General features: G+C 39.2%; 36 protein-coding genes and 3 tRNA genes (1 of these 39 running past the window's edge). 22 read left to right on the top strand and 17 right to left on the bottom strand.

Going from position 1 to position 49,102, the window contains the following annotated elements; all coding sequences use genetic code 11:
* The first annotated feature begins 57 nt into the window (after positions 1-57).
* Positions 58-1,272 carry an IS256 family transposase gene (locus AC2SLP_RS08385; protein WP_486535535.1) on the top strand — a complete coding sequence of 405 codons (1,215 nt, stop codon included), beginning with the start codon at positions 58-60 and terminating at the stop codon, positions 1,270-1,272.
* 43 nt (positions 1,273-1,315) lie between these two features.
* Here AC2SLP_RS08385 and argB read toward each other — a convergent pair whose 3' ends face one another.
* The 6 genes from argB to hemB all read right to left on the bottom strand — a co-directional run bounded on the left by argB (position 1,316) and on the right by hemB (position 10,248).
* Entirely contained in the window at positions 1,316-2,227 is a 912-nt protein-coding gene (argB, locus tag AC2SLP_RS08380; protein WP_486536216.1) for an acetylglutamate kinase, read from the bottom strand.
* Between the two features lie 296 nt (positions 2,228-2,523).
* On the bottom strand, positions 2,524-4,434 hold the full coding sequence (locus AC2SLP_RS08375; protein WP_486536215.1) for a phosphohexomutase domain-containing protein: 1,911 nt from the start codon (positions 4,432-4,434) through the stop codon (positions 2,524-2,526).
* Between the two features lie 315 nt (positions 4,435-4,749).
* Positions 4,750-5,214, bottom strand: coding sequence for a dUTP diphosphatase (gene dut, locus AC2SLP_RS08370; protein WP_486536214.1), 465 nt, complete (start codon positions 5,212-5,214; stop codon positions 4,750-4,752).
* A 31-nt stretch (positions 5,215-5,245) separates the two neighbouring features.
* Positions 5,246-6,637 carry a magnesium transporter gene (mgtE, locus tag AC2SLP_RS08365; protein ID WP_486536213.1) on the bottom strand — a complete coding sequence of 464 codons (1,392 nt, stop codon included), beginning with the start codon at positions 6,635-6,637 and terminating at the stop codon, positions 5,246-5,248.
* Positions 6,638-6,809: 172 nt separating this feature from the next.
* Positions 6,810-8,843 carry a UvrD-helicase domain-containing protein gene (locus tag AC2SLP_RS08360; protein WP_486536212.1) on the bottom strand — a complete coding sequence of 678 codons (2,034 nt, stop codon included), beginning with the start codon at positions 8,841-8,843 and terminating at the stop codon, positions 6,810-6,812.
* A 394-nt stretch (positions 8,844-9,237) separates the two neighbouring features.
* Complete coding sequence (gene hemB, locus AC2SLP_RS08355; RefSeq protein ID WP_486536211.1) at positions 9,238-10,248, bottom strand: porphobilinogen synthase; 1,011 nt, start codon at positions 10,246-10,248, stop codon at positions 9,238-9,240.
* Between the two features lie 214 nt (positions 10,249-10,462).
* On the opposite strand from hemB, the gene AC2SLP_RS08350 reads away from it, so the two are divergent.
* Entirely contained in the window at positions 10,463-11,695 is a 1,233-nt protein-coding gene (locus AC2SLP_RS08350) for an LD-carboxypeptidase (protein WP_486536210.1), read from the top strand.
* Between the two features lie 463 nt (positions 11,696-12,158).
* Here AC2SLP_RS08350 and AC2SLP_RS08345 read toward each other — a convergent pair.
* The 4 genes from AC2SLP_RS08345 to AC2SLP_RS08330 form a co-directional block, all read right to left on the bottom strand.
* Positions 12,159-12,245 (bottom strand) — tRNA-Leu (locus tag AC2SLP_RS08345).
* 118 nt (positions 12,246-12,363) lie between these two features.
* Positions 12,364-12,437 (bottom strand) — tRNA-Cys (locus tag AC2SLP_RS08340).
* A gap of 262 nt (positions 12,438-12,699) precedes the next feature.
* Positions 12,700-12,831 (bottom strand): putative transporter small subunit, encoded by a 132-nt coding sequence (locus AC2SLP_RS08335; protein WP_486536209.1) that lies wholly within the window; start codon positions 12,829-12,831, stop codon positions 12,700-12,702.
* Between the two features lie 73 nt (positions 12,832-12,904).
* Positions 12,905-14,548: a sodium:solute symporter family protein gene (locus AC2SLP_RS08330; RefSeq protein ID WP_486536222.1), complete on the bottom strand. Its 1,644-nt coding sequence runs from the start codon at positions 14,546-14,548 to the stop codon at positions 12,905-12,907.
* A 1,088-nt stretch (positions 14,549-15,636) separates the two neighbouring features.
* On the opposite strand from AC2SLP_RS08330, the gene folD reads away from it, so the two are divergent.
* Positions 15,637-16,500, top strand: a complete 864-nt coding sequence (gene folD / locus AC2SLP_RS08325) for a bifunctional methylenetetrahydrofolate dehydrogenase/methenyltetrahydrofolate cyclohydrolase FolD (protein ID WP_486536208.1) — start codon at positions 15,637-15,639, stop codon at positions 16,498-16,500.
* Positions 16,501-16,660: 160 nt separating this feature from the next.
* Positions 16,661-17,113 (top strand): phosphate-starvation-inducible protein PsiE, encoded by a 453-nt coding sequence (locus AC2SLP_RS08320; RefSeq protein WP_486536207.1) that lies wholly within the window; start codon positions 16,661-16,663, stop codon positions 17,111-17,113.
* A 102-nt stretch (positions 17,114-17,215) separates the two neighbouring features.
* On the opposite strand, the gene corA is transcribed toward AC2SLP_RS08320, so the two are convergent.
* Positions 17,216-18,262: a magnesium/cobalt transporter CorA gene (gene corA / locus AC2SLP_RS08315; protein WP_486536221.1), complete on the bottom strand. Its 1,047-nt coding sequence runs from the start codon at positions 18,260-18,262 to the stop codon at positions 17,216-17,218.
* 170 nt (positions 18,263-18,432) lie between these two features.
* Positions 18,433-18,819, bottom strand: coding sequence for a DUF2237 family protein (locus AC2SLP_RS08310; protein ID WP_486536206.1), 387 nt, complete (start codon positions 18,817-18,819; stop codon positions 18,433-18,435).
* 663 nt (positions 18,820-19,482) lie between these two features.
* Here AC2SLP_RS08310 and AC2SLP_RS08305 point away from each other — a divergent pair.
* The 3 genes from AC2SLP_RS08305 to AC2SLP_RS08295 all read left to right on the top strand — a co-directional run bounded on the left by AC2SLP_RS08305 (position 19,483) and on the right by AC2SLP_RS08295 (position 23,666).
* On the top strand, positions 19,483-20,823 hold the full coding sequence (locus AC2SLP_RS08305; protein WP_486536205.1) for an ATP phosphoribosyltransferase regulatory subunit: 1,341 nt from the start codon (positions 19,483-19,485) through the stop codon (positions 20,821-20,823).
* 297 nt (positions 20,824-21,120) lie between these two features.
* A complete protein-coding gene (locus AC2SLP_RS08300; RefSeq protein WP_486536204.1) occupies positions 21,121-22,413 on the top strand; it encodes an adenylosuccinate synthase in 1,293 nt (430 codons plus the stop codon).
* Between the two features lie 89 nt (positions 22,414-22,502).
* Positions 22,503-23,666 (top strand): ribonuclease Z, encoded by a 1,164-nt coding sequence (locus AC2SLP_RS08295; protein ID WP_486536203.1) that lies wholly within the window; start codon positions 22,503-22,505, stop codon positions 23,664-23,666.
* A 55-nt stretch (positions 23,667-23,721) separates the two neighbouring features.
* Here the strand turns inward: AC2SLP_RS08295 and AC2SLP_RS08290 are convergent, their stop codons facing one another.
* Complete coding sequence (locus tag AC2SLP_RS08290) at positions 23,722-24,603, bottom strand: ATP-binding protein (RefSeq protein WP_486536202.1); 882 nt, start codon at positions 24,601-24,603, stop codon at positions 23,722-23,724.
* Positions 24,604-24,798: 195 nt separating this feature from the next.
* Between AC2SLP_RS08290 and AC2SLP_RS08285 the strand changes: the two genes are divergently transcribed.
* Positions 24,799-25,893, top strand: a complete 1,095-nt coding sequence (locus tag AC2SLP_RS08285) for a protein kinase domain-containing protein (RefSeq protein ID WP_486536201.1) — start codon at positions 24,799-24,801, stop codon at positions 25,891-25,893.
* A 239-nt stretch (positions 25,894-26,132) separates the two neighbouring features.
* On the opposite strand, the gene AC2SLP_RS08280 is transcribed toward AC2SLP_RS08285, so the two are convergent.
* From AC2SLP_RS08280 to AC2SLP_RS08270, 3 genes are all read right to left on the bottom strand, one after another.
* Positions 26,133-26,217 (bottom strand) — tRNA-Leu (locus tag AC2SLP_RS08280).
* Between the two features lie 483 nt (positions 26,218-26,700).
* Positions 26,701-28,650 carry a sigma 54-interacting transcriptional regulator gene (locus AC2SLP_RS08275; RefSeq protein ID WP_486536200.1) on the bottom strand — a complete coding sequence of 650 codons (1,950 nt, stop codon included), beginning with the start codon at positions 28,648-28,650 and terminating at the stop codon, positions 26,701-26,703.
* Between the two features lie 185 nt (positions 28,651-28,835).
* On the bottom strand, positions 28,836-30,239 hold the full coding sequence (locus tag AC2SLP_RS08270; protein ID WP_486536199.1) for a two-component system sensor histidine kinase NtrB: 1,404 nt from the start codon (positions 30,237-30,239) through the stop codon (positions 28,836-28,838).
* Between the two features lie 868 nt (positions 30,240-31,107).
* On the opposite strand from AC2SLP_RS08270, the gene rimO reads away from it, so the two are divergent.
* The 13 genes from rimO (at position 31,108) to AC2SLP_RS08205 (ending at position 46,754) form a co-directional block, all read left to right on the top strand.
* Entirely contained in the window at positions 31,108-32,688 is a 1,581-nt protein-coding gene (gene rimO, locus AC2SLP_RS08265) for a 30S ribosomal protein S12 methylthiotransferase RimO (RefSeq protein WP_486536198.1), read from the top strand.
* Positions 32,689-33,043: 355 nt separating this feature from the next.
* Complete coding sequence (gene pyrH / locus AC2SLP_RS08260; protein WP_486536197.1) at positions 33,044-33,769, top strand: UMP kinase; 726 nt, start codon at positions 33,044-33,046, stop codon at positions 33,767-33,769.
* Positions 33,770-34,008: 239 nt separating this feature from the next.
* Positions 34,009-34,563: a ribosome recycling factor gene (gene frr, locus AC2SLP_RS08255; protein ID WP_486536196.1), complete on the top strand. Its 555-nt coding sequence runs from the start codon at positions 34,009-34,011 to the stop codon at positions 34,561-34,563.
* 21 nt (positions 34,564-34,584) lie between these two features.
* Positions 34,585-35,367: a polyprenyl diphosphate synthase gene (gene uppS / locus AC2SLP_RS08250; RefSeq protein ID WP_486536195.1), complete on the top strand. Its 783-nt coding sequence runs from the start codon at positions 34,585-34,587 to the stop codon at positions 35,365-35,367.
* 288 nt (positions 35,368-35,655) lie between these two features.
* Complete coding sequence (locus tag AC2SLP_RS08245) at positions 35,656-36,465, top strand: phosphatidate cytidylyltransferase (protein ID WP_486536194.1); 810 nt, start codon at positions 35,656-35,658, stop codon at positions 36,463-36,465.
* Positions 36,466-36,650: 185 nt separating this feature from the next.
* On the top strand, positions 36,651-37,853 hold the full coding sequence (gene ispC / locus AC2SLP_RS08240; protein ID WP_486536193.1) for a 1-deoxy-D-xylulose-5-phosphate reductoisomerase: 1,203 nt from the start codon (positions 36,651-36,653) through the stop codon (positions 37,851-37,853).
* Positions 37,841-39,322: an RIP metalloprotease RseP gene (gene rseP / locus AC2SLP_RS08235; protein WP_486536192.1), complete on the top strand. Its 1,482-nt coding sequence runs from the start codon at positions 37,841-37,843 to the stop codon at positions 39,320-39,322. Before ispC ends, rseP begins: the two co-directional genes overlap by 13 nt.
* Before the next feature lie 68 nt (positions 39,323-39,390).
* Positions 39,391-41,883 (top strand): outer membrane protein assembly factor BamA, encoded by a 2,493-nt coding sequence (gene bamA / locus AC2SLP_RS08230; RefSeq protein WP_486536191.1) that lies wholly within the window; start codon positions 39,391-39,393, stop codon positions 41,881-41,883.
* A gap of 237 nt (positions 41,884-42,120) precedes the next feature.
* Positions 42,121-43,185, top strand: a complete 1,065-nt coding sequence (gene lpxD, locus AC2SLP_RS08225; protein WP_486536190.1) for a UDP-3-O-(3-hydroxymyristoyl)glucosamine N-acyltransferase — start codon at positions 42,121-42,123, stop codon at positions 43,183-43,185.
* 97 nt (positions 43,186-43,282) lie between these two features.
* Positions 43,283-43,768: a 3-hydroxyacyl-ACP dehydratase FabZ gene (gene fabZ, locus AC2SLP_RS08220; protein ID WP_486536220.1), complete on the top strand. Its 486-nt coding sequence runs from the start codon at positions 43,283-43,285 to the stop codon at positions 43,766-43,768.
* Positions 43,769-43,895: 127 nt separating this feature from the next.
* On the top strand, positions 43,896-44,675 hold the full coding sequence (gene lpxA, locus AC2SLP_RS08215; RefSeq protein ID WP_486536189.1) for an acyl-ACP--UDP-N-acetylglucosamine O-acyltransferase: 780 nt from the start codon (positions 43,896-43,898) through the stop codon (positions 44,673-44,675).
* 345 nt (positions 44,676-45,020) lie between these two features.
* The gene (locus tag AC2SLP_RS08210; protein ID WP_486536188.1) at positions 45,021-46,538 is read left to right on the top strand and encodes a sodium-dependent transporter; all 1,518 of its coding nucleotides are present in this window, start codon (positions 45,021-45,023) and stop codon (positions 46,536-46,538) included.
* An 87-nt stretch (positions 46,539-46,625) separates the two neighbouring features.
* Positions 46,626-46,754, top strand: a complete 129-nt coding sequence (locus AC2SLP_RS08205) for a methionine/alanine import family NSS transporter small subunit (RefSeq protein WP_486536187.1) — start codon at positions 46,626-46,628, stop codon at positions 46,752-46,754.
* A 404-nt stretch (positions 46,755-47,158) separates the two neighbouring features.
* Here AC2SLP_RS08205 and asd read toward each other — a convergent pair whose 3' ends face one another.
* Positions 47,159-48,304, bottom strand: a complete 1,146-nt coding sequence (gene asd / locus AC2SLP_RS08200) for an aspartate-semialdehyde dehydrogenase (protein ID WP_486536186.1) — start codon at positions 48,302-48,304, stop codon at positions 47,159-47,161.
* 433 nt (positions 48,305-48,737) lie between these two features.
* On the opposite strand from asd, the gene AC2SLP_RS08195 reads away from it, so the two are divergent.
* Positions 48,738-49,102, top strand: partial view of an endonuclease/exonuclease/phosphatase family protein gene (locus tag AC2SLP_RS08195; RefSeq protein WP_486536185.1) — the beginning only. 787 nt of this gene lie beyond the right edge of the window; 365 of the gene's 1,152 nt are visible here — the first part of the coding sequence; the start codon lies at positions 48,738-48,740; its stop codon lies beyond the right edge, outside the window.

The raw sequence follows: 49,102 nt of genomic DNA, 5'->3' as shown, positions 1-49,102 counted from the left end.
GAGACTTTCCCAAACTTTGTGTAACTGCTTATAATCCATAGTAAAGGAGAATAAGCAATGACAAAACAAACAGAACTAAAAAAACTAGCCGAACAAATGGCCAAACACGTTGGCAGCTTTGAAGACATCAAAGCATTTCAAAAAGAGCTCATGCAGTCATTTATTGACACTGCATTAGAAGCCGAGATGGAAGAGCATCTAGGCTATCCTAAGCATGAAAAGGCGGATACCCCAAACAAGCGCAACGGTCACACCAAAAAGACAGTGCGCAGTGACACAGGTGAGATTGAAGTATCTACACCCAGAGACCGTGAAGGAAGCTTTGATCCTGTATTGGTTGCAAAGCATCAAACTCGTATCACTGGGCTCGATGATAAAATCATCATGTTTTACGCCAAAGGCCAGACAACCACTGAGATTGTTGAGAGTATCAAAGATATCTATGACGTTGATATCTCAACCAGTCTCGTATCAAGGGTTACTGACAACATCATAGATGACATCACAGCATGGCAGAATCGTCCACTAAGTAGCTTATATCCTATCGTATATTTAGACTGCATTGTCGTTAAAGTACGTCAAGACAAGCAAATCATTAATAAAGCCATCTATCTGGCCTTAGGCGTCAATCTTGAGGGCAAAAAGGAGCTACTGGGTATGTGGCTATCGGAGAATGAAGGCGCTAAGTTCTGGCTAGGTATTCTCACTGAACTACAAAACCGTGGGGTTCAAGATATTCTTATTGCCTGTGTGGATGGTTTAAAAGGCTTTAGCGAGGCAATTAATACGGTATATCCAAACACACAGGTTCAGCTATGTATTGTGCATATGGTACGTTACTCTATGAAGTTTGTACCATGGAAAGATAGAAAAAAAGTAGCGGCTGGTTTAAAGGCGGTTTATGGTGCTGATACGCTTGAGCTGGCAGAGGCTAGCCTTGAGCAGTTTAATGAGATCTGGGGCGATAAATACCCGCATGTGGTTACCTCTTGGCGCAATAATTGGGAGGGCTTAACCGTGTTCTTTGATTACCCGAAAGACATTAGAAAAGCCATTTATACGACCAATGCTATCGAGTCATTAAATAGCGTGATTCGTACCGCTGTGAATAAGCGTAAGATATTCCCATCTGATCAAGCGGCGTTAAAGGTTGTTTATCTAGCGACTCAGCAGGCGTCTAAAAAGTGGTCGATGCCCATCCGTAACTGGACGTCTGCTCTTAATCGATTTATGATTATGTTCGATGAGCGTGTTAGTAAGCATTTAATCTAAATTGCAGTTACACAGAATTCAGGATGGGCTCGGTTTTTTTTATTTAACTTAACGCTTTTTTTAGATTTCGGCTAATCAAGGTACCCACCCCTTCATTAGTAAAGATTTCAAGTAAGGTGGCATTCGGAACCCGACCATCCACAATAACCGCACTTTTTACGCCTCCACGTACCGCATCCAGCGCACATTGTATTTTCGGAATCATACCGCCAGAAATGGTGCCGTCTTCTATAAGCGTATCGACTTTTTTAGGCGTAAGTCCGGTCATAACCTGACCGCTTTTGTCCATAACACCTTTGATGTTAGTCAGCAGCATTAGTTTTTCAGCCCCTATAAACTCAGCGACTTTTCCCGCAACCAAATCTGCATTGATGTTGTAACTGTCCCCAGCTTCATCAACCCCAATGGGCGCTATAACAGGAATAAAATTGGATCTAATGAGCATCATAATGACATCTTTATTGACACTAACGACATCCCCAACATACCCTAAATCAATGTCTTGATTGACACCCTTTTCATCAGCTTTACTCATAAATAGCTTTTTTGCCAGAATTAGGTTGGCATCTTTACCGGTAAGTCCGATGGCGCGGCCGCCATGCTGATTTATGAGGCTGACAATTGACTTGTTAACACTACCGCCTAAGACCATTTCAACCACATCCATCGTCGCTTTATCAGTGACGCGCATACCATCAATACGATCTGACTGACGACCCAACTCTTTTAGCAAACTATCTACTTGAGGCCCGCCGCCATGCACGACGACTGGATGTAAGCCAACTGTTTTAAGCAGTACAATATCTCGCGCAAATGAGCTTTCAAGAACAGGGTCTGTCATGGCGTTACCCCCATATTTTACAACTATAATTTTGTCTTCAAAACGTTGAATGTAAGGTAACGCAGTGGTTAACACTTCAGCGGTGGTTTTGGCTTCAGCTAAATTTAATGACATAGAGGGCTCTTTTGAAGAAAGTTGATTCATTGCGAAAAAATTCTTAATTAAATTGTCTTATTAAGATGATATTAATACATACACTATATTATAAGGTAAAGCCTTCATAAATTTGATGTTTTTATAGTTAGCTATTTTAAAATTGGTTTTTTAAAATTAGCTACTTTATTTGATTATCAAATGGAGTGGTTTGCAGCGCTAAGATAGATTAAAAAGGGTTAAATCATGAGGCATAACCAATTATGTTTCAAATTTATCCATTCGAAGATAATATTGATACTGAGACCCTGCACACTTTACGCAGAAATATGGGCGACTTCTTTGGCAAGCTCTAAGTCGATACGTTGGCACAATTCAACGAAATACGCTTTAATTTCATTAAGGTCAGTATGCGAATCAGCAGCAAAGCGAACGGTCAAACTATTGCTAGTATTAGACGGCCGAATAATGCCAAACCCATGTTCGAAATCAAGTCTTAATCCGTCAATACAGGTTAACGTAATGCCTTGAGATTTAAAATAGTTTTGAGTTTTAAGGGTATCACAAAGAGTAGAGAGTTTTTTGACTATAGGTGCAGACGCGGTTGTCCGTTTATGGGTTGTCTCATTTGTGGTTATGGGGCTGTTAGCGATGTTAGCATGATTATAGCGATGTAGTGGTAAGTAAACATCTGATGTACTGACCATAGTAGGAAGCGCGTCGACTATTTCAGTTAGACTATCAGGAAGACCGAGCTGTGATTGATATCGTAACCAGTTTATTAAACGTAAAGCGGCATACATCGCATCGTCATGAAGTAGGAAATGACCGTCGTTAAACAGGAAGTGGCCTGATAATTCCCCAGCGAATAACACGCAGGGTGTTGTTTCGATTTTTGAAGGTTTATGCTGGTTATTTTGCTTATGCGGCTTATGTTGTAAGGCGCGGCGTAAAATACTGCTTCCTGTCTTACTCATTTGCGGTATGGCACCGATTTGCTCAATAAGTCTTGGTAAATGATGGGAGCATTTGACATCGAATATTACGCTGGGATTAGTAGCTTGATGTGCGTTATCTTCTATTGATACTCGTGCCAAAAGATACAGTAAATGATCAGGTAGTAAGGGTTTGCCGTTACTGTCTAATACCATGAGCCGGTCACCATCGCCATCAAAAGCCAGTCCCAAGTCCGCCTGGTGATGAATTACTGAACGGCTGAGTTCTTCAAGGCGATGAGCTTCCATCGGGTCTGGATTACCTTTGGGAAAATCCCCATTAGTATCTTGGTTTAAAACAATTACCTCGGAAAATAAATCAACATGTTGGGAGAAGAAGTTTTTTGAAAAAAGTCCTGTGGCACCATTTAAGCAATCAATAACGATTTTAAAACCTTTAGGCTTCGAAGATGTACTTTCTTTAGACCTTGTTTGAGCATTTGAACTTAAAGAATTGTAATTAAAATAAGGTTGTAAAGGTTTATGCGCTGAGACCTTATCGCTTAAGGGTAGAGGATTAGGTAGGCGGGTAGCCTCAAGATGAGGTATAGGATGATAAATGGGTTTTGCAGGTATGTGACTGTGCAAAGCACAATGCTTGGGAGCGCGGATAGCGTTAATGGACTCTATTGCCGCAACGGCGCTATCAATATAGGTTTGAGCAACTTGGGACGCAACTAGCTTTTTAACATATGAAGTAGTGATATGGCTAGTAGTGACGTTTTGCTGATTCTCTATTAAATCGGTAACGTATGGAGCAGCTGTATTTAGTAAACTATTAACAGTGCTGCATTTATTTTTAGCAGCGTACTTATTGATCTGATGAGTTTGTAATCGCTCGTATATATCCTGAATGCACTGCTCATCAGGAGACTCGCTAGCGATAAGCCACTTTAATCCACATATGTGTTTTTCTGAATGGCTAGCAGTCGCAATTATGCCATGCCCTTCATATTTGTTAGCCCAAAAGGCCATAATCGGTGTGGTAACAAGACCAAGCCATATAACTTCTAGATTCCAATTGGTGCAGTGCTTAGCCATACATTCAGCGATTCTTTGACTGGCGTGACGCACGTCATAACCCACAACTATGGTGTTCGCTTTTGCAGTTAGGGCATAATATCTAGCGAAGTCATGACTTAAAGCCTCGATATAAGCTTGGGTGAATAACGTTTCATCACCACGAATGTCGTAAGCTTTAAATAAACCATGCTGCGCTTTAAATGGGTGCATCAGCTTTATATGACTCCAATATAAGATAAATTATAATCTTACATTTTTATTACAAATACAATTATTGTTAAGTTAATAGATTATCAAGCCAAAAATATCAAATTAATAAGTTATTCAAAAACGCCTAATTAACAACATATTAAAATCTTAACGTTCTGACAATTACGCCTAGAGTGATTTATACATAACGTTTTAGAACGAAAATTAAGCTTAATAATAAAAATAACTTAATATTTAATTAAATTAAATAGTTTATTAATACAAACCATACATAATTTGTATATACAATAATTGATAATATCTGATGATATTTGATTATTCTCGCCCTGAATGACCAAACCCACCTTCACCACGTGTACTGGTTTCAGTAAATGAAGCCACTATTTCAAATGAGGGGCGTACTACGGGTACAACCATATATTGAGCCATACGTTCAGCTGGCTTTAGAATAAAATCCTCTTCGCTGCGGTTCCAAATACTGACCATGAGCTCACCTTGATAGTCTGCATCGATTAACCCAACAAGATTACCCAGTACGATTCCATGCTTATGACCTAACCCAGAGCGTGGCAAAATTATACCAGCATAATTTGGATCTTGGATGTAGATTGCCATACCTGTCCCAATGAGTTTGGTTTCACCCGCTTTAATTGTGATAGCCTCATCAATACAAGCCCGCAAATCAATGCCTGCTGAACCATCTGTCGCACGGGTTGGCATCGGAAACTTAGGGTCATTACCAATCTTTGAGTTTAGAATTTTTACTTGTACAGAATTCATGAGTGTTCCAGTCGTTAAGTATTAAATAGATTTATAGTATCAAAACGCTTGCTAGTCCTAAGAAGGACATAAAGCCTACAATATCTGTTACCGTTGTCAAAATAACAGAAGCAGATAGTGCAGGGTCAATATTCATACGTTTAAGCATGAGTGGGATGCTAATACCCGCCACGTTCGCTGCGGTCATATTTATGGCAATGGCACAACCTATAACAATACTAATAAGTGGGTCATTAAACCATAGCTGTGCTATCGCCGACATGATAACTGCCCAAATAATACCATTTATCGCCCCGACCCAAAGCTCTTTGTTTAACAGCCACAATCGGTTGGAACCAGCGATTTGACCCATTGCTAATCCGCGTATAACCACGGTTAAGGTTTGGCTGCCGGATATACCGCCCATACTCGCGACGACAGGCATTAATATTGCCAGTGACACAACTTGTGCCAATACTGCCTCAAATTGACCAATTACAACAGCTGCCAACAGCGCTGTTAACAGATTAATGCCTAGCCATACGCTGCGGCTTTTAGCACTTCGTAATACAGGCGCAAATAACTCTTCATCATCACTCACACCTGCTAAGTGCTTCATTGTACTATCGACATCATCTTGTATGATTTCCATAATATCATCAGCATTGAGCTGACCGACCAGCTCACCAAATCCATTAACTACAGGGGCATAGCGAATATCTGTTGCCCTAAATATGGCGGCCGCGTCTTGAATATCCATACGATCGTTAATGGTTATAGCAGGGTCGATCCAACGTTCAACCAGCGTATGCTGCGGGTACTTGATCAGATCTACCAAGCTTAACAGTCCCAATAATTGATGACTGGCGTCTACAACAATTAACTCTTGGTCTTCATCGTCTAGCAAATCTTGATCTTGACGCAAGAATTCCTGTACTTGGGTCAGGGTAATATTGCCTTGAATCTGAATGGTTTCGGGATCCATATAATCACCGACTTCATTCTCATCATAGGTATTTAACTTAGTAACTTGTAGCCGAACGTCATTGTTAAGGCTTGACATGACCTCTGTACGGACGTCTTCTTCAACCGTATCTAAAATCTCAGCAATATCCTGTGCGTCCAAATCTTCTGCAAGCGTTTCAATCTCGCCCGCCTGCATGTTTTTCATCAGTGAGGGGCGGATATCATCATCAACTTCAGCCAACACCTCGCCTTTAAGCTCAATAGGCACTTGACGCCAAATTATACGCCGATGATCGCTTGGGAAAGATTCTAGAAGATTAGCAATCTCATACTCCGTTTGATCTTCTAAAAACTCCGACATCGAATCGCGGTCTTTATCAGCAACGAGTCCTTGCAAATAAATCAGTTTGCCTTCTGCACTGTCGTAGCTATCTGACAGGGTCTCATATTTGGACTTGTGCTCAGTATGTATGGTCATGGACGCCCTCAGAGTAGAGATGTAAAGATCAATAGGCACGAATACGAAAGAATAAATAATATAAATAAAAACGACAGGATTGCTTCCTGCCATTAAAGGTGTATTTTACAATATTCTTAATTTTTTTTTGAATATATAGGGTAATTCTTGCTCAAATAGGGACACGTCCTAATCATTTCTTCTTTAATAAAGCTTTAATGTTCGCCATATATTCATTCGCAACAAGCTGAGGATCACGCTCGGCTTTTTTCTTTTTTGCATTTGCAGGCCAATCAAGATGTTCTTCTGGCATCTCTTCTAAAAAGCGGCTTTGGGTTGTGGTTCGCATTTGGCCACCCCCTCTACGCTGAGCTGCAAGCGTTAGTGTAAGCTCGCGGCGTGCCCTCGTTATACCCACATACATGAGTCGGCGTTCTTCATCTATCGACTCTCCTATAATTGAGTTACGGTGTGGTAATAATTCTTCTTCAAGGCCCATAATATAAACATAGTCAAACTCAAGTCCTTTTGCAGCATGTAGGGTCATTAAATTTACTTTGTTGGTATTTTCTTCTTCTTGTTGCTGTTCAAGCATATCGAGCAAGACCAGTTTGCGTATGACGGCATCAATCGTTTTATCATCATCGTCATCTGCACGATTGATAAGCGCTTGTATACTAGTATAAAGAACCTCAATGTTATCCAAACGGTTCTTTTCTTGTTGGGGTGTCTTAGCATCACTACGCACAAAATCAATATAACCGGTCTCATCAATCATCTGACGCACTAACGGCACAGGGTCAGGGTGCTGATCAAGCTCACGGGTGTAATGCTCAATAAAATCTCCAAAATCTTTTAACGTACTATAGGCTTTTGTAGGCAGTACATGCGGTAGACCACCGTGGGTACAAGCTGCCAAAAGCGAAATGCTGTGTTCTTGAGCGAATAATCCTAGTTTTTCAAGCGTGGCAGGACCAAGTCCCCGTTTAGGTGTGTTTACAATTCGCAAAAAAGCGCTGTCATCTTCAGGGTTTAATATGAGGCGTAAGTAACCCATGACATCTTTAATTTCACTGCGCGAAAAGAAGGATTGACCCCCTGATAGCTGATACGGTACTTGGAACTGACGTAACTGAGCTTCCAGCATACGCGCTTGAAAGTTACTGCGGTATAAAACCGCATATTGTTCCCACTCATTACCATTACGCAGTTTGTGCGCGACAATCTCTTTAGCGACGCGCTCAGCTTCATCATCATCATTACGACAGTTGATGATACGTATTTTTTCACCCTGTCCTTTATCTGACCATAAGGCTTTATCAAACAAATGCTCATTGTTCATAATGACCGTATTGGCTGCGTTCAAGATACGGTTGGTTGAGCGATAATTTTGCTCAAGCTTAATGACTTTAAGCTTTGGAAAATCCTCTTTTAATAACGCCATATTCTCGGGACGAGCGCCGCGCCACGCATAAATGGATTGATCGTCATCACCAACCACCGTAAATTTGCCCGTCGTACCTACAATGAGTTTAATGAGCTCATACTGAGCGGTATTGGTATCTTGGTATTCATCCACCAGTAAATAGCGGATGCGGTTTTGCCACTTATCACGTAGCTGCTGATTTTCACGCAATATTTTGGCCGGCAAGACAATCAAATCATCAAAATCTACGGCATTATAAGCTCTTAAATTTCGCTCATATAGGGCGTACAAATTAGCGAATATGGTGTCTTCAGGGTCATCCAATGTTTCTAGCGCTTTATCAGGTTCAATCAAATCATTTTTCCAATCTGATATAAACTTGATGGCTTTGGCAACCAGTTCACGGCTTTCTGCACCTGATAAGTTATCACGCATCATAAGCTCCATAAGTAGGCGCTTACTGTCATCGGCATCCATGATCGAGAAGTTGCCTTTTAATGGAGTATGTAGCAACTCGTATCGTAAGAATTGTAAACCGAACTGATGGAAAGTTGAGACGGTTAAGCCGCGCATTTTATCTTTTGGCAGTAGCGTGGAGACACGCGCTTTCATCTCACGAGCAGCCTTATTGGTAAACGTTACGGCAGTGATTCGCTCGGCGGGTATATTGCCTTGTTCAATAAGGTAGGCGATTTTTTGAGTAATTACGGAAGTTTTCCCAGAGCCTGCACCTGCTAATACGAGAAGGGGGCCTGATACATACGTCATCGCCTCTTGTTGTTTTGGATTAAGCTTACTCATGGCACACCTTTATCTTCACGCATTAAAATAGAATCGGTTAACAAACCAATCCATAATTACAATAAATTGCTAAAGTTCTTCAATTTTTACCGAGTGGTTATTATAGGGGTTCAATATGAAATCACAACTAACTTAACTAAAATGATTGAGATTATAAGCTAAGACATAATCAATAAACTATAGTCGGCGAACTTATAAAGAGTCACGGTGTTAACCTCGTTAAGCTTACCCTAGTAGTACTTGCACTTGGTTGCCTTGTGACTACTTTAAAGTTCTTTGACTATACGATTGGCATAGATGACAGCCAGATTGTTGTTTTTTAATAAAAAATCCCCAATCTTCAATAGATTAGGGAAGGGGTCTACACAAGTTCAGTTAAAGTACTGAATAAGAATTATCTTATAGCATTCAACTGTTTAGCAGCTTCTAAGGCAAAATAAGTTAAGATGCCGTCTGCACCTGCACGGCGAAATCCAATAAGAGACTCGAGTATAACAGCATCGGTTAGCCATCCATTTTCAATCGCAGCCTTATGCATCGCATATTCACCAGATACTTGGTAGGCAAAAGTTGGCACACCAAAGGTGTTTTTAATCTCACGTATGAGGTCTAAATATGGCTGACCGGGTTTAATCATGACCATATCAGCACCTTCATTTATATCCATAGCGACTTCATGTAACGCTTCTGCTCGATTTCCAAAGTCCATTTGATATTGTTTTTTATGACCGCCTTTTAAGTTACCTGCACTACCGACAGCATCGCGAAAAGGGCCATAGTATGCCGAAGCATATTTAGCAGAATATGCCATCAATGCCGTATTCGCAAAACCTTCTGTTTCTAGTGCTTCTCGCATAGCCAAAATACGTCCATCCATCATATCACTCGGGGAGATGATGTCTGCCCCAGCACGCGCATGTGCCAGTGCTTGCTCCACTAAAACATCAACTGTTTCATCGTTAATAACATAGCCTGAGTTATCTATTAACCCATCTTGACCATGTGTGGTATAAGGATCCAATGCCACATCTGTCATAACAACCATCTCGGGCACATGTTCTTTTAGCGCACGGACCGCACGACACGTCAATCCATCAGGATTATAAGCTTCACGGCCATCTTCAGTTTTCAAACTGCTATCGATTACAGGGAAAATATCAACTGTGGTTACACCCTCAGCAAGTAGCTCTTTGGCGTATTCTATTAATAGATCAATTGATAACCGTTCGACACCTGGCATGCTAGCCACGGCCTCACGCTGATTTTCACCTTCTAATACAAAGACAGGAGCAATAAAGTGTTTAGGATGTAGCTCAACTTCACGTATCATTGAGCGAACATTATCGTGAACTCTTAAACGACGTAAACGGGTATGAGGATAGGTACGATTGAATGTATAACTCATAATAATTCCTATAATAATGATATTAAAATGATATTAAAATGACCCTAAATACAATTAAAGTCATTAAAGTTAATATTAAGATTTAAACAGTGACTAGGAACATGGACTAGAATAACTTATGTTTTTTTGTTCCAATATTATAACGTAGACAACAGTAGGTTTTGGGTTTTAGATATGATACAAGATATATCTAATTCATTGATTTGAGGTGAGTATGAGTGATTCGCAACACTCTATAGAGCTTAATACAACAAGTTTAGACCGTAGACGATTTCTAAAGCTAACCGCGTTCGGTATCGGTGGCTTGAGTATATTGGGAAGTTATCCAAAAAAGGCAAACACTAAGACGCTTACATCTTCTGATAAGAGTTTGTTTAATAACTCTAATCCTAATAACTCTAATGACCTTAATCACCAAAATGACAATATAAATAAGAACGATAACCTAAAGATCAATAATCTTAAATGCAGTACACCCATCATTTCCACTCGTTTGTTTGCAAGCTCTAATGCTGGGCTGAATGAGTCCAGAAACACATTAGGCGTAAAGCGGTTAGCTTGTGCTGGTTTTGATATTCAAAATCCCGACATAATGCGCAGACAGTATCTACGCTTTGGCGGAACGGATCAGCAGCGGGCTAGCGACTTACAGAACATTGCAACTGGTGCGGTACCAGCCCCTAAAATGCTGATGGCTATAAGAGGTGGTTATGGTGCTATTCGCTTACTTGAGCATATTGACTGGATATCACTTGGGCATATTCTTAAAGAGCAGGGGACTATATTTGCAGGCTTTAGTGATGTGACTGCGCTTCAATGTGCTTTATTGGCACAAGGTAATATGAGTAGCTTATCAGCACCGATGTTGTACAGCGAGTTTGGCAAAAAACAACCAGATAAAGTGAGCTGCCAAGCGTTTGTTAATGCCATTACCAACCCAAACTTAGTTATACCCTTACCGGAGCAGCAGTATTCGTTGTTAAAGCGACCTCTCTCAGGTGTCCTTTGGGGTGGCAACTTAAGTGTGATGTCGGCTTTGGTAGGAAGTCCTTATCTGCCAAGTCCAAGCGGAGGTATTGTATTTTTAGAGGAGGTTGGTGAGCAGCCCTATCAAGTAGAGCGTATGTTGTATAGTCTGTATTTAGCAGGTATCTTTAAGAATCAACAAGCCATTGTATTGGGCGCATTTAGTGGTACGGGAGAAGACAGTTATGATGCTCGATATGATATGGGGGTAGTTATAAAGCAGTTAAAGCGTATCACAGGCTTGCCTGTATTTACAGGAATGCCTTTTGGGCATGTGGCTGGCAAGCATAGCTTTCCCTTAGGTTCGGTATGTACTTTAACGCCAGATAACGAATCATTGCAGCTAAAGTTTAGCGGATATCCTACTATTAAGGCTCAGCATATTTATCCTGAAGGATTGTGGGCTTCGAATAGGGCTTAATACAATACTTAATACTTTTTTAAATATAAATCTAAGAGAGCTTATGAATATTTTAACTGAACTAACAGTGCATATTACATTTTTTGGAATAGTAGGCCTAATACTAGGTATTGCAATGGGGTGCATATATAAAATTATTAAAAAGCGGAAGTCTGATTAACATATATAGTAAAGAGTGCAGAAGTAGATATTTTTTATTTAAATGGACAGTTTGAATTTTCTAACAAGCTACCCTTAGTTCTTATTAATAACTACTACTCGACCATGTAAATTAAACTAGTGTTAACATTTATAATCAGGCTAAAACTGATTGTAAGAAGTTACTATGCGATATAATCTTATAAGTATTTAGTTCTAATACTCATGTAATCTAGGTATTATAAGGGTATTTAAAACCTACAAAACACCCAAACAAAAAAAGGCTTCCAATTGCTTGGAAGCCTTTCTTCTTATAACTAAAATATGGTACCCGGAGCCGGACTTGAACCGGCACGATCTTGCGATCGAGGGATTTTAAATCCCTTGTGTCTACCAATTTCACCACCCGGGCAAAACTTTTAAACTAAATTGCTAACCTTTAGCAACTCATTAAGTGCGCGTATATTATCATAAAATCAATATGCGTCAACACTTATTTTCTCAAACATATAAAAGCTTTAAGAATAATTTGGAGGCTGAGGTCGGAATCGAACCGGCGTCCACGGATTTGCAATCCGCTGCATAACCACTCTGCCACCCAGCCATTTGAGGTGAACTATAATAGCAAATTGAAATTAAATTACAAGGGTTATAAACGACTATATTTAAATTATATAAGTTATTTTGTTTATACTCAAAGCTATTAACGTTATTCAATAGTTTGAACAAAATAAAAAGCATACTTAGATTGTCTATAAACATAGTAATTAAATCATATAACCTAAATATGATACTTAAACTATATTCGTAAACTAAACAAAGTATGCTTTGAATGATCCAACAAATTAACCGTTTATCAGTAATGGTTAAACTATTTCTTTATTCTGTGCTTTCGCTTTTTTAGCATCTCGATAGGTGGCATTACAAATCAGAATCAATACACCTAAAGTTATTGCAGGCCAAATTAAAATATACAGTCCGTAAGCAAATGTGCTCATATTTACCTCCTTATATTTAGAATACAAATAAAATATGATTTAAAACTATGTACAGTGACAATTCAAACGGTAATCAAGATGAAGATGATTCTTGCGTGTTTGGTTTGTCATAGCTGCCGACACGCTCTTTGATTAAATCAAAATCAAAGCGCTCTTTATTCAGTAAGCTCAATGCGACACAAACTATTGTACTGACACCATAGGCAGTTAATGAAGATAATAATACCTCATAATCACGAAGGAACCCTGTGGCGTAGATAAGCATTAATACTAAAGTTATAAAAGCGGCGATGATGCCTAATTTGCGTCCGAAAAAGCCAAATACCATTAAGCCTATGACTACCGCAGCGCCAACGCTTGCAAAGATTTCAAACATTAAGGCAATACCGCCTTCTATAGGCAATAGCTCAAAACGAGCAATACAGAAGAATAATAATGCGACGATAACTGAAGCGGTAAAAGCTAGATTAGTTACTCGATCCCAAAATACGCTAGCAATAACTGGAAAGACCACGGCGCCCCAAAGCGCACCAACGAAGACCAACATGACAAGTATATCCAGCTTTAAACTGGCAAAAATTAAACCTAAAGCAGTTGCAACTACCATGGTGGCACGTCCAACAATCATCATTTTTTTGGGGTTTGGATTGTCTTTGGCTATGTTTTTACCATATACATCTGCCATCATAATGGTTGAAAGCGCCGATAAGTCTGAGTCAGCAGTAGATGACAGAGACCCAATAACCAATATAAAAAACAAGGCAATAAATACAGGATGAAGGTATGTGCTTACCATTTGTGGGATTAAGTTATTCATATCACCATCAAGCGGCTGTATACCTACGGTCAATGCCATCAGACCAATCATTCCTAAACCAATCACAATACCTGCGTAGCCTACGGTTGCAGTAAAGAAAGTGGCTTTAATTTTAGATTTATCAATTGCAAATAAGCGCTGGGTAATGGTCTGGTTACCTATCGCATAAGCCAATACAGCCACAAAGTATGGGGCTCCTTGCTGTAAGAAAGCTTCTGATGAGAAGAAATCTTGCTGCTGAGCAGTTAAGTTTGGTAGACCATCTACCATGGCCTGTGGGCCACCCATAGCGAATAAGACCGCTGGAATAATCACTACACCGATTGCCATTAAAGCTACCAGCTGTGCAAAGTCAGTAAATACTGAAGCGCGAAAGCCTGAAGTTAGGGTATAGCTAAGTACCCCGACAGCAGCGATAAATACCCCCGTCTGGAAGGATAAAGGTGATAATACCGAAACCAAAGCACCTGCCGCGGTAAAATTGACCATCAAGCTAATTAAACTACCCATCAGGTTTGAGACTGCTAAGATCAATTGGCTTGAGGATCCATGTCGAGCATTAATTAATTCACCTAAGGTATGACCATTAGGAGCTAACTGGCGAAAGCGCATACCAAATGGATATATGAATAGAATCATCAGTGCGCCCCAAAATCCATAATGAATAGGGCCTGATAATCCATACTTATAACCCGAAGTAGCTGCGGCATAAAAAGACGCCGCCCAAATCCAGGTCGCTGTCATACTAGCAGCGCCCATACCAAACCCAACCCCATGACCAGCAACCATAAAACCTGAGGTGTTTTCTTTTTCCTTCTTAATCACTAATGAGAGTAAATAAGTCCCCCCATAAAAAGCCAGCATCATAATGATGATAGCCCATGCTGAAAATTGAAACAGTTCTTGAGCTTGCAAATCATTCTCCTTAATCAAATTTAAGAAAAAATGATGACTGTGGTTGATCTACATATTTCTAATGTCACCATCCTTATTTAAGTCCAGCTTCAATTCATATCTAAAAACTTTTGGCTCATATTTTGGACAAAAAAATGCCTGTACTATGGTGTAATAGGACAGGCCAGTTGTAACATCAGCATATCAATCAAAGATAATGCATAGCGATGCCGATGTATAAAGAAACTAAGCATAAAGCTACTAAATAGCTATTAAGGAAAGAACTGAAGCTAGAGCAAATGTATAAAACTTTACGTAATATCAAACACAATATTAAACGCAATATCAAATTTGTTACATCAAATTCTCAGAATCTAACTAATTCTCAGAGTCTAAGTTAGTCTTAAATTGACGTTCACATAAAGTATAAATTCACATAAAAAGCACACCTTTAAGAGATATCTTCTTCTCAAAATTGTGGTAATGTTTTTTATTTTATTGAAAGTAATAAGATAGTAGTCTTCAATTATCTTATAAGTTTGACAAAGGTAATACCCAATGCATATAACAAGTTAAAATAAATACGATGATTTAAATAAACCAAAATGGGCTTTCCAAATTGAGGCTAATGCAAATACTAAGACATAGAGGTCTTTATGGCATCGGCCGATACTATTTAGCTATTCATAATCTGATAATAAATATGACTTGATCCGTTTAATAAAAATCATTTGAATACAAATTAAACAGGTATGAACAGCAAAATTTGCGAAACATAGAGTAACTTAAATCTGTATAAATTTCAAATTACATCTATCGAATTGATAGCTTTGATTTATTAAAAAATTTGAATTATAAGTATGTATTTATAGGTGCTCATTTAAAGATACCCATTTATCGATAAACATAGCTAATGATAAAAAAACGCTATTAATGTACTTACAGGGTCTGATTATTTTAAGATCATAGGGTACAATAACCGTATAAAAAGCAAAGTTGTAATGCATAACTTTTAATGAATAAGAAAAGATCTATTAATACACTATTAGTATTGTAAATTTACCGTATAAAATTTTTGGATTATGGAGCTTTATATGACCCAAACCACTGCCACACGTCTCGATGGTAAAGCACTTGCTAAACAAATTGAGACAGAACTTAGTCAACGCGTTTCTGATCTCATTAAGAATACTGGTCGTACGCCTATATTGGCGACCATATTAGTGGGGGGTGATCCTGCTTCAGCAACGTATGTTCGCATGAAGGGAAATGCGTGCAAACGAGTTGGTATGGAGTCTATGCGTGTAGAAATGCCAGAAGAAACGACGACAGATGAGCTTTTAAATAAGATAAATGAGTTAAATCGTAACCCAGACGTACACGGTATCTTGCTACAACATCCAGTACCTGAACAAATTGATGAACGCGCATGCTTTGATGCCATTGATTTGGCCAAGGATGTGGATGGCGTTACCTCACTTGGGTTTGGGCGTATGAGTATGGGTGAGCCCGCTTATGGCTCATGTACACCGCAAGGTATTATGTATTTATTAGACCATAATGGCATTGATTTTGCAGGTAAACATGCAGTAGTCGTAGGTCGAAGTGCTATTTTGGGTAAGCCTATGGCACAAATGCTATTGAATGCGAACTGTACAGTAACGACCTGCCATTCTAGAACTCAAAACTTATCAGACCATGTTGGGCGTGCGGATATTGTGGTTGGTGCGGTAGGTGTTCCTGAACTGATCAAAAAGGAGTGGATCAAACCGGGCGCAGTTGTGGTAGATGCAGGCTTTCACCCAACGGATGAGGGCGGTGTGGGCGACATTGAGCTTAAGGGCATTGATTCAATTGCCTCAGCTTATACGCCAGTACCAGGAGGCGTAGGACCTATGACAATTAATACCTTGATACGTCAGACTGTTGAGGCGGCTGAGAAAGCGGCAGCTATGTAGTTATACCCGTTTAGCTAAAATCGATTTGCTAAAATCTATTTGCTAAATGCGATTAGCTTAGCTTGACTAGCTATAACGCCTTAATCAAAAACAAGAATGATTATTGACAGGCTTTTTACGATTGCATCAAACTATTAAGTGAAACTTAGAGGGGCTTTGAATGTTTGATAATAAAAAATGGCACGATCGAGTTCAAAGCTTTGGCGAGTTGATGGTAGATGTTGGTCACTATGTTGTATTGCTAGTGATATGTGCTGTTGTGATATGGGCAGCAGGTGCTGAGTTTATTGGGATTTTAGAAAAAGGCAAAGCTGCTTTAAAAGATATTTTGATGCTATTCATCTATTTAGAATTATTAGCAATGATTGGTATTTATTTTAAGACGCATCGATTGCCTGTCCAGTTTCTTATCTATATCGCCATTACTGCCTTATCACGACATTTGGTTGTAGATGTACAAGCCGTGTCCGATACTTATCATTTGTGGCTATTGATGACCATTACTGTTTCTATTTTTGTGCTAAGCCTGTCTATTGTACTGCTGACATGGACGTCAAATCAGTTTGGACGACCCGAAGATAATCATAAAAAAGTGCGCGATAAAGACCATTAATCATAATATTGCGTCAAAACATTAGATGTTTATTTAGGGCGAAAATTTTAGCTTATATTAGTGTCTGGTTATCAATAGTAAGACATCAAAAATGTTATTAAGTTATAGCCAACCTGACTTCTTAAATTGGCGATATAGCACTAAACACGTCAAAAAAATCAAACCCAGAATGATGTAATATGAATATTCATAATGTAATTCGGGCATAATATCGAAGTTCATGCCATATATACCTGCAACTGCTGTTGGCACTGCAAGTATACCCGCCCACGCTGCTAACTTACGCACGACCTCGTTCTGCCCCATATTCACCATGGCCATATAAGTATCCATAGCGACACTCAACATCTCATTAAGTCCATTTACCGCATCTAATGCCCTAAGTAAATGGTCATTGATATCTCTAAAATATGGTTTTGCTGCATTAGGAAATGAAGTAGCAAGCTCTGTCTTTTTATGATTGATAAAAAAATTACATATGTCCTGAACGGGTAACATAACGGCGCGCATATGTACTAATTGAGACTTCAATGTATAAAGGCTTTGCAACGTATTCTTGCTAAAGTTATATGAAAAAATAATGCGCTCTTGCTCTTTTAAGTACTCAGCCAAGCTGTCAGTAATAGGTAAATAGCTATCTACGACATAATCAAGGATGGCGTGTAATACAAATACCGGGCCCATACGCATTTTTTCAGGGCGTTTGTGACAATACGCGCGTACAGGAGCATAAGAGTGGGATGCTCCTGTGCGAATGGAAATAATGTAGTTATTACCCATAAACATCGAGGTCGTACCATAATGAATGGTATTTTCAGCTAAATAAGCGGTACGCACAACGACGAATATAGAGTCTTGTCCATAATTTTCGACTTTAGCACGCTGATTTTCATTAAACGCATCCTCTAATGCCAGCTCATGAATATCAAAAGCGTTTTTTACTTTATGGATAGTATCTATATTGGGATCATAAAGACCTAGCCAGATAAAATGATCCTTGTTTGCAAGTTGATCTGCAACATCATCGAGTTCAATTTCCTGTATAAACTCACCTGATTTTCTAGAATATACACAACAATTGACAATTTCATTGATGCCTGAACGTTCAAAATCTTCAACACGTTCGGCATCAGGATCGTATACGGGCATGGTTGATGACAACAGCTCAGAGGTTTGCTTTTCTTCATGATCGTTTGCAAAACTTTCAGGCTTTGTCGACTGTAAGATATGCCTAGATTGCATTAAGATATCAGCTTCCAAAGACTTGGCATACTGATAATCCGTAGTCTTAGACTGATTAGAATGAGGCATGCTGATAACTATAATGCATAATGTTTAAGAGTATCCATGTCGACTAAATCTAATAAGCTTTCATGACATGCTTCAAGTTTAATCTGAGGTGCGGCGCCGTGATCTAATGCATCAAGCCAACGTAAAGCACATACACACCAATAATCGCCAGGTTGAAGGCCACTAAAGCCATATTCTGGCATCGGCGTCACAAGATCGTTACCGGTTTTGACCGAAAAGTTTAAAAATTCGCTCGTCATCTTGGCACAGACCGTGTGTTGACCGACATCATGAGGCCCAGTATGGCAAAAGCCATTACGATAATAACCTGTGATAGGATCAAAACAGCAACTAGATAGGGCAGTACCTAAAACGTTTCTTTGGTTAAGAGAAGGGTCTGGATGATTTGAAGACATATATATAAGTGCTCTAAAAATAGGGTAAGACAAATGTTACTATAAATATAACTATGCTTTGATTTTAACATAACCTCTATGTGACATTTATAGTAAATGAAGTGGCCAATAAATTTTTGAATCTGTTTAAGCTATAAATTGATGCAAATCATTACTTTATATATTTTTAAAGAACACGTTTTAAGCTACGCTTACTTTCACAACAGAACTTAATAATTGTTTATAGTCTGGCTAGTCGAAACAAGAGAGCTATGCTAGACTAAGGGTTTGTTTCAAATAGAATTAAGATTGAGTCGAATAAAACAAGCTATACCTTTTCTTAAAAAACAACCTATCGCTGCCAAATCCGCTGAACCTACTACTTGTAACGTTTGCACTCGTTTTTCTCGATATGTTAATTTTAAAATTCGGTATGACTTGAATTATTTTATTAATTGCAACACCCGTATGCGATTAATATGCGACTATAAAAGGTAATACTTTAATAAGTGCCTTGTTCAAACTACATTTATAATTATGAGTAAATAGGGTCGGTTACATATCATAAGACCTAAAACACTTTAACTAGCGATTTGGTAATGGCATCCAAATGCGGTGTGTACCTAAGATATATTTAATAAATCTCAATACACACACTCTGATGTCTCCAAACAAGGATTACTCGTGTCTGATAGTTCACCCTCCAGTAATGTTCAAAATAAAACCGCGGATAAGCTGTCACAGGTTTCAGATATTGAAAATATTTGGCTATTGCCAGATGGTGTTAGTGATTTGTTATCTAACGAAGCTCAAAAACAAGAATGGCTGCGATATAAGTTAACCCGTTTATTAGTAAATCGTGGTTATGAGCTCATTTGCCCGCCAATGATTGAATTTACCGAATCTTTGCTTGGCAATGCATCAGAAGACTTAAAACGCCAAACCTTTAAGATTATTGACCAACTTTCAGGCCGTTTGATGGGTGTGAGAGCTGATATTACTCCGCAAATACTCCGTATAGATGCGCATTTAAATAAGCTCAGTAAAGCGGATAAAATAGCCCGCTATTGCTATGCAGGTCATGTTATTCGTACCCTGCCTAATGGCTTGTTCGGCTCACGTACACCGCTTCAATTGGGAGCTGAAATTTTTGGAAGCGACAGTTTAGATGCAGATTTAGAACTTATAGAGGTTCTTTATTGTTTGCTCGATACTTTAGATTTAAAGCAAAAGCTACACATCGATATAGGCCAAGTAGCTATATTTGCTCGTCTCAAGGAGCTGGCAGGTTTATCTGACAATGATGCATCAGCGCTTATTAATCTATATGCCAATAAAGCACTACCTGAACTACAAAATGTCTGTAGTGATTTGCCTATGGGTAATGATTTTTATCACTTGGCCGTATATGGGCATGACATGCAAGCGCTAAAAGACGCTTTATCCGATGCGGCAAATAAAGACTCTGTAATTAATGATGCCATCAAAGATGTGCAAGTTATGGCGGCTTATATTAGCGGCGATCTTGGCGGTAATGTGAGCGTAGATATTACAGAGCTTGGTTATCATTATCATACCGGCATCGTGTTTAATGGATACTTCGGCAATGAGTCTCAAGCCGTGGTTCGGGGCGGGCGTTTTAATAGCCACAGCTTTATAACAGGTCAGCATTCGTCTGATACGTTAGCAGAAGAAATACCTTCACGTAGCGCAACTGGGTTTAGCGTAGAAGTGACGCGTTTACAGCGTTTAATTAGCATAAATGAGACGAAGCTAATATTGGTAAACTTCGATGATATTGCTGAAATACAAAATATGCGCAATCGAGCAACCAATAATAGTAGTGGTATTGGCGATAATAGAGATAAATTACATCAAGATTTGAATACACTAAATACAAAAATATCTGAACTTCGTGCTGAGGGTTATAGAGTGATTCGCCCTTTAAGCAAAGAGGACAAGCCAAAAGGAGTAACTCATATTCTTGTTTTGGAAAACAATGATTGGGTATTACAAGCACTTTGAGGTAGGTTAGCCTGTTTGAAATTAATATCTTGTTATTGCTTAAAAATTTATATTAATTTTAAACCGTTGTAATCCTTCATTATTAGGTGCAAAGGGATAGTCACTCGAAAAATAATAGTCACAAAAAAAAGGATAGTAACTTAATAAGATACAGAACATATACTCTATTTTATTAATCATATTCGTTTTTTATTTCATTTTTTTATTTAAAGTTAATGTTTTTTTAAAAATTATCATTTTCATAATTTAAGTATTTCCAAAGTTTTTTAGTTTAATTGAAGCGGTTAAGGATTTGTTATGGGACAAAATGTTGTAGTACTAGGTAGCCAGTGGGGCGATGAAGGTAAAGGTAAGATTGTTGATTTACTGACCGAAAAAGCCTCCGCAGTTGCTCGTTTTCAAGGGGGTCATAACGCAGGCCATACCCTAGTTGTTGATGGTAAAAAGACCGTACTACATTTAATACCGTCTGGCATTTTACGTGAAGGGGTGACCTGTTATATCGGTAACGGTGTTGTACTCTCGCCAAAAGCTTTACTTATTGAAATGAAAGAGCTTGAGGATAATAATGTTCCTGTTCGTGAGCGCTTAAGAATTTCACCAAATTGCCCATTGATTCTGCCGTACCATATTGCACTAGATCAAGCGCGTGAATTAAAACGCGGCTCAGGCAAGATTGGCACTACAGGCCGCGGCATTGGTCCGGCGTATGAAGATAAAGTGGCTCGCAGAGCTATTAAGCTTGCTGATTTGTTCCGTAACGATTTAGAAGAAAAGCTTAGAAACCTTATTGATTATCATAACTTCCAGCTTACTCAGTACTATGAAGTTGATGCTATCGACTTTGATGACACGTATGCGCTGTGTCAAGCGTGGAAAAAAGAGCTGACCGGTTTGGTTTGTGATGTGACTGAAGAGCTAAATCAGTTACGCCTTGCTGGCAAAAACCTAATGTTTGAGGGCGCTCAAGGTACGCTGTTAGATATCGACCATGGTACTTATCCGTTTGTTACCAGCTCAAGTGTTACCGCAGGCGGCGTCTCAACGGGTACAGGTATCGGCCCTTTGTATCTTGACTATGTACTAGGGATCACCAAAGCTTACACCACACGAGTAGGTAGTGGTCCGTTCCCAACCGAACTCTTTGATGATGTGGGCGCTCACCTAGCCAAAGTCGGTCATGAGTTTGGTGCGACAACGGGCCGTGCTCGCCGCTGTGGGTGGTTCGATGCTGAAGCATTGCGCCGTGCGGTGGTTCTAAATTCATTGTCAGGAATTTGCTTAACTAAGCTTGATGTATTAGATGGTTTAGATGAAATACGCATTGGTATCGGCTACGAATTACCAGAAACGGAATGTGCGGGTGCTCATGATGGTGAGTTTTATGAATCAGTAACGCCTAAATATGAGACTTTGCCAGGATGGGAAGGATCAACCGTAGGTATTACCAAATATGAAGACCTACCTGAAGAAGCCAAAGCCTATATCAAACGTATTGAGCAGTTAATAGACTGTACTGTGGACATCATCTCGACAGGTCCAGACCGTGAAGAAACCATCGTTCTACGTGATCCGTATGATGCCACATAAGCATTATAAAAACATTGCTTACTAGGTATTAATTAATACGTATTACTTAATACGAATGATCTAATAGGTATTAATAACCATTTAGGGATATGAGTTTAGGCTACATATCCCTTTGTTTTATAATTGCGATCGAGGTTATTAATGATGCGGGTGTTAGTGATGAGGGTGTTAATGATGAGGTTATCAACGATATGCTTCATCTGACTTTTTTAGGAACATCAGCCGGTGTTCCTACCAAACATCGTAATGTCACAGGGTTAGCAATTGAATGCTTAAACCCCTTTGCGTCGCGGAGTAGCCAACAAAGTAAAAAGCACCGCAAATGGCTATTAATAGACTGCGGGGAGGCAACGCAGCATCAACTGCTTAAAACAAACCTCAGTGTACATAAACTCGAAGCAATATGTATCACGCACGTTCATGGCGATCATTGTTATGGATTACCAGGTCTACTTGCCAGTATGGCAATGTCGGGTAGGCAGTCTCCACTGACTATTATTGCGCCTCAAGCGATCGCTGAGTTTATTGACGCCGTCAAGCTTACGACGCAATTATATCTTCCCTTCGGCATAACATTTATTTCCATTGAAAACCTGATAAATTCTGACCAGTCCTTCTCGCTTAATTTTTTAAGTACGCATCAAATTGACTTGTATGTTACTAAGTTATCACATCGGGTGGATTCCTATGCCTTCAAGCTTACTCAAAAAGTTCAAACAATTAAGCTTGATATCGATAAGTTGAATAGAGAAGGTATCGAACCGACATCGGTGTGGGGTAGGCTACAATCTGGTGAAGACGTCACGCTGCAGGATGGCACTATTCTAAATTCAATCGACTACACTAGCCGAATGACTAAAACTTTAAAGATTATTGTAGCAGGGGATAACGACAACCCTGAGTTACTAGCGCACGCTGCAAATGATGTTGATTTATTGGTGCACGAAGCCACCTATACACAGGCGATAGCTGATAAAATTCATTCGCGTCCAAAAGCTATAGATCCTATGCACACTACTGTAAAGTGTATTGCAAAATTTGCCCAATCAGTAAATATAAAAAATCTTATATTAACGCATTTTAGCGCCCGCTATCAGCCCTTTGATGATTCAGAATCTGAGACAGATAACATGGCTGATATCCGTCAAGAAGCGGAGCAATATTATAACGGCAATCTATGGCTTGCCCGTGATTTTGCACGCTATGAAGTTAGTGATAAAGGGGTCAAACAATTACCATTCATAAGTAAATAGCCTAAGCATTATTAAGAGCTTTTGCGTAGAACAGGTTATACATCTCCAAATACATTTAGCTTTGTTTTAATCGCAAGCTGCCAATCCAATGTCTTGCAAATTGATAGGCTATCCGACCTGATCGCCCGCCACGGCTAGATGACCATAGCAACGCCTCCTTACGAATATTATCCTGCCACTCTATACCTTCAGCGTTAAGATAATGCTCGACAATTTGCAGATATGTCGATTGATCCATAGGGTAGAAGGAGAGCCACAATCCAAAGCGATCTGATAATGATACGGTTTCATCGATCACTTCATAAGGGTTGACCTCATCGGTTTGACCATCGTATATATTGACATTGTCTTTCATCAGCTGGGGGAGTAGATGACGGCGATTACTGGTAGCATATACCAATAGCTCATCTTGCTCTGAATCTAAAGCACCATCTAAAATTGTTTTTAAGGTACGATAGTTTTCATCTTGACCATTAAACGCTAAATCATCGCAATAGATGATGTATCGGCAGTCATTATTAGCATTGTCGTTAATGGCTTGACGTATTTTATCAAGTGCTTTTAAATCATCACGAGACACTTCAATCATACGCAGCCCTTCGTCTTTAAACTCGTTTAACAAGGCGCGAATCATTGAGGATTTGCCTGCCCCCCTTGTCCCAGTCATTATAACATGATTGGCGGGATATCCTGCCAAAAACTGTTTGGTGTTTTGAACAATCTTTTGTTTTTGAGTATCAATACCTAATAAATCGTCTAAAGACAGATTTGAGCTCACATTGATCGGTTCTAATATGCCTTTTTGACCACCGACCCAGCGATAAGCCAAATGCTCACTTTCAATATAAAGCGGAGGTGTTGTATGCTGTCTTAAATAGTCAGCAAGTAGCTGAGCAAGGGTATCGTCAAGAGTTAAGGTATTGATTGAAGTTGCCATATCTATAAAACCGTAAATGAAAATAAATCTAAAAAAGATTCGGGGTATGAAAGTGCGTTATAGTTAAGCGGTTAAGCGGTTAAGCGGTTAAGAGAGGTTCAAAAGCGAGTTAAAAGCTTATAGCAATGATATTTTGAGAGTTTTAAACTTTTATCAAAAACTATTAAATAATAAAAACTTATAAATCATCTAAATATGGAATTAACCACTATAAAATCTCAAGGCACTATTATACAGACTGTCAATCAACTGCTGTGTGAACAGGGGTTTAAAAATGTCAAATATCTGCGTTTAAGTTATGACACAGCGAGTATAAATTCAAACGTCCAAGGACTTAGCCGCGTAGATAAGTCTGCTACCTCTTACGTGGTTAAGTGGCAACTGACTCATACCAATGAGCTTTTATTAACAGATTTAGATAATGAGATAACTAATATCGATCTTTTAAAGCAATCTTGCATTAACTCAGACTGCGGCATATCCCATTATCGTGTATTACCTCGACATGTTGTACTAATAGAACAAACACTGTTTGACTATAGTGCCATATTAATGCCGTATTTTAAATTAGGTAGTGTGAAGGATTATTTGTCTAAAAATAAAATATCAAGCCGCAATCGGCTAAATCTGGTTGTACAAATGGGTAAATCTATTCAATGTTTACATGCTAAAAGATGGATTCATGGGGATATCAAACCAAGTAATGTTTTGTTAGATGTAAAGCGCCATAATGGATTACGCCATAAGCAGCGGCTATTAAATACGCAGCTCTATCAACCAGTAAAAGCTGGTACGAAGCAATTTAATACTAAATCCACCCCTACAACCTACATTAATACCAGTCATCTTCTAAAACAAAATAATTCATTGGTATTTGTGACTTATCTAAATGACTTTAGCTATGTAACATCCCTTGATACGCACAATTCATATGATAAAAGCAATCAAAGTTTAGCAGGTACTCCGGCTTATTTAGCACCAGAATGTTGGCAAGGCAAACCAAAGAGTATTCAAAGTGATATTTATGCCTTCGGAATCTCAATGTATGAGATATTGGTAGGATATCGTCCTTACACAGCTTATGACTTAAATAACAAGCATGGTGATAACGATATAATGCAAAAATGGGCAATTCAGCATTGCCAGACGTCTATACCTATTTTACCCAATGAGTGGGCGATCATTCAGCCGTTAATAGACAAACTTATGGCTAAACATTTAAAAAATAGAATGGTTAACATGGATGAGGTTATTGAATGCTTAGAGCAGCATGCTGACTTTATGGCCTAAACCGTAGATAATTAGCTGGAGGAGATAATTAGCTGGACCAATTTATTAGCAAAAACTAGTTATTATCAAAAACAAATAATTAGCTAAACAAGTAATTAGCTAAACAAATAAAACCCATACTGTTAAAAAGGTATCCGTTCAATATCTGTACAATAAACGTAGTTATAAATTTTAAGCAATAAAAAACCCGCTAATAAGCGGGTTTTAATATTTGATATGAGATTGACTAACCGTATAAATGGTGGGGCTGGAGAGACTCGAACTCTCACACCTCTCGGCGCCAGAACCTAAATCTGGTGCGTCTACCAATTCCGCCACAGCCCCATTAATTTATTACCAGTACCATACTTTTAAATTTAATCGCTTAAATCTTAAATGATACTCACTGGGTTAGTGTGTCTCAGTGGTTGGCTATTATATACAATTTAAAAAAGTTGGCAAGCTTTTTTTAAGTTTTTTAAGTATTTTTATTTAGGTCGTGTCCCTATTTGGATTGTGAGGCTAAAATTGGGATAGATTTTTGTCAAACACCAATAATTTTGAAGATACTATAAGATATTAGCTAGAAATTAGACACAGTTTGGCGACAATAATGCCATTTTTAGACCATAAATTATTTCATTTTCAAATAGGGACACGCCCTAATACGCCATTCAGCTCTTTATAAATAATTTGCTGCAAACAAGGTTTTTCGCTCGGTTAAAGCTATATTATTTTGAAAGCGAAGCCAATACTCAAATATACATCATACTTTAAAGATCGTTGTTAGCCTATTGCTCATCGTTAACCCATCTGATTGTTGACCCATTAATAATTAGTCTCAGATAAATTCAAAAGTTTGAGTTTGCGGGTTAACGTATTGCGTCCCCATCCCAACAAATCAGCAGCTTCACCCTTACGTCCACGGCTATGCTTTAAAGCTACGTTGATTAATATCTTTTCAAACTCTGGTGTAGCGAGTTGCAAAATTTCAGTTTGGCCTTGGTTGAGCGCATTGTCTGCCCAGTTATATAACTGATTTTGCCATTGTAAGGCGCTTGAAGCGTTGTTGTTATTTTGATTGGATGGCACGCTATTGTGAAGACCATTTTGAGGACTGTTTTCGGTACCATTATACTGAGCAGTTGTTTCTTGCTGAACGTGCGATGAAGATGGATTAATGTGCGTAGGCGTGATTGGGCTTGGTAAATTGGGCAGACTGCTCGCTTGGTCCCAGGAGGAATTATGAGGCTGAGCGCCTTGCGCTTGATCAGGATGTGAGGGCAGTTGTGGAGGTGACTTTAAATTAGAGCTTGAATGTTGATTAGATTGAGCGTTAAGGTTGCTATCATTGGCACTCATTGTGCTTTCTGAGATTTGAGCATCATTACGCAATAGTTGGTATTCAGCTTGCTGCTGCAACTGATTTGCAAATTCAATAAGATCCGGAGGCAAGTCACTAACGGTTAATATATCGCCTGTCGCCATAACGGTGATCCAGCGACACGCATTTTCAAGCTGACGTACATTGCCAGGCCATTTAAATCTCTGCATCAGTGCTAAGGCATCATCAGATAGCTGCTTCACTTCTGTACCCATCTCTTCAGCGGCACGCTGCATGAAAAAGTCGGTCAATTCTGGGATATCATCGGGACGAGCACGCAAAGGTGGTAGTGGCAGACGAATGACATTTAAACGATAAAATAAATCTTCTCTAAATTTACCTTCTTTTACCAATACTTCAAGGTTCTGGTGTGTGGCCGCAATTATTCGAACATCTACTTTAATGGGCTTTTGTCCGCCCACTCTAAAAAATTCACCATTAGCCAATACCCTCAATAGCCGTGTTTGCGTACTAAAGGGCATGTCACCAATCTCATCTAAAAATAAAGTACCACCATTGGCTTGTTCAAAGCGTCCAGGGCGCTGGGTCGTAGCCCCTGTAAAAGCGCCTTTTTCATGCCCAAATAATTCCGACTCTATAAGCTCATGCGGTATGGCCGCCATATTTAGAGCGATAAAGGGGTTTTTATGACGTGGAGAGTTTTTATGAAGCGCGCCTGCAACCAATTCTTTACCGGTACCAGACTCACCAGTGATTAAGACGGTAATCGGTGAAGACGCCAGTCGACCAATTGCACGGAACACGGTCTGCATTGCTGAAGACTGTCCGATGATGGTTGTTTTTGAATCGTTAGGCGTTTTCTTGTTCTTGCGGCTAGGAGCAGGTATAGGCGTCTTCTGCGTTTTATTTTCAGACTTAGGTTGGGATATTACGGTGTTGTCACTGCTAGCAGCAATAACGTCTAAATGCTTGCTTGTAGCGGCAACATCGGTCTGATCAGTATTATTTGATGTAGACGTAGGGGCGTTATTAACAGGATTAGATTGAATGGCTTTATTGACCACCGATACAGCATGATCTAAATCAAATGGCTTTGGTAAATACTCAAAAGCGCCTGTGTCATAACTGTCTATCGCTGATTTTAAGTCCGAATGAGCGGTCATTACTATAACGGGTAACTCAGGAAAGTTTCTATGCATCCAGTCGCTAAAGGATAAGCCATCCATCATCGGCATACGGATATCAGTAAGTACAATATCTGGGAGGATATCACGCGATTCATGACCATTTAATATATCATTTAATCGCGCCCACGCGCCTTTAGCATTTGAAAACGTCTGTACGATTAAACCGGCATCGTTAAACGTATCTTCAAGTATTAATCTCAAGGCGGGGTCATCATCAATTAACCAAATGGTATTACTCATAGTCATGGCTTAGTTCCTGTTATACCTATTATAAAAATACAATATTTTTATTAGAATGCTTTGTTGAACAAAAAATGTTTTGCTTGTTTTTTACGTGCCTAGAGTGCAATAAAGTGTTCAAGTGTCTATGTGTTAAAGTGTCTAAGCGTCTATGTGTCTAGGGCGAAATCAAGTACTTAGGGTGCCCAAAATCACAATGTTTTTTTGTTATCTTGCGGCGCAAAAGGTAAATAGATATCAAACTGGGTGTGTCCAGGTTGCGAGTTCACCTCGATTGCGCCCTCATGTCGATGAATGATCTCTTGAACGAGTGCTAACCCTAATCCCGTTCCGCTTGCTCTCCCTGTCACTAGAGGGAAGAAAATACGGTCAATTAAATCTGGATCTATACCCGCGCCGTTATCACAGATGCTTATTTTTATGACTTGGCGATGAAACGCTCGCCCAATGGTATATTGATGTTCGATACGCGTAGATAAAGTGAGTTCGGGTCTATAATCATCCGCTAGAATAGATTGATCTTGCTCTAGCATGGCTTCACACGCATTATTGACCAAGTTTAAAAATACTTGAATCAGTTGGTTTTTATCAGCTATTAATTCTGGTATAGATAAGTCGTAATCTCTAAGTATTCTAACTTCAGGATGCTGTGTCAGGTTAAGCAATACCACATGTTCGAGGGGTTCGTGGATATTGATTGATTGTAGTTCTGGCAGTGTGTTCAATCCTAATAATTGTTTTATAAGATTGGTCAAACGGTCGGTTTCACTAATGACAATATTGGCATAAGTACTGAGTTTTTTGGCATTCACCAATACTGTATTATTTGAGACTTTAGCGGGGTGGTTAGTTAGTCGCTCAAATGATTTGTCGGTTATTGAGTTGTTCGACTCGCCTTCGTTGTCAATAGCTTGGTGCACGCGTGTTTGTTTTATTAACAATTGAGCTGCACCGCGAATACCCGCCAATGGATTCTTTACTTCATGTGCCACAGATCTAAGCATTTCACGAGAGACATCATGTTGCTCTTGTAATCGATGCTCACGATCAAAGCGACTATAGCGGTCACCTTCCCAGAGTTCTATGATAAATGACGTACTTCCATGTTGTTCGACGGGTGTCACGCTATAATGAACGTATATTGGGTGGCTGATACCTTTTATAATACGGCCATACTTTATAAAAGGTTGTTGGTAAGTTATGGCGTTATTGAACTGAGTGATAAGTTTTTGAATTGGGTCATCAGGATCATTTATTGGGTATTGTGACGAGTTTGACTTTACTGCAGTATCTTCTTTATAAGCTTTGCCGTTTAATTTTTTACTATTTAGGTCTCTACTTTTAAGATCCTTAGTTTTTAAGCCTTTTTGTTTGGTTTTATCACTTAGGGCTTTCTTTTTTGATTTCCTAGAGGGCGTAATGCTGTCAGTTGGAATGAGCATATCGAATATAGTTTGTCCGATCATGCGAGATTTACTAACGGCAAATAGTTGCTCAGTTTGCAGATTTACCCATGAAATTTTGAAATCACTATCCACCCATATGATACTGGTATATAGATTTTGTAAAATTAGCAGTGCGTTGTTCGGTTGCATAATGTGTCTTTTTAAATAAAGGCTAATTATATTAATACTGACTGTTTAAAATAAATAATGTTTGATCTTCAAATTATCAGCGTGGTATATACGTTCAATTATTAAATAATAATTTATGAGGACTAATTTAATTTTTATTTGAAACAGACGTCGGCGCTTGTGAATTTTTATAATAATAAAGTTATAAAACCGTGTGAAGGTTTTAGGTAATCCACCATTCTTCAAGGTGCAATATTGATACCAATTGCTAGTCCAAAATTGAAGACAATATAATCTAATAATACTTTAGAAATGTACAAAAATAGTGCATAAATGATATTATGTTATATAATAGTGCAAAATACATGGTGAATGATATATTTTGATGAAATATATGTTTGGTTTTTTAATAATTTATTGAGTTTAAATCAATAAGGTGCATTAATAATGCAATATAATCTATATTAAAAAAAGCTTCGTGCATCTGTATGGCTTTAAGGGATGTGTAAATATTTACTAGTACTAAAGCATTTCCCTATTTGCAAATGAAATAAGTTATGGTCTAAAAATGGCTATATTTTAGCCAAACTGTGTCTAATTTCTAGCTAATCTGTTTGTATTTGTTCCGTGTCGCCATATATAAGTGTGACTATTATGGCTAGGCTTTAGTATAATAGGCCATAAATTAAATGAGCCATATTAAGACTACTTAATAGTTACACTTTAATAATTACACATATCGATTTAAAGCTATCCATTTAGAGTTAACCAATTGCCAATTGCTAATTGCTAATTGCTATTTTTCGATTCGCTGTTTGCTTAGTCTCTAACTATTAATAGTGAATGACTCATCAAATCATTAATACATTATCTTTAGAAGTATTTATCTATGCCAAGCCAAACTACCGATACATCGGTTTCAATGTTCAATCCAAACCCATCTACCCAAATTGGTTCAAAAATTTCAGAACCATCTAAAGCTAATCATCTTAAAGCCAAGCACCATAAAGCCAATCACAATCAAAACCGAAGCGTGCAACAAAGCGCTCAGCAGTCAGATACACAAATACTAAGCACGACTATCAATGTAGCGCCAAAAGTAGGGTTTGTGTCATTAGGTTGTCCTAAAGCGCTTGTCGATAGCGAACGAATCATCACCGAACTGACACGTGAAGGGTACCGAGTAGCTTCCGATTATGAGGGTGCAGATTTGGTCGTGGTAAATACTTGCGGTTTCATTGAATCCGCCGTTCAAGAGTCCCTAGATGCCATCGGCGAAGCAATCAATCAAAATGGAAAAGTTATCGTCACAGGCTGCTTGGGAAAAGATGCTGAAAAAATTCAGAAAATGCATCCTGCGGTATTATCAGTAACGGGGGCACATGCTTATCAAGAAGTGGTCACCGCAGTATCTACGCATGCGCCTATGCCTAAAGCACTGTCTGATGCCAAAGACTATGATCCCAAAATAGATCTAATCAACGAAGCAGGAGTTAAGCTAACCCCAAGTCACTATGCTTATCTAAAAATATCTGAGGGCTGCAATCACCGCTGTACCTTCTGTATTATTCCAAGCTTAAGAGGCGATTTGGTTTCGCGTCCGATAGATAACGTGATGAATGAGGCGATTTCACTCAAAAAAGCAGGGGTTAAAGAGCTTCTAGTCATCTCTCAAGATACGTCTGCTTATGGGCTTGATTTAAAATATCGCACGTCTTTTTGGAATGGTATGCCCCTAAAATCCAAATTCTTTGATATGTGTCAAGCAATGTCACAGCTTGATGTATGGGTACGTCTGCATTATGTCTATCCATATCCGCATGTTGATAAGGTAGTTGAGCTTATGGCTAAGCCAAACGATAAAGGGGGGTTGTTGCCTTATTTGGACATACCGTTACAACATGCAAGCCCGCGTATCTTAAAGTTAATGAAGCGCCCGGCACACAGTGAAAATACACTTGAGCGCATTTATAAATGGCGTGAGATAAATCCAGATATCGTTATCCGTTCTACATTTGTCGTAGGCTTCCCGGGAGAAACTGAAGCGGATTTTGAATACTTATTAGAGTGGTTAAAACAAGCTAAATTAGATCGCGTTGGGTGTTTTACCTATTCAGAAGTTGAGGGCGCAGTTGCCAATGAACTACCAGATCCAGTCCCTGAAGCGATTAAGCAGCAACGCTATGAGCGCTTTATGGAAGTACAGCAGCAAATCTCTGAACAAAAACTGCAAGATAAAGTGGGTAAAACCATGACCGTCTTGGTCGATGATATCGATACGGATGATTATATTGCCATTTGTCGTAGTTATGCGGACGCACCAGAGATAGATGGACACGTTTACGTAGACAATATTGTCCACTCGGGCAAAATTGCATTAAGCATTGGTGACATGATCACGGTTACTGTTGACGAAGCAAGCGAATACGACTTATTTGCGTCCTATGACATTCAACAATTGAGCATTTAATTAAACATCATTTAATCAAACAACATTCAATTAATAAGCTGTTAACGATACGGCATTTAGTTGAGTGCTAACTCATTAAAATTAGTTGTTTAGTGCTATAAGTTGACTACGTTGTTGACAGCCTAGTTGAGTGTGGTTTGATTGGTCTATGTTAAAATTGAAAAATTTAACGCTATAAGAAACAGGCTATTTTTGGTAAACTCTACAGCATTTAACATGCTATAGAGTCATGGCTATGATGGGCTTGAAATTAATTCAATCGATAGTATAAGACATAGTTAAACACTCGATACACGTTAAACCTATTAAAATAACAGCTAAATCAATACTCATTTGATAAATAATAAGGTGTCATATGTCTGATAAAAATCCACAGTATTCACGTATTTTACTCAAACTATCAGGCGAAGCCTTAGCGGGTGGTAAAGACATGGGTATCGATACTTCGGTACTGGATAAAATGAGTTTGTCCATAGCGCATTTATGCGGTCTTGGGGTTCAAGTCGGCATTGTTGTCGGTGGTGGCAATTTATATAGAGGCAGCCAACTGCAAAAAGAAGGTTTGGTTGGACGAGTTACTGGCGATCAAATGGGAATGCTTGCCACCGTGATGAACGGACTGGCAATGCGTGATGCACTGGAGCGCCGTAACATTAATACCCGTCTGATGTCAGCACTTCCCATTGGTGAAGTGACAGAGAGCTATAGTAGCCGTAATGCGATACGCTATTTAAAAAATAACGACGTTTGTATTTTTGTGGCAGGAACGGGTAATCCATTTTTCACCACCGACACAGCAGCGTGTCTTAGAGGTATCGAAATTGAAGCAGGCGTTATATTAAAAGCAACTAAAGTTGATGGCGTTTACGACAAAGACCCAAGCGAACATAGCGATGCAAAAAAGTATGATGCGTTAACCTTTGATGAGGTTTTAGAGCAAAAACTAGGTGTCATGGATTTAACAGCGATTGCTTTATGCCGTGAACACAACGTTCCTTTACAAGTATTTGATATGAATAAGCCCAATGCTTTATTGAATGTGATTATGGGCGAAAATGAAGGCACACGCGTGTTTCATTAAGAACCTGCATGCATGCATTAAACGATTAAACGATTGTGAGATTTAGAAATTGAGAGATTAAGAGATTAAAAGCGGGCTTTGAAACACCCCCTTGATTATTTGCAACCAAATTTCTCTATCTGTTAAATTGTCATTAAGTTAATTCAAATCCAGTTAATTTAGATTCAGTTTAATTATATATAGACTTTAATAAATAGTTTAAAACAAATAGCTTAAACCAATAGGTAAGGAAGGTTTTTATGATTAATGATATTAAAAAAGAAGGCGAAAGCCGCATGAAAAAGACACTAGAAGCATTGGAAACTGCTTTTAGTAAAGTACGTACAGGCCGTGCTCATCCAGGTATGCTGTCAGGTGTGATGGTAAATTATTACGGAGCTGATACGCCGTTAAATCAAGTTGCTAGCGTAAATGTAGAAGACTCTCGCACTTTGTTAGTTCAGCCATTTGAACGTTCAATGGTTCAAGCTGTAGACAAAGCGATACGAGAAGCGGATTTGGGTTTAAATCCAATGACTGCCGATGTGATTCGTGTGCCTATGCCAGCATTAACAGAAGAGACCCGCCGTGACATGCAAAAACTTGCACGAAGCGATGCTGAAAACAGTCGTGTGTCTATCCGTAATGTGCGCCGCGATATGCTAAATGATATTAAAGACTTAGCAAAAGAAAAAGAAATCGGCGAAGATGAAGAGCGCCGTGCTAGCGACGACATTCAAAAGCTTACTGACAAATATATCAATACTATTGATAGCAAGCTTGAAGCGAAAGAAAGTGAGCTGATGGAAGTTTAATACCACGTAGTGAATACCGTTATGACAGAAGATCAGCACGCTACAAATACAGATGAGGGGCACGCTAATAGGCGTGTGCCTACAGTGTTGCCAAACCATATTGCAATTATTATGGACGGCAACAATCGTTATGCTAAATCTCACAATATGCCAAAAGGTCAAGGTCATGTGTCGGGTAAAGATGCGTTAGACCCGCTTGTAGAATATTGCCTTGAAGTTGGCATCGACGTATTAACCGTATTTGCTTTTTCAAGTGAAAATTGGGAACGACCCGATGATGAGGTTGCGCTGTTAATGCGGCTACTGACTCATACGATTAATGAACAAATGCCGCGAATGAAAAAATACAACATTCGTATGCGCTTTATTGGAGAGCGAAGTCAGCTTGATAGTGATTTGCAGGCGCTCATGACGGATGCTGAAAATAAAACCGCTGGATTTACAGCCATGACATTGGTGATTGCAGTCAGTTATGGCGGACAATGGGATATAGCGAATGCTGCAAAGCAGCTTGCTTATCAAGTTGAACAAGGCCAATTGGCCGCAAAAGATGTGAATACTCAAACACTAGGCCATCACATTCAACTGTCTGATGTCCCTGATGTCGATATGATGATACGTACTGGCGGAGAATATCGATTGTCTAACTTTCTATTATGGCAGTCCGCTTACGCTGAATTGTATTTTACCAAAACATTATGGCCAGATTTCAATCCAGACGAGCTTAATACGATGCTCATTGATTTTTCACATCGTCAGCGCCGCTTTGGTAAGACCAGTGAACAAGTTGAAACGACTTCCTAAAGGTTTATATATCCTTGAGGTTTTTATAAATGCTTAAGGTTTATTGATTCATACAATGAGCGTTTAGGTTCCAATGAGCGTTAAGCGTTAAGGTTCCAATGAGCGTGAAGCTTAAAATGAGCGATATTCAAGACATGGTATTCTAATACAGTGATCGCCAATAGGGGAGTGGTTAAAACACTCCTAATAAAGAGTATCAAAAAGCATATCATTAGATACACATTAGAGCAGATTGCGATGTATTTATAATTTAAGTACATACAGATGCCATATAAAGGATGCACTAGTATGTGGAAACGCATAAAAACGGCTATAATTCTGGTCATAATTGTCGCTGTTGCAATGTTTGCAAGTGATACTCCTTATTTATTCATCCCCCTTTTAGCCATTGGTGTTACCATTGCTGCGCATGAATGGACCAAGCTTATGCCGAAGTGGCGCATTCCCGTGCTATTCGTGGTCATAGTGTTAACAGTAACAATGATAAGTATATTGGTTCCAAAATCCTGGCCAGCCTGGTGGGTCGCCTCATTAATAATTTGGTTAATGGCTTTTTCTTGGGTTTTAAAATTCCCTAATTCAACCAGCTGGTATGGCAAACGTTTATCGATTATGGGTATGGTGATATTAACTGGCGCCATTACTGCAATGTTCTACCTATGGGATCAGTCTGCTTGGTGGTTATTATATGTATTTATATTGGTATGGTGTGCAGACAGTGGGGCGTACTTCGTTGGGCGCAAATTAGGCAAACGAAAAATGTCACCCAATGTCTCACCTAATAAAAGCATTGAAGGTTTATTCGGTGGTCTAGCTACCGGTTTGGCCGTGGTTTTGGGAATTAGTTTTTTTAAGTTAGAGCTAAGTGGTATGACGTTACTTATGTTCGTATTATTGTCTTTAGTGACTATTTTAGCGTCAGTATTGGGTGATTTGTTCGAATCCATGCTTAAACGCCGCGCCGGGGTCAAAGATTCTGGAACTATTTTACCCGGTCATGGTGGCGTATTAGATAGGATAGATTCGTTACTTGCGGCCACGCCAATATTTGCGTTGGGGTTTTGGTTATTAAACCAGCTTAATATGTTGACGCTTTGATGGCATACACATGCTTTAAATAAGTCTGAACGCAAAATGAATCTAGTCGCATATCTAGTTTTATAAACTTAGTCGCTTAACTTAACTATTTTTCCTAATCATTTAATTTAGTCACTTTACTTAGCCAATTAACTTTATCGCTTGAAACTGACGACATATTACACCTACATATCTAAAGGCAGTTTATGATTCAACGTATAGCCGTGTTAGGCGCAACTGGCTCCATCGGTGACAGCACTTTATCCATCCTTGCAAACCATACCGATACGTATGAAGTGTATGCCTTATCGGGTCATAGCCGCCTAGACAAATTATTTGATTTATGCCAGCTGTTCAAGCCATCGTATGTTTGTGTGCCTGAGCAAAGTGTTAAACAATTTAGCGATAGAATATCTAATGCAGGTCTCAATTGCTGTGTTGTTGGTGGTCAAGAGGGATTAATTGACATCGCAACAGATACCCAAGTTGACACGGTAGTAGCAGCAATTGTGGGTGCAGCAGGTTTGGCTTCTACATTGGCGGCGGCAGAAGCCGGCAAGCGAATCTTATTAGCCAATAAAGAAGCACTTGTGATGGCAGGTAATTTAATGATGCAAGCTGTTAAAGACAGTGGTGCAACATTATTGCCATTAGACTCAGAGCATAACGCAATTTTTCAGTGTTTGCCGCCGCAAGTTCAGCAGGAAAATACCGCTATTCACGATGCGCAATACGGTATCAAGAAGTTATGGTTGACTGCGTCTGGTGGACCTTTTTTAAATAAATCGTTCGCACAGATGCAGTCAGCTAGTGTAAGTGAAGCGGTCAAACACCCTAATTGGTCGATGGGTAAGAAGATTTCAGTAGATTCTGCGACGATGATGAATAAAGGGTTAGAACTGATCGAAGCATGTCATCTGTTTAACTTGCCGCAGTCTATGATTAATGTCGTCATTCATCCGCAAAGTATTGTGCATTCTCTAGTTGAATATACAGATGGAAGCTTTCTTGCGCAAATGGGCTCGCCGGATATGCGTACGCCGATTGCACACGCCTTAGCTTTTCCGCATAGAATAGATGCGGGGGTGACTTCTTTAGACTTATATGCGTTATCTAATTTAGAATTTATAAAGCCTGATTTAGAGAAGTTTGCTTGTTTAAAATTAGCGCGTGAGGCTATGCAATTAGGTCAGTGTGCAACTATTGTGTTAAACGCTGCTAATGAAGTGGCAGTAGATGCTTTTATACAACAGCAAGTTTCATTAACGGATATTGCCTTGATTAATGCTCGTGTATTAGACAAGCTTGGGCATGACAACACGCCTATTAATAGTCTTGAAAACATTATGGATATTGATAAATTAGCGCGTGTACAAGCGCAGCAAGAGGTTAAAAAATGTCGGGGTTAGTTACATTAGCATTATTCGTTTTAGCATTTATTGTGGTACTGGGTCCCTTAGTGGCTTTACACGAATGGGGACATTATATTGTAGCCAGAATGTGCGGAGTGAAAGTATTAACTTATTCCATAGGATTTGGGCCCAAGCTTGCAAGCTGGACCAGTAAAAAATCAGGTATCGATTATCGCATTTCTGCATTGCCATTAGGCGGTTATGTAAAAATGCTAGATGAACGCGAGGGCGAAGTTGCAGATAAAGAAAAGCATTTAGCATTTAATAATCAGCATCCTTTAAAGAAGATAGCCATCGTTGCTGCTGGTCCGGCCATGAATTTCTTGATCGCAATAGCGCTATTTTGGGTACTGTTTTTAGTCCCTAGTGAGCAGCTTAACACGCGTATAGGGTCTGTATTATCAGATTCTCCCGCCGCGGTAGTAGACATACCGGTGGGTGATAAAATTATTGCAGTAGATGGCCATACGGTGCAATCGTGGGAAGAGATTAACTACCGCTTGGCTGATCGGATGGGAGAAACTGGGACGATAGGCGTGAGTTTACAAGACACATCAACTCTTAACTCATCAAATCCTGACACAGCAACTCTTGATACATCACCCCTTGACACAGCAACTGTGAATGATGGGTCATCTGCAGCGAATAAATCAAATGCACCTTCTATTCAAGAGGTAGAAATATCTGTTAAAGATTTTATGCAAGGCTCTCAATCAGGCAAAGACACATTAACCAGTCTTGGTATCTTGCCATGGCAGCCTCACATTGATCCAGTAATTGGACAGCTTACCCCGGATGGAGCCGCTATCCGTCAAGGAATGCAAGTCGGGGATAAGATAGTGGCTATAAATGAGACTCCTATAGACGATTGGTTGGCAGCGACCCGTATAATTAGAGACAATCCTGAAACGCTATTAAATTTCACCGTATTGCGCGATGGAAAAGAGATAGACTTGAAGGTAATGCCACAAGCTAAGCGTGGTAACGCTGGTGAGAGCTATGGTCAAATCGGGGCAGGCGTCAACCCTATAGAGATTAATGTGCCTGATGAGTACAAATCAATGGTATCCTATGGTCCTGTCAGTGCAGTAGGTAAGGCTTTTTCTAAAACTGGTCAGTTAGCGACTATGACATTAAAGTCTATGGGAAAAATGATTACAGGTAAAGTTGGACTTGAGAATCTATCCGGACCTATTAGCATAGCAGTTATTACCAAACAAAGCTTTGATATAAGCTGGGAGCGGGTACTTAGTACCGCAGCAATTATTAGCTTAAGCCTTGCGGTGTTAAATTTACTACCCATACCTGTGTTAGATGGCGGGCATCTTATGTACTACTTGATAGAGCTTATTCAAGGAAAGCCTGTGCCTGAAAAAGTGCAAATTATCGGTTTTAATCTTGGCTTTTTATTGTTGATAGGGTTTATGATACTGGCTATTACTAATGATTTTAGTAGATATTTTTAATAGAATAAGTTACCTATTAAGATTTGAATATATTAATTTTTTAAGTTTCTGAACTACGGACTGAATGTATGCAATCGTCTTTATATAAAATGGCTCAAATAGTAGCCGCCCCAGTAATTATTGCTATTATGGCTGTTCCATCACAGGCGGCCGAGGTGGTCACTACAGATATTTCATTTGTAGGTCTTGAGCGCTTAACACCTGAAAGTTTGTATCCATTACTTCAGACTAATGTCGGCGAAGTCACTACCGAAGACGACTTAGCGCAAAGCATCAAGGCGTTATATGCGACTGGTGATTTTGCTAATATTCAAGCCCAGCGTGAGGGTGGTAAGCTTATATTTAATGTCGTTGAGCGTCCAATAGTCGCCGAAATCAAATTTGAAGGTAATAAACTCATACCTAAAGAAGGGCTTGAAGAAGGGCTTAAATATGCGGGTATCTCTGTAGGTCAGGTTCTTAAACAGTCTACTATTCAAAATGTTGCAAATGAGCTGCAACAACAGTATATCGGTCAAGGGTACTACAATAGCGATATTGAGGTAGATCAAGAGCTACTAGATGGTAATCGTGTCAGTTTAACCATTCGGTTCATAGAGGGTAAGGCGGCTAAAGTTGTCGATATTAATATCATTGGTAATGACTACTTTAGTAGTGAAGACATAAAAGACGTTTTTGCGGTTAAAGAAGCATCATGGACTCGTCTATTATCTAAGTCCGATCGCTATGCCAAAGAGAAACTTGCAGCAAGTTTAGAGAACCTAAAAGCTTTATATCAAAACGAAGGTTTTGTTAATTTTGGAGTGGATAATGCAACCTTAAATATCAATGAAGACAAAGACAAGGTATTTATTGAGATAAGTATCAGCGAAGGTGATCAATATAAATTTGGTAAGGTAAACTTTTTAGGTAACCCTAGTTACGATACCGAAGTACTCGCCGAACAAATCACCTTTGCAGCGGGCGAACAGTATTCTCAAGCTAAGCTTAATGCCTCTACTGCACAGCTGACCAATCAATATGGTGATGATGGCTATTACTTTGCACAAGTACGTCCTGTACCGCGTATTAACGAAGATACCAAAACGGTTGATATAGATTACTATATAGACCCTGCGCGTCCTGTATATGTCCGCCGTATTAACTTTAGTGGTAATACCAAGACTAAAGATGAAGTACTTCGACGTGAGATGAGGCAATTAGAAGGCGCGCTTGCTTCAAATAATAAAATACAAAGCTCTCGCGTGCGTTTAATGCGAACGGGCTTTTTCAAAACAGTTAACGTAGATGTTAAACCCGTACCCAATTCGCCAGATCAAATAGATGTTAACTTTACGGTCGAAGAGCAGCCCTCTGGTAGCTCTACTGTCGCTGCAGGTTATTCTCAAAGCGGCGGGGTAACTTTTCAGCTAGACTTTAGCCAGAAAAACTTCTTAGGAACAGGAAATCGTGTTAATGCGTCATTAGCACGATCAGAAACCCGTGACTCTTATAGTCTTGGTTATACTGACCCATACTTCACCGAAAATGGTGTCTCTCAGGGTATCAGCGGATATTATCGTAAGACCAAATACGATGATCGAAATGTCAGTGAATACGTACTAGATTCTTACGGTGCGACACTTAATTATAGCTATCCAATCGATGAGACCAAACGTATTAGTGCAGGCTTTAATTATGACAATACTGAAGTTCGTGGTGGTAGATTCATGGGTCTATCAAATGTTAAAGACCTTTTAGATAATGACGGCAGTATTAAGACGTATCCAGTCTATGATGATACGGGTGCGCTTATTGATCCTGTCGGTTCAGCCACTTTCAATAATGATTATGATACTTATAATCTATTATTAGGCTGGGATTACAGTACACTAGATCGTCCTGTATTCCCCTCTAAAGGAATGAGCCACGCCGTCAACGCAACTTTAGGGTTCGGTGACCAAACTTATCAAAAGCTTGTGTATAAGGGGAATGTATATTATCCACTGCCTAAAGATTTCATCGCGCGAGGTTATGCCAAATTAGGCTATGGTAATGATTTACCTTTTTATGAGCATTTTTATGCAGGGGGCTATGGCTCAGTCAGAGGATATGAGAACTCAAGCTTAGGACCCCAGTCTCCATACTTTATACGCCGTGAATTGTACGAACAAGATGAACAGAGCTTCTTAGACGGTATTTATACCACTCGCAATGCAGAAGAGGTTGGCGGTAATGCTTTAGCAACTTTTGGCGCAGAGCTTATTTTACCAATGCCATTTAAAGGAGACTGGGCAGATCAAGTTCGTCCCGTTGTATTTGTCGAAGGCGGTCAAGTATTCGATACTACGGACAAAGAAGATGCTCGTGTTACATTCAATGAACAAACTTTAGAGTTTGAAGAAGATCCTAATGGTACGCCACTTCTTATACAAGACAATGAAGTTCGTTATAGTGCTGGTGCTGGGCTGACATGGTTCACACCTATCGGACCTATTTCTATAAGCTATGCCAAACCTTTTAATAATAAAGATGGTGACCAAACCGATGAAGTTCAATTCCAAATTGGTAGTACTTTTTAAATTATAGTTCTTTTAATTTGTAGTGCTTTTAGACCTATAGCACTTGCAAATTAATAGCATTTTCAAATTAATAGGACTTCCAAATTAATAGGACTTCCAAATTAATAGGACTTCCAAATTAATAGGACTTCCAAATTAATAGAGCTTTCAAACTAATATAGCTATCATATCAATAGTACATACTCATAATGTTTTGGATAAATGATCAATAAAGCCTATAAGGACCACTGAATAACCATGACAATACCGACGCCAAATATTAGTCTGGCTCAACTAGTTGAGTGTATCGCTTTAGAACAACCGGTTATAAATAGTGAAGAGTTTACACCGCAACAAATGGCGCGGACGATAAATGGTATCGGTAGCTTAGATAAAGCTAACTCAGATCAGTTAAGTTTTTTATCCAACAAAGCATATGCGGATGCATTACCAACGGCCAAAGCAGGTATTATTTTAGTGTCTGCTGATCATCGTGATAAGGTTCCAGCAGAGAGTATTGCGGTTGAGGTAACCTCTCCTTATTTGGCCTATGCAAGTGTTACTCATTTGCTCGAAGCCACGGTTAATCCTGCCTCTGCTTTGAATGAAGCATTTATTCATCCCACTGCTATAGTGGCTGAGACGGCTACTTTAGGTAGCAGTGTGCGTATTGGGGCTTACTGCATTGTCGGCGAACATTCAACCATTGGTGATGGCACACGTTTGCAGTCACATGTTCATATCGGTGAGTACGTTAGCATCGGTAGAAATTGCGAAATTTACCCGCACGTATACGTCGCTTACCAGTGTGAAATAGGTAATGACGTGCGTATTCATGCAGGGGCTAGTATTGGTTCTGAAGGTTTCGGATATGCACCTAAAGCTGATACCGCTAGTGAGGGATGGGTACGTATTGTCCAACTTGGTAAAGTTATCATAGGGGATGGGGTACGTGTTGGTAGCCAAACTTGTATTGATCGAGGTGCGGTTGAGGATACGGTAATAGGCAATCATGTCATTATCGATAATTTAGTTCAGATTGGTCACAATACTGTTATCGGTAATGGTAGTGCGTTGGCAGGCAACGCAGGCTTAGCGGGTAGCTCGATACTTGGTAAACGCTGCATGATTGGCGGCGGTGCAGGCGTAGCGGGTCATCTTACTATCACCGATGATGTTGTATTGACAGGCATGACAATGGCAACTAAAACGATTGGTAAGCCAGGGGTTTATTCTTCAGGTATTGGTGCGATGCCTGCTCATGAATGGCGTCGTTCTTTAAGTCAGCTTAAACAGTTAGGCAAACGAGATGATAGCCAATAACTCATTTTGAAGGTGTGTTGTTTTCATGAATCAAGATAATAATAAAACAGTGAAAGCTTCTGATATCCAAAATCCAGAGTCAGTCCTTGAGTGGATAATGACAGAGGAAGATAACGCCGAGCTATTAAATAAAAATATTCAATTGCCCTTATATTACGACAATATCAAGCGCTATTTGCCCCATCGCTATCCTTTTATGTTGGTCGATAGAGTAACACAATGTCGATCTGGTGAATGGATAATAGGTTATAAAAACGTGTCGATTAATGAGCCCTTTTTTCAAGGCCATTTCCCTGAGGAACCTATTATGCCTGGGGTTTTAATTGTCGAAGCGATGGCGCAGGTATCTGGAATATTGGCTTTCATTACCGATAACACAACCGCTGAAGATGGCTTTATGTTTTTGTTTGCCGGTATGAATAAAGTTCGCTTTAAACGCCCTGTCGTACCTGGAGATGTGTTGACTATAACTTCAAAGCTCATAACTCATAAACGTAATATATATAAGTTTGAGTCTAAAGCACTTGTTGATGGTAAAGTCGCCGCTACTGCTGAGTTGACTATTAGTCAACAACCGTGCTAACGACATCACTTATAACCCTCTATAGCACATAGTTTTCAACGTATAATGCGGTAACTCTAAGCGGTTAAATAACCTCAAAATTTATGTGATTCTTGCAACTCCTTCAACTTCCAAACAGGTTCTGTAGATGACACAAATACACCCAACAGCTATTATTTCAAAATCTGCTGAAATCCATGAGTCTGCTCTAATCGGGCCTTACTGTATAGTGGGTGATAAAGTCACCATAGGTGCTGGAACAAAGTTATTACGTCATGTCGTTATTACCAAAAACACCCGAATTGGTCAAAACAATGAAATCTATCAGTTCGCCAGTATCGGAGAGGATTGTCAGGATCTAAAGTATGACGGTGAGGAGACATGGCTTGAGATAGGAGATAATAATTCAATCCGCGAGTCTTGTAGCTTTCATAGAGGCACAATACAAGATAAAGGTATTACCAAAATTGGCAGTAATAATTTATTTATGGTGAATACTCATATTGCGCATGATTGTGTGATAGGAAACGGTAATATTCTGGCCAATAACGTTGGTGTTGCAGGTCATGTGCATATAGGCAATGGCGTTATTGTCGGGGGTAATGCAGGTATTCATCAGTTTTGTCATTTGGATGATTTTTGTCTGGTCGGTGGCGGTAGCATTATTTTAAAAGATGTCGCCGCTTTAACGCTTGTATCAGGTAATCCTAGCAAAGCGCATGGCTTGAATATTGAAGGTATGCGTCGAAAAGGGTGGTCAAAACAAACGATTAATATTTTACGCGATGCTTATAAGCTTATATTTAAATTTGGAAAAACCACCACGCAAGCGATTGAAATCCTAAAGACAGAGTACTTACCGCATGAGCCTAAGGTGCAATTGCTTATCAATTCATTAGAAACAAGTAAACGAGGTATTACCCGTTAACATCTAAAGATCCCCTAAAAGAACCTTAATTTTATATTAAGGTTCTTTTTTTTATACGAATATTAAACTAATTATTTTAAAATTCATTAACACTTTTATAGAACTTAATTCAATCGATATGATTGGAAAGTTTACTATATTGAAATTTTTTCTTTAAGGATTGATTGACTATATAACTTGACTTTTATAAAGCAGTGAATGAAACTACCTAGTTATATAAGTTACATAAAATAATGCTAGAGTAACTTACTGTAACTCTCTTATGTTTAATAATTTATCAATAATTACTTTGGTATAAAGAATACAACTCGTATTTATTATTTGAATACAATTAAGGAGCCTTAAATGGCGCATCAACAAGCAAAACGAGAAAATTGGTCAGGAAGATCTGCATTTATTATCGCAGCGATCGGCTCTGCAGTCGGCTTAGGAAATATATGGCGTTTTCCTTATGTGGCTTACGATAATGGTGGTGGGGCATTCATGGTGCCTTATTTAATTGCTTTATTTACAGCGGGGATACCCTTACTATTTTTAGATTATGTTGTCGGTCACAAATACCGTGCTGCAGCGCCACGTGCTTACAAGAAAATGGTTAAATCGGCACAGTTTGTTGGCTGGTGGCAAACCCTCGTCTCTTTGGTTATCGCGATATATTATGCAGCAGTTATTGTTTGGGCGGGCAGTTATATGGTCTTCTCATTCGGTCAAAAATGGGGAGAAGATACCACGAACTTTTTCGTCAGTGACTTTATTCACCATACCGGTGGCTTAAGTGCTGAATTTGTACCAAACATGTTCATTGGATTGGTGATTGTATGGGTATTAGCCTACCTTATTATGGCAGGTGGTATTCGTAAAGGGGTAGAGATAGCTAATAAGATTTGTATTCCATTACTGCTAGTCTTATTCGGTATCATGGTATATAAAGCGGTTAATTTACCCGGCTCAGAAATTGGTTTAAATGCATTTTTTGAACCAAATTGGGAAAGAATGAAAGACCCTAGTGTGTGGTTAGCGGCTTATGGACACGTATTTTTCTCGTTGTCTGTTGGCTTTGGTATTATGGTAACCTATGCGTCCTACCTTAAAAGAAATACAAACCTAACCGGTGCTGGCATGGTAGTTGGTTTTGCCAATTCATCATTTGAGTTATTTGCTGGTATTGGTATTTTTGCGGCTATTGGCTATATGGCACAAGCAACAGGACAAAATGTAGCTGATGTGGCAAGTGGCGGTGTTGGTTTGGCCTTCTTTGTATTTCCTAAAATCATATCTACAATGGGTTCGGCAGGTGATATGGTTGGATTCTTATTCTTTGGTTCATTAGTCGTTGCAGGTATTAGCTCTCTTGTCAGTATTCTAGAAGTTCCTATTGCAGCTTTCCAAGATAAATTCGTTTGGTCACGTAGAAAGGCTGTGAGCGTTATCGTAGGTATTGCTGCTATTATATCTATTGCTGGTTTTTCAACCGGAAGCTCATTAGTCTTGGTAGACGTCGTCGATCATTTTGCAAATAATATCGGTATTGTTGCTGGTGGCTTAATGTCTATAGTTTGGATTACTTGGTTTAATCGTCGTAAGATACCGGGATTACTGGAGCATATTAACCGCGTTTCTAGTATTAAACTAGGTGGTGCTTGGGTATTTATGTTGACTGTTATTACCCCAACAGTATTGTTCATAGCGCTGGGTATGAAGCTAATTGGCTTAGTCCAAGAGCCGTATGAGGGTTATTCAACCGCTATTCTATTATTATTTGGTTGGGGTGTGATCGTATTCTTCGCTTTAGGTGCTATAGTACTTAGCAGTATTAAAGGCAAAAATGACGCAGAAGACGATAAAAATCGTACTTTAAATTAATTGCCCTCTATTTAAATAAATAAAGCATAAATAAATCGCGAATTATATTAGCGAATTAAATTTGAATACTGTTCTTTGGAGAACGTAATGACAACTTCAGCAATCATATTTATGATTTTCTCAATGGTTTTAATATGGGGCGGGTTGATTCTCGCTACCATTCATCTGATGAAGAATCCGGATATCTCTATGGATAAGCTTCCGGATGACTATTAATATTTAGGGGCTGTATATAATTGATTCATGGGACTGTCAGACTGATGCAAAAATTGCCCCAAACGTTGTTGTAAACCTAGCTAAGGGCCAATACGCTTCGGGCATTACCGGCGGTTTACGCCTAGTTTGGAACACAGCGTGGATTAATTGGTAGCTATCAGCAGTCCTAATTAAGCAATTCTATACAGCCCCTAATAGTTTCAAAGATAATTTTGAAATCATAAAAAGCCGCCAACTGTATTCAGTTGGCGGCTTTTGAGTATAGATTAACTCAATAAATTAAAAACTTAATAGTTTATAGACTAAGAAATCTAAAATGGTTACAAGGCAACAGAGTGCAAGTACTACTAGAGTAGGCTAAGCGATGTTAATATCGAAACCGTTTAGTATTTCGTTGATTATATTTAAGTATTTGTTTCACGAATTATATTCAGCATACGACGCAATGGCTCTGCTGCGCCCCATAAGAGCTGATCACCAACGGTAAACGCTCCTAAGTACTCTGGTCCCATATTTAGCTTACGTAGACGACCTAGAGCAACGGTAAGCGTGCCAGTTACTGACACAGGGGTCAGGCGCTGCATAGTCGCGTCTTTATCATCCTCAACAAAATCCAACCATTCATTGCCGCTGTTTTTTAGCGCTGCCTCAATTTCTTCTAAAGGAATATCTTTTTTAAGTTTGATAGTCAAGCCTTGGGCATGACAACGCATAGAGCCAACTCGCACACATAATCCATCAATAGGGATAATGTCTGCACCTTCATTATTAAGGATTTTATTGGTCTCAACCCCGCCTTTCCACTCTTCACGAGATTGTTTGTTTTCAAGCTGACTATCAATATACGGAATCAAGCTACCCGCTAGTGGCACACCAAAATATTGGGTAGGGAAGTCCTCACTACGCTGAGTATTTGCTATTTTTTTATCAATTGCCAATATCGCACTTGCAGGATCAGCAAGCTCATCAGCGACTGAATCTCTTAGAATGCCCATGCCATTGATAAGTTCACGCATATTATTAGCACCTGAACCACTTGCTGCCTGATAGGTCATGGCCGATACCCATTCAACCCAGCCACGGTTAAATAGCTCACCGATAGCCATCAACATTAAAGAAACTGTACAGTTACCACCAATAAAGTCTTTGGTGCCATTTGTAAGTGCTTCATCTATAACAGAGCGATTTACAGGGTCTAGAATTATGACGCTGTCATTTGCCATACGTAGACTACTTGCAGCATCTACCCAGTAACCATCCCAACCAGTCTCACGTAGTGGACCATTTACGGCGTCGGTGTAGCTACCGCCTTGACAAGTTATGATGACATCACAAGCACGTAAGGCATCTAAATCGTGTGCATCTTTTAAGGTCTTACTGTCTGTAGACGTGATACTACCGTCAAAAGTAGGGGCGTCACCACCAGCGTTACTGGTTGAGAAAAAAATAGGGGTTATACCCGAAAAATCATTTTCTTCTACCATGCGCTGCATAAGTACAGAACCTACCATGCCGCGCCATCCAACTAGACCTACTGTTAACTGACTCATTACTTACCCCTTTTATTGAACTGAAATAACATTATAATCGCTAAACTTCGAAATGTTGCTTTAAATAACGTCTGATTAGCCATTTATTCTTTTCAAAGGATGACTATTTCTTATAGGATGATTATAACTGTTGTAAAATATGTTTATTGTACGCGCAACCGATTACCTTGCCTTTATATTACGCAAAATGCAATAGATAGATGAAAAATATTTAAATTAAATAGCAATATTTTACTTGCTTCTCTATTACAAAATATTATCGCTTAACAAAGTTTATTTTGAGGGATAAGCAATTAAAAAGTTGACTTTCAGTTTTTGAAACTTAACAGGATTAGTATGATAAAGTATTGCATCGATTTTTCTTCAAAATTGTTTGAGATGTGTTTGATAACTTGTACCTATCTATATCCTATATCATAAGTTGGTTTAAACTATGCTCGATATCATATATTTGATTCTTCAAATTCTTGCTGGTCTGGTGATATTTGTCAGTGCCTGGGGATTGTTGCCATTTGATCATTGGTGGGTGCGTGGAGTTGATTTTCCAAGAATTCAAATATTGGTACTTGGTTTTATTGGATTAATAGGACTGTTAATTTTCGTACCGATATGGGGACTTATCGATCTGTTATTAATAACAGGCTTAGTAAGTGCAATAGCTTTCCAGCTACGCATGGTATTACCGTACACACGATTGTGGAAAAAAGAAGTCAAAGAAGCTGCCCCTCAAGAAAACCCTGTACAGCTCAAGCTCATGGTATCTAATGTACTCACCCCTAATGACAACACCGCTGCTTT

This window comes from Psychrobacter sp. CX21 (assembly GCF_057396255.1).
The sequence above is the reverse complement of the archived record's forward strand: the minus strand, read 5'-3'. Positions and strand labels throughout refer to the sequence as shown.

Coding starts and splice junctions, on each gene's coding strand:
- AC2SLP_RS08385 (WP_486535535.1), top strand. CDS start 58: ATGACAAAACAAACAGAACTAAAAAAACTAGCCGAACAAATGGCCAAA.
- argB (WP_486536216.1), bottom strand. CDS start 2,227: ATGTCATTAAATTTAGCTGAAGCCAAAACCACCGCTGAAGTGTTAACC.
- AC2SLP_RS08375 (WP_486536215.1), bottom strand. CDS start 4,434: ATGCACCCATTTAAAGCGCAGCATGGTTTATTTAAAGCTTACGACATT.
- dut (WP_486536214.1), bottom strand. CDS start 5,214: ATGAATTCTGTACAAGTAAAAATTCTAAACTCAAAGATTGGTAATGAC.
- mgtE (WP_486536213.1), bottom strand. CDS start 6,637: ATGACCATACATACTGAGCACAAGTCCAAATATGAGACCCTGTCAGAT.
- AC2SLP_RS08360 (WP_486536212.1), bottom strand. CDS start 8,843: ATGAGTAAGCTTAATCCAAAACAACAAGAGGCGATGACGTATGTATCA.
- hemB (WP_486536211.1), bottom strand. CDS start 10,248: ATGAGTTATACATTCAATCGTACCTATCCTCATACCCGTTTACGTCGT.
- AC2SLP_RS08350 (WP_486536210.1), top strand. CDS start 10,463: ATGAGTGATTCGCAACACTCTATAGAGCTTAATACAACAAGTTTAGAC.
- AC2SLP_RS08335 (WP_486536209.1), bottom strand. CDS start 12,831: ATGAGCACATTTGCTTACGGACTGTATATTTTAATTTGGCCTGCAATA.
- folD (WP_486536208.1), top strand. CDS start 15,637: ATGACCCAAACCACTGCCACACGTCTCGATGGTAAAGCACTTGCTAAA.
- AC2SLP_RS08320 (WP_486536207.1), top strand. CDS start 16,661: ATGTTTGATAATAAAAAATGGCACGATCGAGTTCAAAGCTTTGGCGAG.
- corA (WP_486536221.1), bottom strand. CDS start 18,262: ATGCCCGTATACGATCCTGATGCCGAACGTGTTGAAGATTTTGAACGT.
- AC2SLP_RS08310 (WP_486536206.1), bottom strand. CDS start 18,819: ATGTCTTCAAATCATCCAGACCCTTCTCTTAACCAAAGAAACGTTTTA.
- AC2SLP_RS08300 (WP_486536204.1), top strand. CDS start 21,121: ATGGGACAAAATGTTGTAGTACTAGGTAGCCAGTGGGGCGATGAAGGT.
- AC2SLP_RS08295 (WP_486536203.1), top strand. CDS start 22,503: ATGAGTTTAGGCTACATATCCCTTTGTTTTATAATTGCGATCGAGGTT.
- AC2SLP_RS08290 (WP_486536202.1), bottom strand. CDS start 24,603: ATGGCAACTTCAATCAATACCTTAACTCTTGACGATACCCTTGCTCAG.
- AC2SLP_RS08285 (WP_486536201.1), top strand. CDS start 24,799: ATGGAATTAACCACTATAAAATCTCAAGGCACTATTATACAGACTGTC.
- AC2SLP_RS08275 (WP_486536200.1), bottom strand. CDS start 28,650: ATGACTATGAGTAATACCATTTGGTTAATTGATGATGACCCCGCCTTG.
- AC2SLP_RS08270 (WP_486536199.1), bottom strand. CDS start 30,239: ATGCAACCGAACAACGCACTGCTAATTTTACAAAATCTATATACCAGT.
- rimO (WP_486536198.1), top strand. CDS start 31,108: ATGCCAAGCCAAACTACCGATACATCGGTTTCAATGTTCAATCCAAAC.
- pyrH (WP_486536197.1), top strand. CDS start 33,044: ATGTCTGATAAAAATCCACAGTATTCACGTATTTTACTCAAACTATCA.
- frr (WP_486536196.1), top strand. CDS start 34,009: ATGATTAATGATATTAAAAAAGAAGGCGAAAGCCGCATGAAAAAGACA.
- uppS (WP_486536195.1), top strand. CDS start 34,585: ATGACAGAAGATCAGCACGCTACAAATACAGATGAGGGGCACGCTAAT.
- AC2SLP_RS08245 (WP_486536194.1), top strand. CDS start 35,656: ATGTGGAAACGCATAAAAACGGCTATAATTCTGGTCATAATTGTCGCT.
- ispC (WP_486536193.1), top strand. CDS start 36,651: ATGATTCAACGTATAGCCGTGTTAGGCGCAACTGGCTCCATCGGTGAC.
- rseP (WP_486536192.1), top strand. CDS start 37,841: ATGTCGGGGTTAGTTACATTAGCATTATTCGTTTTAGCATTTATTGTG.
- bamA (WP_486536191.1), top strand. CDS start 39,391: ATGCAATCGTCTTTATATAAAATGGCTCAAATAGTAGCCGCCCCAGTA.
- lpxD (WP_486536190.1), top strand. CDS start 42,121: ATGACAATACCGACGCCAAATATTAGTCTGGCTCAACTAGTTGAGTGT.
- fabZ (WP_486536220.1), top strand. CDS start 43,283: ATGACAGAGGAAGATAACGCCGAGCTATTAAATAAAAATATTCAATTG.
- lpxA (WP_486536189.1), top strand. CDS start 43,896: ATGACACAAATACACCCAACAGCTATTATTTCAAAATCTGCTGAAATC.
- AC2SLP_RS08210 (WP_486536188.1), top strand. CDS start 45,021: ATGGCGCATCAACAAGCAAAACGAGAAAATTGGTCAGGAAGATCTGCA.
- AC2SLP_RS08205 (WP_486536187.1), top strand. CDS start 46,626: ATGACAACTTCAGCAATCATATTTATGATTTTCTCAATGGTTTTAATA.
- asd (WP_486536186.1), bottom strand. CDS start 48,304: ATGAGTCAGTTAACAGTAGGTCTAGTTGGATGGCGCGGCATGGTAGGT.